Annotated in this window: 63 protein-coding genes, 2 tRNA genes and 1 pseudogene (1 of these 66 cut by a window edge); 25 read left to right on the top strand and 41 right to left on the bottom strand. The window is 37.4% G+C overall.

Annotated elements, in window-relative coordinates:
• Window positions 1-93: 93 nt before the first annotated feature.
• Both ACOWPH_RS13420 and ACOWPH_RS13415 read left to right on the top strand, forming a co-directional pair.
• On the top strand, window positions 94-447 hold the full coding sequence (locus ACOWPH_RS13420) for a Crp/Fnr family transcriptional regulator (RefSeq protein WP_311381494.1): 354 nt from the start codon (window positions 94-96) through the stop codon (window positions 445-447).
• A 131-nt stretch (window positions 448-578) separates the two neighbouring features.
• Window positions 579-998, top strand: a complete 420-nt coding sequence (locus ACOWPH_RS13415; RefSeq protein ID WP_015215877.1) for a response regulator — start codon at window positions 579-581, stop codon at window positions 996-998.
• Between the two features lie 359 nt (window positions 999-1,357).
• On the opposite strand, the gene ACOWPH_RS13410 is transcribed toward ACOWPH_RS13415, so the two are convergent.
• Window positions 1,358-1,684, bottom strand: a complete 327-nt coding sequence (locus ACOWPH_RS13410) for a rhodanese-like domain-containing protein (RefSeq protein ID WP_015215876.1) — start codon at window positions 1,682-1,684, stop codon at window positions 1,358-1,360.
• A 150-nt stretch (window positions 1,685-1,834) separates the two neighbouring features.
• On the opposite strand from ACOWPH_RS13410, the gene mutL reads away from it, so the two are divergent.
• On the top strand, window positions 1,835-3,493 hold the full coding sequence (gene mutL, locus ACOWPH_RS13405; protein WP_042466087.1) for a DNA mismatch repair endonuclease MutL: 1,659 nt from the start codon (window positions 1,835-1,837) through the stop codon (window positions 3,491-3,493).
• Window positions 3,494-3,500: 7 nt separating this feature from the next.
• Here mutL and ACOWPH_RS13400 read toward each other — a convergent pair whose 3' ends face one another.
• The 3 genes from ACOWPH_RS13400 to yhdJ form a co-directional block, all read right to left on the bottom strand.
• Window positions 3,501-3,905, bottom strand: a complete 405-nt coding sequence (locus ACOWPH_RS13400; RefSeq protein ID WP_242043051.1) for a hypothetical protein — start codon at window positions 3,903-3,905, stop codon at window positions 3,501-3,503.
• Window positions 3,906-3,999: 94 nt separating this feature from the next.
• Window positions 4,000-4,653 carry a hypothetical protein gene (locus tag ACOWPH_RS13395; RefSeq protein ID WP_242043050.1) on the bottom strand — a complete coding sequence of 218 codons (654 nt, stop codon included), beginning with the start codon at window positions 4,651-4,653 and terminating at the stop codon, window positions 4,000-4,002.
• Window positions 4,634-5,533, bottom strand: coding sequence for an adenine-specific DNA-methyltransferase (gene yhdJ / locus ACOWPH_RS13390; protein WP_015215874.1), 900 nt, complete (start codon window positions 5,531-5,533; stop codon window positions 4,634-4,636). The genes ACOWPH_RS13395 and yhdJ overlap by 20 nt, the downstream gene beginning before the upstream one ends.
• A gap of 683 nt (window positions 5,534-6,216) precedes the next feature.
• Between yhdJ and ACOWPH_RS13385 the strand changes: the two genes are divergently transcribed.
• Entirely contained in the window at window positions 6,217-6,477 is a 261-nt protein-coding gene (locus tag ACOWPH_RS13385) for a hypothetical protein (RefSeq protein ID WP_015215873.1), read from the top strand.
• 190 nt (window positions 6,478-6,667) lie between these two features.
• Here the strand turns inward: ACOWPH_RS13385 and nagZ are convergent, their stop codons facing one another.
• Window positions 6,668-7,777 carry a beta-N-acetylhexosaminidase gene (gene nagZ, locus ACOWPH_RS13380; protein WP_015215872.1) on the bottom strand — a complete coding sequence of 370 codons (1,110 nt, stop codon included), beginning with the start codon at window positions 7,775-7,777 and terminating at the stop codon, window positions 6,668-6,670.
• 155 nt (window positions 7,778-7,932) lie between these two features.
• Here nagZ and pds point away from each other — a divergent pair, with 155 nt between their 5' ends.
• The 4 genes from pds to ACOWPH_RS13360 all read left to right on the top strand — a co-directional run bounded on the left by pds (window position 7,933) and on the right by ACOWPH_RS13360 (window position 12,253).
• Window positions 7,933-9,393, top strand: coding sequence for a 15-cis-phytoene desaturase (pds, locus tag ACOWPH_RS13375; RefSeq protein WP_015215871.1), 1,461 nt, complete (start codon window positions 7,933-7,935; stop codon window positions 9,391-9,393).
• Window positions 9,377-10,309 (top strand): 15-cis-phytoene synthase CrtB, encoded by a 933-nt coding sequence (gene crtB, locus ACOWPH_RS13370; protein WP_015215870.1) that lies wholly within the window; start codon window positions 9,377-9,379, stop codon window positions 10,307-10,309. Before pds ends, crtB begins: the two co-directional genes overlap by 17 nt.
• A gap of 278 nt (window positions 10,310-10,587) precedes the next feature.
• Window positions 10,588-10,679: transfer RNA gene (locus ACOWPH_RS13365), tRNA-Ser, on the top strand.
• Window positions 10,680-10,930: 251 nt separating this feature from the next.
• Window positions 10,931-12,253, top strand: coding sequence for an ABC transporter substrate-binding protein (locus ACOWPH_RS13360; protein WP_015215869.1), 1,323 nt, complete (start codon window positions 10,931-10,933; stop codon window positions 12,251-12,253).
• Window positions 12,254-12,338: 85 nt separating this feature from the next.
• Here the strand turns inward: ACOWPH_RS13360 and ACOWPH_RS13355 are convergent, their stop codons facing one another.
• Window positions 12,339-13,172, bottom strand: coding sequence for a hypothetical protein (locus ACOWPH_RS13355; protein ID WP_042466086.1), 834 nt, complete (start codon window positions 13,170-13,172; stop codon window positions 12,339-12,341).
• A 521-nt stretch (window positions 13,173-13,693) separates the two neighbouring features.
• On the opposite strand from ACOWPH_RS13355, the gene ACOWPH_RS13350 reads away from it, so the two are divergent.
• Window positions 13,694-14,695 carry a YgfZ/GcvT domain-containing protein gene (locus ACOWPH_RS13350; RefSeq protein ID WP_015215867.1) on the top strand — a complete coding sequence of 334 codons (1,002 nt, stop codon included), beginning with the start codon at window positions 13,694-13,696 and terminating at the stop codon, window positions 14,693-14,695.
• Between the two features lie 102 nt (window positions 14,696-14,797).
• Here ACOWPH_RS13350 and ACOWPH_RS13345 read toward each other — a convergent pair whose 3' ends face one another.
• The 5 genes from ACOWPH_RS13345 to ACOWPH_RS13325 all read right to left on the bottom strand — a co-directional run bounded on the left by ACOWPH_RS13345 (window position 14,798) and on the right by ACOWPH_RS13325 (window position 17,699).
• Complete coding sequence (locus tag ACOWPH_RS13345) at window positions 14,798-15,565, bottom strand: DUF5331 domain-containing protein (protein ID WP_015215866.1); 768 nt, start codon at window positions 15,563-15,565, stop codon at window positions 14,798-14,800.
• A gap of 54 nt (window positions 15,566-15,619) precedes the next feature.
• Window positions 15,620-15,934 (bottom strand): (2Fe-2S) ferredoxin domain-containing protein, encoded by a 315-nt coding sequence (locus ACOWPH_RS13340; protein WP_015215865.1) that lies wholly within the window; start codon window positions 15,932-15,934, stop codon window positions 15,620-15,622.
• A gap of 45 nt (window positions 15,935-15,979) precedes the next feature.
• Complete coding sequence (brnA, locus tag ACOWPH_RS13335) at window positions 15,980-16,213, bottom strand: type II toxin-antitoxin system BrnA family antitoxin (RefSeq protein WP_015215864.1); 234 nt, start codon at window positions 16,211-16,213, stop codon at window positions 15,980-15,982.
• Window positions 16,203-16,463 (bottom strand): BrnT family toxin, encoded by a 261-nt coding sequence (locus ACOWPH_RS13330; RefSeq protein ID WP_015215863.1) that lies wholly within the window; start codon window positions 16,461-16,463, stop codon window positions 16,203-16,205. The genes brnA and ACOWPH_RS13330 overlap by 11 nt, the downstream gene beginning before the upstream one ends.
• A gap of 261 nt (window positions 16,464-16,724) precedes the next feature.
• Window positions 16,725-17,699 carry a cysteine synthase A gene (locus ACOWPH_RS13325; protein WP_015215862.1) on the bottom strand — a complete coding sequence of 325 codons (975 nt, stop codon included), beginning with the start codon at window positions 17,697-17,699 and terminating at the stop codon, window positions 16,725-16,727.
• A gap of 324 nt (window positions 17,700-18,023) precedes the next feature.
• Between ACOWPH_RS13325 and ACOWPH_RS13320 the strand changes: the two genes are divergently transcribed.
• The 3 genes from ACOWPH_RS13320 to ACOWPH_RS13310 all read left to right on the top strand — a co-directional run bounded on the left by ACOWPH_RS13320 (window position 18,024) and on the right by ACOWPH_RS13310 (window position 22,884).
• On the top strand, window positions 18,024-18,329 hold the full coding sequence (locus ACOWPH_RS13320) for a hypothetical protein (RefSeq protein ID WP_015215861.1): 306 nt from the start codon (window positions 18,024-18,026) through the stop codon (window positions 18,327-18,329).
• A gap of 12 nt (window positions 18,330-18,341) precedes the next feature.
• A complete protein-coding gene (locus tag ACOWPH_RS13315) occupies window positions 18,342-20,423 on the top strand; it encodes a dynamin family protein (RefSeq protein WP_015215860.1) in 2,082 nt (693 codons plus the stop codon).
• Between the two features lie 253 nt (window positions 20,424-20,676).
• The gene (locus tag ACOWPH_RS13310; protein WP_015215859.1) at window positions 20,677-22,884 is read left to right on the top strand and encodes a dynamin family protein; all 2,208 of its coding nucleotides are present in this window, start codon (window positions 20,677-20,679) and stop codon (window positions 22,882-22,884) included.
• A 53-nt stretch (window positions 22,885-22,937) separates the two neighbouring features.
• Here the strand turns inward: ACOWPH_RS13310 and ACOWPH_RS13305 are convergent, their stop codons facing one another.
• Window positions 22,938-23,228, bottom strand: a complete 291-nt coding sequence (locus ACOWPH_RS13305) for a type II toxin-antitoxin system RelE/ParE family toxin (RefSeq protein ID WP_015215858.1) — start codon at window positions 23,226-23,228, stop codon at window positions 22,938-22,940.
• A gap of 5 nt (window positions 23,229-23,233) precedes the next feature.
• On the bottom strand, window positions 23,234-23,518 hold the full coding sequence (locus ACOWPH_RS13300) for a hypothetical protein (protein ID WP_015215857.1): 285 nt from the start codon (window positions 23,516-23,518) through the stop codon (window positions 23,234-23,236).
• A 179-nt stretch (window positions 23,519-23,697) separates the two neighbouring features.
• Between ACOWPH_RS13300 and ACOWPH_RS13295 the strand changes: the two genes are divergently transcribed.
• Window positions 23,698-23,940: a hypothetical protein gene (locus ACOWPH_RS13295; protein ID WP_015215856.1), complete on the top strand. Its 243-nt coding sequence runs from the start codon at window positions 23,698-23,700 to the stop codon at window positions 23,938-23,940.
• Window positions 23,933-24,286 (top strand): type II toxin-antitoxin system RelE family toxin, encoded by a 354-nt coding sequence (locus ACOWPH_RS13290; protein WP_096713129.1) that lies wholly within the window; start codon window positions 23,933-23,935, stop codon window positions 24,284-24,286. Before ACOWPH_RS13295 ends, ACOWPH_RS13290 begins: the two co-directional genes overlap by 8 nt.
• A 125-nt stretch (window positions 24,287-24,411) precedes the next feature.
• Here the strand turns inward: ACOWPH_RS13290 and ACOWPH_RS13285 are convergent, their stop codons facing one another.
• The 3 genes and pseudogenes from ACOWPH_RS13285 to ACOWPH_RS13275 form a co-directional block, all read right to left on the bottom strand.
• Window positions 24,412-24,858, bottom strand: a complete 447-nt coding sequence (locus ACOWPH_RS13285; protein ID WP_052334535.1) for a hypothetical protein — start codon at window positions 24,856-24,858, stop codon at window positions 24,412-24,414.
• A gap of 68 nt (window positions 24,859-24,926) precedes the next feature.
• The gene (locus tag ACOWPH_RS13280) at window positions 24,927-25,106 is read right to left on the bottom strand and encodes a hypothetical protein (protein ID WP_081593704.1); all 180 of its coding nucleotides are present in this window, start codon (window positions 25,104-25,106) and stop codon (window positions 24,927-24,929) included.
• Window positions 25,069-26,027: pseudogene (locus ACOWPH_RS13275) on the bottom strand (ISAs1 family transposase). Before ACOWPH_RS13275 ends, ACOWPH_RS13280 begins: the two are co-directional and overlap by 38 nt.
• Before the next feature lie 170 nt (window positions 26,028-26,197).
• Here ACOWPH_RS13275 and ACOWPH_RS13270 point away from each other — a divergent pair.
• Window positions 26,198-26,839 carry a tetratricopeptide repeat protein gene (locus ACOWPH_RS13270; protein WP_015215855.1) on the top strand — a complete coding sequence of 214 codons (642 nt, stop codon included), beginning with the start codon at window positions 26,198-26,200 and terminating at the stop codon, window positions 26,837-26,839.
• A gap of 46 nt (window positions 26,840-26,885) precedes the next feature.
• Here ACOWPH_RS13270 and ACOWPH_RS13265 read toward each other — a convergent pair whose 3' ends face one another.
• The 11 genes from ACOWPH_RS13265 to glmM all read right to left on the bottom strand — a co-directional run bounded on the left by ACOWPH_RS13265 (window position 26,886) and on the right by glmM (window position 38,003).
• The gene (locus ACOWPH_RS13265) at window positions 26,886-27,287 is read right to left on the bottom strand and encodes a helix-turn-helix domain-containing protein (protein WP_015215854.1); all 402 of its coding nucleotides are present in this window, start codon (window positions 27,285-27,287) and stop codon (window positions 26,886-26,888) included.
• Complete coding sequence (locus ACOWPH_RS13260) at window positions 27,271-27,585, bottom strand: type II toxin-antitoxin system HigB family toxin (protein WP_015215853.1); 315 nt, start codon at window positions 27,583-27,585, stop codon at window positions 27,271-27,273. Before ACOWPH_RS13260 ends, ACOWPH_RS13265 begins: the two co-directional genes overlap by 17 nt.
• Before the next feature lie 103 nt (window positions 27,586-27,688).
• On the bottom strand, window positions 27,689-28,267 hold the full coding sequence (locus ACOWPH_RS13255) for a Uma2 family endonuclease (RefSeq protein ID WP_015215852.1): 579 nt from the start codon (window positions 28,265-28,267) through the stop codon (window positions 27,689-27,691).
• A 25-nt stretch (window positions 28,268-28,292) separates the two neighbouring features.
• Window positions 28,293-28,877: a Uma2 family endonuclease gene (locus ACOWPH_RS13250; RefSeq protein WP_015215851.1), complete on the bottom strand. Its 585-nt coding sequence runs from the start codon at window positions 28,875-28,877 to the stop codon at window positions 28,293-28,295.
• A 222-nt stretch (window positions 28,878-29,099) separates the two neighbouring features.
• Window positions 29,100-29,738 carry a peroxiredoxin gene (locus ACOWPH_RS13245; protein WP_015215850.1) on the bottom strand — a complete coding sequence of 213 codons (639 nt, stop codon included), beginning with the start codon at window positions 29,736-29,738 and terminating at the stop codon, window positions 29,100-29,102.
• 107 nt (window positions 29,739-29,845) lie between these two features.
• Window positions 29,846-31,027, bottom strand: coding sequence for a hormogonium polysaccharide biosynthesis glycosyltransferase HpsP (gene hpsP, locus ACOWPH_RS13240; RefSeq protein WP_015215849.1), 1,182 nt, complete (start codon window positions 31,025-31,027; stop codon window positions 29,846-29,848).
• 7 nt (window positions 31,028-31,034) lie between these two features.
• On the bottom strand, window positions 31,035-32,210 hold the full coding sequence (gene hpsO / locus ACOWPH_RS13235) for a hormogonium polysaccharide biosynthesis glycosyltransferase HpsO (protein WP_015215848.1): 1,176 nt from the start codon (window positions 32,208-32,210) through the stop codon (window positions 31,035-31,037).
• 235 nt (window positions 32,211-32,445) lie between these two features.
• Window positions 32,446-33,426, bottom strand: a complete 981-nt coding sequence (hpsN, locus tag ACOWPH_RS13230; protein WP_015215847.1) for a hormogonium polysaccharide biosynthesis glycosyltransferase HpsN — start codon at window positions 33,424-33,426, stop codon at window positions 32,446-32,448.
• Window positions 33,427-33,469: 43 nt separating this feature from the next.
• Window positions 33,470-34,636, bottom strand: coding sequence for a glycosyltransferase family 4 protein (locus ACOWPH_RS13225; protein WP_015215846.1), 1,167 nt, complete (start codon window positions 34,634-34,636; stop codon window positions 33,470-33,472).
• A gap of 169 nt (window positions 34,637-34,805) precedes the next feature.
• Window positions 34,806-36,479 carry a hormogonium polysaccharide biosynthesis protein HpsL gene (gene hpsL, locus ACOWPH_RS13220; RefSeq protein WP_015215845.1) on the bottom strand — a complete coding sequence of 558 codons (1,674 nt, stop codon included), beginning with the start codon at window positions 36,477-36,479 and terminating at the stop codon, window positions 34,806-34,808.
• 51 nt (window positions 36,480-36,530) lie between these two features.
• Entirely contained in the window at window positions 36,531-38,003 is a 1,473-nt protein-coding gene (gene glmM / locus ACOWPH_RS13215; protein WP_015215844.1) for a phosphoglucosamine mutase, read from the bottom strand.
• A gap of 373 nt (window positions 38,004-38,376) precedes the next feature.
• Between glmM and ACOWPH_RS13210 the strand changes: the two genes are divergently transcribed.
• The 4 genes from ACOWPH_RS13210 to ACOWPH_RS13195 all read left to right on the top strand — a co-directional run bounded on the left by ACOWPH_RS13210 (window position 38,377) and on the right by ACOWPH_RS13195 (window position 40,763).
• Window positions 38,377-39,093, top strand: a complete 717-nt coding sequence (locus tag ACOWPH_RS13210) for a heme oxygenase (biliverdin-producing) (RefSeq protein ID WP_015215843.1) — start codon at window positions 38,377-38,379, stop codon at window positions 39,091-39,093.
• A gap of 319 nt (window positions 39,094-39,412) precedes the next feature.
• Complete coding sequence (locus ACOWPH_RS13205) at window positions 39,413-39,721, top strand: hypothetical protein (RefSeq protein WP_015215842.1); 309 nt, start codon at window positions 39,413-39,415, stop codon at window positions 39,719-39,721.
• Window positions 39,722-40,064: 343 nt separating this feature from the next.
• Window positions 40,065-40,466, top strand: a complete 402-nt coding sequence (locus tag ACOWPH_RS13200; RefSeq protein WP_015215841.1) for a fasciclin domain-containing protein — start codon at window positions 40,065-40,067, stop codon at window positions 40,464-40,466.
• A gap of 111 nt (window positions 40,467-40,577) precedes the next feature.
• Entirely contained in the window at window positions 40,578-40,763 is a 186-nt protein-coding gene (locus ACOWPH_RS13195; RefSeq protein WP_015215840.1) for a hypothetical protein, read from the top strand.
• Window positions 40,764-41,090: 327 nt separating this feature from the next.
• Here ACOWPH_RS13195 and ACOWPH_RS13190 read toward each other — a convergent pair whose 3' ends face one another.
• The gene (locus tag ACOWPH_RS13190; RefSeq protein WP_015215839.1) at window positions 41,091-41,414 is read right to left on the bottom strand and encodes a type II toxin-antitoxin system HicB family antitoxin; all 324 of its coding nucleotides are present in this window, start codon (window positions 41,412-41,414) and stop codon (window positions 41,091-41,093) included.
• Window positions 41,415-41,553: 139 nt separating this feature from the next.
• Here ACOWPH_RS13190 and ACOWPH_RS13185 point away from each other — a divergent pair, with 139 nt between their 5' ends.
• The 4 genes from ACOWPH_RS13185 (at window position 41,554) to ACOWPH_RS13170 (ending at window position 46,119) form a co-directional block, all read left to right on the top strand.
• Window positions 41,554-43,584, top strand: a complete 2,031-nt coding sequence (locus ACOWPH_RS13185) for a hypothetical protein (protein ID WP_015215838.1) — start codon at window positions 41,554-41,556, stop codon at window positions 43,582-43,584.
• A gap of 98 nt (window positions 43,585-43,682) precedes the next feature.
• Window positions 43,683-44,423: a type I restriction enzyme HsdR N-terminal domain-containing protein gene (locus tag ACOWPH_RS13180; protein ID WP_150111031.1), complete on the top strand. Its 741-nt coding sequence runs from the start codon at window positions 43,683-43,685 to the stop codon at window positions 44,421-44,423.
• Between the two features lie 168 nt (window positions 44,424-44,591).
• The gene (gene cobW / locus ACOWPH_RS13175) at window positions 44,592-45,653 is read left to right on the top strand and encodes a cobalamin biosynthesis protein CobW (protein ID WP_015215836.1); all 1,062 of its coding nucleotides are present in this window, start codon (window positions 44,592-44,594) and stop codon (window positions 45,651-45,653) included.
• Window position 45,654: 1 nt separating this feature from the next.
• Window positions 45,655-46,119 carry an ABA4-like family protein gene (locus tag ACOWPH_RS13170; protein ID WP_015215835.1) on the top strand — a complete coding sequence of 155 codons (465 nt, stop codon included), beginning with the start codon at window positions 45,655-45,657 and terminating at the stop codon, window positions 46,117-46,119.
• Window positions 46,120-46,374: 255 nt separating this feature from the next.
• Here ACOWPH_RS13170 and ACOWPH_RS13165 read toward each other — a convergent pair whose 3' ends face one another.
• From ACOWPH_RS13165 to ACOWPH_RS13140, 6 genes are all read right to left on the bottom strand, one after another.
• Window positions 46,375-46,623 (bottom strand): hypothetical protein, encoded by a 249-nt coding sequence (locus tag ACOWPH_RS13165; protein ID WP_015215834.1) that lies wholly within the window; start codon window positions 46,621-46,623, stop codon window positions 46,375-46,377.
• A gap of 208 nt (window positions 46,624-46,831) precedes the next feature.
• Entirely contained in the window at window positions 46,832-47,050 is a 219-nt protein-coding gene (locus ACOWPH_RS13160; RefSeq protein WP_015215833.1) for a hypothetical protein, read from the bottom strand.
• 98 nt (window positions 47,051-47,148) lie between these two features.
• Complete coding sequence (locus tag ACOWPH_RS13155) at window positions 47,149-47,457, bottom strand: DUF3181 family protein (RefSeq protein ID WP_015215832.1); 309 nt, start codon at window positions 47,455-47,457, stop codon at window positions 47,149-47,151.
• A 121-nt stretch (window positions 47,458-47,578) separates the two neighbouring features.
• Entirely contained in the window at window positions 47,579-47,836 is a 258-nt protein-coding gene (locus tag ACOWPH_RS13150; protein ID WP_015215831.1) for a hypothetical protein, read from the bottom strand.
• A gap of 241 nt (window positions 47,837-48,077) precedes the next feature.
• Window positions 48,078-48,467, bottom strand: a complete 390-nt coding sequence (locus ACOWPH_RS13145; protein ID WP_015215830.1) for a response regulator — start codon at window positions 48,465-48,467, stop codon at window positions 48,078-48,080.
• Entirely contained in the window at window positions 48,467-49,663 is a 1,197-nt protein-coding gene (locus tag ACOWPH_RS13140; RefSeq protein WP_015215829.1) for a GAF domain-containing protein, read from the bottom strand. Before ACOWPH_RS13140 ends, ACOWPH_RS13145 begins: the two co-directional genes overlap by 1 nt.
• Before the next feature lie 373 nt (window positions 49,664-50,036).
• On the opposite strand from ACOWPH_RS13140, the gene ACOWPH_RS13135 reads away from it, so the two are divergent.
• The gene (locus ACOWPH_RS13135) at window positions 50,037-50,234 is read left to right on the top strand and encodes a DUF2795 domain-containing protein (protein WP_015215828.1); all 198 of its coding nucleotides are present in this window, start codon (window positions 50,037-50,039) and stop codon (window positions 50,232-50,234) included.
• A gap of 51 nt (window positions 50,235-50,285) precedes the next feature.
• On the opposite strand, the gene moaC is transcribed toward ACOWPH_RS13135, so the two are convergent.
• Complete coding sequence (gene moaC, locus ACOWPH_RS13130) at window positions 50,286-50,789, bottom strand: cyclic pyranopterin monophosphate synthase MoaC (protein ID WP_015215827.1); 504 nt, start codon at window positions 50,787-50,789, stop codon at window positions 50,286-50,288.
• A gap of 39 nt (window positions 50,790-50,828) precedes the next feature.
• On the opposite strand from moaC, the gene ACOWPH_RS13125 reads away from it, so the two are divergent.
• Window positions 50,829-50,902, top strand: a tRNA-Arg gene (locus ACOWPH_RS13125).
• Window positions 50,903-50,949: 47 nt separating this feature from the next.
• On the opposite strand, the gene ACOWPH_RS13120 is transcribed toward ACOWPH_RS13125, so the two are convergent.
• From ACOWPH_RS13120 to recG, 6 genes are all read right to left on the bottom strand, one after another.
• On the bottom strand, window positions 50,950-52,176 hold the full coding sequence (locus ACOWPH_RS13120; protein WP_015215826.1) for an MFS transporter: 1,227 nt from the start codon (window positions 52,174-52,176) through the stop codon (window positions 50,950-50,952).
• Window positions 52,177-52,222: 46 nt separating this feature from the next.
• Entirely contained in the window at window positions 52,223-53,239 is a 1,017-nt protein-coding gene (locus ACOWPH_RS13115) for a glycosyltransferase family 2 protein (RefSeq protein WP_015215825.1), read from the bottom strand.
• A 46-nt stretch (window positions 53,240-53,285) separates the two neighbouring features.
• Window positions 53,286-53,987: a DUF4276 family protein gene (locus ACOWPH_RS13110; protein ID WP_015215824.1), complete on the bottom strand. Its 702-nt coding sequence runs from the start codon at window positions 53,985-53,987 to the stop codon at window positions 53,286-53,288.
• Window positions 53,987-55,093, bottom strand: coding sequence for an AAA family ATPase (locus tag ACOWPH_RS13105; protein WP_015215823.1), 1,107 nt, complete (start codon window positions 55,091-55,093; stop codon window positions 53,987-53,989). Before ACOWPH_RS13105 ends, ACOWPH_RS13110 begins: the two co-directional genes overlap by 1 nt.
• Before the next feature lie 101 nt (window positions 55,094-55,194).
• Window positions 55,195-55,824: a Uma2 family endonuclease gene (locus ACOWPH_RS13100; RefSeq protein ID WP_015215822.1), complete on the bottom strand. Its 630-nt coding sequence runs from the start codon at window positions 55,822-55,824 to the stop codon at window positions 55,195-55,197.
• 258 nt (window positions 55,825-56,082) lie between these two features.
• Window positions 56,083-56,253, bottom strand: the 3' portion of a protein-coding gene (recG, locus tag ACOWPH_RS13095) for an ATP-dependent DNA helicase RecG (protein WP_015215821.1). 2,295 nt of this gene lie beyond the right edge of the window; 171 of the gene's 2,466 nt are visible here — the last part of the coding sequence; its start codon lies beyond the right edge, outside the window; the stop codon is at window positions 56,083-56,085.

The following is a 56,253-nucleotide window of genomic DNA, read 5'->3' as shown; positions in this document are numbered from 1 at the left end:
GAATAATTTGAGTTAGAAAATATAAGATTTCACTACATATTTACCACTACCAAAACTGAATTTGATCGTGGAGGAGCGATTCAAAAACTACTATTGCACTATGTAAAAACTGTCTACCTTGAAGTTGCACAATGTGCGGCTTGTAACCGACTACATACTTTAGAAGAGAGACTTTCTCGGTGGTTATTGACAGTTGCTGATCGTCTAAATTCAGATGAATTTCCTCTAACTCAAGAATTTATCTCTCAGATGTTGGGTGTACGTCGTTCTGGGGTGACAGTGGCAGCCCATGCCCTCAGTAAAGCAGGATTGATTAATTATCGTCGCGGTCATATTAAGATTCTCAATCGAGAAGCTTTAGAGGCAAGTTCCTGTGAATGTTATCAAGTAATTAAAAATGAATATGCAAGGTTACTAAGCAATTCACCTCAACATTATTGTGATTGAATATTATCTGAGCTTATGTACGAAACCGGACAGACAGCTAATATTTAGCTTGTATAAGATAAAGGAGTAAATACTTTTTTATCTCTCTATTTTTACAAATCAAGTTGTTAAAAATAAATACAGGTGAATTCATGCACAGCCAATCTATCCATCTTGATAACCTACGATTACTGATTGTCGATGATGATAGTGATACCAGACAAATACTAACTTTATTATTTGAATTGGAGGGTGCAGAGATTATATCTGTTGCTTCCGCCAGTGAGGCTATAGAAATAATATCTAAATTTAAACCTGATATCTTAATTAGCGACATCTCTCTACCAGATGAGGATGGCTGTTCCTTACTACCTAAAGTTAGAAATTTAGAGGCATTACAAGGAAGGTGGTTTCCAGCTATTGCTATGACAGGTTGGGCTTCAGCCGAAGATAAAGAATATACATTGAAGGCTGGTTTTCAGAAACACCTTTCCAAACCAGTTAATTTAGATGAGTTAGTTTCTGCGGTTGCTAATTTGGTTGACTCGAATCAGTATGTCAATAGTTTTTAGGTGTATGCTCGATACTATTTCTTATAAAAAAGGGAATAGGGAATAGATAAGAAACTTTAGTTTTGAGTTTAAATTTCAGTCAAAAAAACAGTGTCATTATTTCAATCTCATGTTTTTAAACATGAGTTTTTTCTGTTAAGACTTGCCCGTTAAGAGTTCAGAAGGAACTGCTTCCAACTCTTCCTGATAGAGCAGCATGGCGTATGAATACTACGTCGTCACGCAAGCCCTCATTAGACATCTGGTGGAAAATAATGTAGATATGAGAATCCCTACCCATAGAATTTTTTGACAAGGGTTCTGGAAGACGCATATTTAATTTTCACCGGATGTCTATTGCTATGGTTGTTAAGTGTAAATTACACTCCTTCTGTTGCGCCGCCAACTGTTATCCAAGCTGTCAGACCACCTTGGAGTTCAGATACATCAGTAAAGCCAGCGGTTCGTAATGTTTCGGCTGCATGGGCTGCATGAGCGTCATGTTCGCCATAAACATAGATTTGACGTTGTGTATGTAGCGCAGATTTAGCACGAGATGCCAAGTCATCTAGAGGTATTGATATTGCCCCAGTGATATGGCCGTGATTGTAGGTATTACGATCGCGCACATCTATAATTGTCAATCCAGGTTGACCCCATTCTAGACGCGACTTTAAATCATGAACATCAGCAACTAAAATACTCATAAGCTGGTTCCGCTTATCACCTCATCAGCAATCTATCAAATATATTGCTGATAATTGGTTTTCTTTACAATTAATCAAAATTTCTTTTGAGATATTAACAAAATTCTTTTAATCTATGGAATGATTGACTGCGGGGCTAAACTAGAGTTTATGGCATCTATTATTCAAGCCTTACCAACAGAAGTTGTATATTTAATCACGGCTGGAGAGGTAATTGACTCTTTTACATCTGTGGTGCGGGAGTTGGTGGAAAATTCCTTAGATGCTGGTGCAACAAGGATTGTGGTTTCTCTATGGCCGCAGCAGTGGCGAGTGCGTGTAGCAGATAATGGTTGGGGCATGAACCTGGATGATTTGCAACAAGCAGCAACAGCCCACAGTACCAGTAAGATATCTTCTCCGGCAGATTTGTGGAAAATTACTAGTTTAGGGTTTCGTGGTGAAGCGTTACATAGCTTAACAACTCTGGCAGATTTGGAAATTCTCAGTCGTCCTGTGGGGGGAACAGAAGGCTGGAAGGTGAGTTATGGGAATGGAGGGGAAGTTGTTAAAGTAGAAGTAACTGCGATCGCACCTGGTACTGTAGTAACAGTTGATAATTTATTTGCTAACTGCCTTCCCCGTCGTCAAGGTTTACCCAACCCAGCACAGCAAATGAAAGCCGTACAGAGTGTAATTCAACAAATCGCCCTCTGTCATCCTCATGTCACTTACCAAGTCTGGCAAAATGACCGGGAATGGTTTACTCTGTGTCCTGCTGCAAGCGTAGGAAAATTAATACCGCAAATTCTCCCCCAAGTGCGACAAGGTGATTTAGAAGAAATCCATTTTCCTCTTCCCAGTCAAAATTCACCTGCCTCTACATTAGTAATCGGTTTACCAGATAGGTGTCATCGTCATCGTCCTGATTGGGTAAAAGTAGCGATTAATGGCAGACTGATTAAGTCACCAGAACTAGAGCAAACCATACTTTCAGCATTTCACAAAACATTACCGCGCGATCGCTATCCCGTTTGTTTTTTGCATCTGGCTATCTCTCCTGACCAAATCAACTGGAACCGCAACCCCGCTAAATCAGAAATTTACCTCAACGAACTCAGTTACTGGCAAGAACAAATTACCCAAGCAATCAATCAAGCCCTACATATTTCTGAAGCTAATATCAAAGAATCTATTCACACCACACGAGTTAGTAAATTACTCAAAGTTGCCGAAACAAAAGGCGATTACAATTTTCAATCCAAAAATCAAAATCAAGACAATAATCAGCACTATTTAAAAGCAGTTGCCCAAGTTAGCAATACTTATATTGTCGCCGAACATTCAGGCGGAATGTGGTTAGTCGAACAACACATTGCCCATGAACGAGTTTTATATGAACAACTATGTGAAAATTGGCAAATCGTAGCCGTAGAAACCCCAATAATTCTTTATCAATTATCCCCCGCACAAGTTTCCCAATTACAACGTATCAATTTAGATATTGAACCATTTGGAGAACAAATTTGGGCAGTTCGCAACATTCCCGCAATGTTACAACAACGTGAAGACAGCGCCGAAGCACTTTTAGAACTAAGTTGGGGAGGTGATTTACAAACAGCCCAAGTTGCAGTTGCTTGTCGTAGTGCTATTCGTAACGGCACACTCATGAGTTTACCAGAAATGCAAACATTACTAAATGATTGGCAACGCACACGCAATCCTCGCACCTGTCCACATGGTAGACCGATTTATTTATCATTGGAAGAATCTGCATTATCAAGATTTTTCCGGCGCAATTGGGTAATTGGCAAAAGTCATGGAATTTGAAGTATTTTTAGATTTCATTCTCAACTGCTTCCTCTTCTATATTGAACTCAAATCGACTTTGTAAAACTATTTCTTCAATTACTTGAATACCTCTTTGAACTTCTAATACTTTATTAAAACGAAGTATTAGTTCTGGAATATTTATCACTTCTTCTATACATTCCATATATTTTTTAATAATAGCCTTGATTTTATATTTTGTTCTTGCTTGTTCCTCAATTTTATTAAATAAATATTCAATTTCTTGCTCAGTTTTAATAACAAAAGTAACTGGATATTTTTGTACCTTATCAATATCTAGAAAATATTTTCCTGCATCTATAGTTTCTGTTACTTGAAAAAACCGACCCAGGGGCTTCATGACAAAATCTATACCACCATCGTTTGCATTTGTGCGTCCAGTTTTATACAAAATCAAATTATCAATATTTAATTCATCCTGTGACCAACCCCAATATATTTTCTGTTCAGCATAATACTGTTTGAGAATTGCATAACTAACAATTTCAAAGATTCTTGCATCTATATTTGGTTTTAATAAATATATTTGGTTTTAATAAACCTCTAATAAATTCAATCGCTGTTTCAGGTGATTGTTCTTGAATTTCAATCAGTTGTTGACAATAAATTATAAATTCATTAAATGAGTTCATTCTTGCTTTAATATAAGCATCAATGATATCTCTAATAGATTCGGCAATATTGATTACTTGATTATCAATTTTGATGTTTAGCAGGTTTTCATTAATCCAATATCTATTGGTTGCCGAATTTCTTATTATTGGTAAATAAGGTGATGTGCGAAAATGTCTTTTAAATTCTTCATTCAAACGATGATTTAGAGCATGATTTTGAAGTTTATTCCCAAAAGGTAGTTCTCTTTGTCTAATTAAAAGTGCCGTATATTGTGCGCCTTCGTAATCTTCGTAGCCATTTTTAATATGAAATTTATTCTGTAAATAATCCTCAACTAACACATATATAACATAATGATTAGCAAAGCTTCCTCTTGATTTTGAACCACGATTTGCAGCCTTGGTTTTAATATTGATGTACTGTAATAATTGACTATTGCTTAAAATAATATCTCCATATCCAGGAAAATATTTATTAATAATAGTAATTATTGTTTCTGTAAAATTATGCTGTAGGATTTGCATCAAAAATACTCCCCTGTACAAACTCTAAAGTCAAATCTAGTTTTTTACCATTTTTGTTTTTGATATTATGTTTTTTTTGTGGTTGTAAAAGTTTTTCTCCTTTATATTCTTGCATTCCTAAAACCCGCCTTAAACCAATTTTTAGATATTCTTCTTGTAGTTCAATACTTATAGATTTTCTGCCTAAGCGTTTAGCAACAGAAGCAGTTGTAAAAGTTCCAGCAAAAGGATCAAGTATTACACCTCCTTCATGACTACTTGCTAAAATTATTCTTTCTAACAATGATTCTGGTTTTTGTGAAGGATGATTTTCGTATTCCTCCATACGATATCTCACACGAGGAAAATACCAAGCATTCCCAGGGACTTTTTCAGTTTTATACGGAGTTGGAACTGATTTTCTGTAATCAATTAATTTACGTTGTGCGCCTGTTTTAGCTTCTATTTTGATGTCATCTGAATTAAAAATATAGTTATTTTTATCTTTAACACAATAAAGAATGGGTTCATACATTGAACCAAAGTATTTTGTGGCTTGAACTCCAGAACTATCATAATGCCATATTATGCGACTGAGAATAGTTATTTTTTTTCTCAAGTAAAGATCAAAATAAGGCATTGCTTGTGTACTTGTCATTACATAAATTGTGCCATTTGGTTTGAGAATCCGAATACAATCATCCAACCATTTGTACGACCAATTTACATATTCTTCTTCAGACTCCCATTTATCATGGAAATCACCAAATTTCTTACCTATGTTATAGGGAGGATCGACAAAAATTAAATCTACTGATTCTGAAGGAATATGATTTGATAAAATGCTGCCAGCATCACCATGAAATATGATATTCTCTTGCTGTTCATAACGTTCAAACATCTTTCGTGTCTTATTGTTCAGTAACTAAATAATTATAATAGTACATTCATTTTCATTATACAGCAGGTTGCGTAGTTAGGAGGTACAAAATCTAAATTGAACCCTATATACAAAGCCAGTTTTACTCCTGACTCCTGCCGTAACACAGTAAATACCACCTAGAAAGTAATACTTTAGGCTCAGAAAAATCTTAAAAACAATACTATAGATATTGAAAATCCTTGTCAAATCTATTTTTGTCTACCAACGCTTAATTCTATTACGAAAGATATATCTTTTACAGCTAATTGTTAATTTAATAACTTTCTCGTCGCTATTATTACTTAAATTCAAAACAAATAGCTTGAGCGAGTTTAAATAGGCAAAGCATTACTACACAGGAGTTTTAAAGTTTTACATTATATTTGTCAACTGATTTGTAATTAACTAGCTTATTGATAAATATGCTCATATGAGTTTGCTCTAAACTAGATATTTGCGTTAGGTATGTCAGGGAATTAGGATTTTATTGTCAATAACTCGAAACAGATAAACAACATCTTAATTACTACCTAAGTCAATCCTGAGTATTCGGAGGTAATCAAAAATAATGAACTCTACTATAAAAACAAGCGATTAGTTGAGCAATTACAAATTCGTTCTCAACTAACGTCGTGTCCGAGGTGTATTTAGGAGAAAAATTGATGTTATATTCCCAAAAAATCGAAAATCAAGAATTATTGACTGACCTTAGTGCAGAAGCATCTGCTAATATTAAAGGTGGTCAAAGTACCCAAGAACAAGGCGATCAAGGTGGAAATGGAGAAAGTCAAGGTGAAAAAAGTAAGTCTAATCAAAGTAAATATCTCCAAGCATTGGGATTTTCTTATCTCGCTCCCCCAGGAACAAATGAAATAACTGAGAAGGAAGCGTTGTTAGCTCAATACCTAGCCTGGAAAGACTAACTAGAGGGATGCGAGTTAATCATTTAAAGGTCTGACTTTTTTCGTCAATATTCAACCACTGATACTGAATATAGCTGTTAATCTAATTCAGTTAATACAAGTACTAACATAACCCATAAAGCTGATTTATTTAAAAAAAATCAGCTTTATTTATATCAAGAATAGCACCTATTTATGCTGATTTTCAATACTAAAAAGAGCAAGCAATTGCTAATTCAGCATTCTTTACTAAAGTCTCTTGATTAAGCTGATAAACTGGATATTGTGGAGTTAATTTCAATAAATTATCAACTCGCTGCCGGGAAATTTCTACTACTTGTGCATCTAAGCTACCATCACGCAACGAATTAGTAAAATCCTCCGCTATTTTATATGTTCTGGCTAGAGATGAGGAATTAATATTTCGAGAAACTATAAACAAATCACAACCCGCATTAAATGCACGTACTATTGTTCCCGACTGCATAAAAATTTCTGAAACTGCTTTCATATCTAAATCATCAGAAACAATCACACCTTGAAAACCGAGTTCATCCCGCAAAATATTATTTAAGATAGTCTTGGACAATGTTGCAGGCACATCAGCATCTATCTGAGGAAACAAAATATGGGCTGTCATAATTAAGGGAACTTGTTCCTGAATCAATATTTGAAAAGGTATCAGTTCCCGATTTTTTAAATCTTCTAAACTTAAATTTAATATTGGTAGCTCTAGATGAGAATCTGTACTAGTGTCTCCATGTCCAGGAAAGTGTTTAGCAGCACCTAAAATGCCCTCTTCCCGCAGTCCTCGGTAATATTCCCGCGCACCTTGACTAGCAGTTTCGGCAGTAGTCCCAAAAGCACGAGATCCAATAATCGGGTTGTGAGGATTGGAGAAAATATCTGCAACAGGAGACCAAGAAAGATTAATTCCCAGTGATTTAAGTTCTACAGCCGTAGCTTTTGCTACCTCGTAGGCGTGGGAACGACTACGTAGCGTCGAAGAAGATCGCAATAAATAAGCATGAGGAAAACGAGTAATAGGTGAAGGTGTCCGTACAACCCGTCCGCCTTCATGGTCTAGCGTAGTAAACATCAAGTCACGTTCAGTGTATTGGCGAACTTGGTCAATCAACTGCCGGAAGCTTTCTAACCAAACCGGATAAGGTACACCATCAAGAAAATTTTTAGCGAAAAAAATCACTCCCACTGGTTTTAACTCATTGAGCGCCCGTTTATCATCATCGCTGAGGGTTGTACCAGAAATACCGAGAATCAGGTGATTACCAAAGCTGTGCAACTGCTGAGATGTGTGCATAATCGGCTGACCATAAGAAAATTAAATCCTCTCTACTCTATCTTTTGGTCTTTAATTCCTCAGCCTTTTCAGGAAGTGATGCCAAATGTAACGGATTGCAACATATAATGAGAACGAGAAAACAGTTAAGAAATATTGAAAAGCAGTAGGTTTAAATGCGAGTAGCGAACACGAAGTGCAGCGTAGCTATCGCGGGTGCTGGTTTAGCAGGACTTTCCTGCGCCAAATATCTCACAGATTTAGGACATACACCCATTGTCTTGGAACGCCGAGACGTATTGGGTGGCCTTGTGGCAGCGTGGAAAGACTCTGATGGCGACTGGTACGAAACCGGATTACACGCCTTCTTTGGGGCATACCCCAATATGCTGCAATTGTTCAAGGAGTTGGGTATTGAAGACCGACTTCAGTGGAAAGAACATACACTGATTTTTAATCAACCCGATCAACCTGGAACACTTTCACGTTTTGATGTTCCCGATATTCCATCTCCTTTTAACGTCATTGCGGCAATTCTTCGCAATAACGATATGTTGACATGGGAGCAGAAAATTCGTTTCGCCATTGGACTGCTTCCAGCCGTAGTGAGGGGACAAAACTATGTTGAGGAGATGGATAAGTACAGCTTCTTAGAGTGGTTGAAAAGGCAAGGAGTTGATGAGCGGGTCACAAGTGACGTTTTCATTGCTGCTTGTAAGGCACTGACCTTTATCAATCCCGATGAAGTCTCGGCAACAATTTTATTAACTGCCCTAAATCGCTTTTTGCAAGAGCGATATGGCTCCAAAATAGCGTTTTTGGATGGTTCTCCCACAGAACGGCTGTGTCAACCCATCGTTGATCACATCACCGAACGCGGTGGAGAAGTCCGGCTCAATGCGCCCTTAAAAGAGATTTTGCTCAACCCGGATGGTACAGTAAAAGGGTTCTTGCTACGCGGGTTAAATGGAGAACCGGATGAAGTTATTACAGCAGACTTTTACGTATCAGCCATGTCGGTTGACCCATTGAAAGTCATGTTGCCAGAACCTTGGCAGCAAATGGAGTTTTTCCAGAAGCTAGAAGGTTTGGAAGGCGTGCCAGTAATTAACCTTCATTTATGGTTTGATCGGAAATTAACAGATATTGATCACCTGTTATTTTCACGATCGCCCCTCCTCAGCGTTTATGCTGATATGAGCAACACTTGTCGTGAATACGCTAACCCTGACCGCTCAATGCTGGAATTAGTTCTCGCACCTGCCAAAGACTGGATTAGCAAAACCGAAGAGGAAATTGTCTCTGCTACCATGGTCGAATTGGAAAAACTCTTTCCCGACGACCTCAAAGGAGACAATCCGGCAAAATTGCTGAAATATCATGTGGTAAAAACGCCGCGTTCAGTTTACAAAGCGACCCCTGGTCGTCAACAGTACCGTCCGCCCCAAATAACCCCCATTGCTAATTTCTTTCTGAGTGGGAGTTATACCATGCAACGCTATTTAGGCAGTATGGAAGGTGCCGTACTTTCTGGTAAGCTAACAGCGCAGGCGATTTGCGAATCGCTGCCAGAGGCAAATACTTCAAACCTGCAAACGCTAACTCGACCGCCTGCAACGAATGCTGCAACTGCCTGATTCCCCCCCGCGCATGAAAACGCTGGTCTCTGTAGACGATTCTTATAAACTTTGTCAGGAACTCACTGCCAAGTATGCCAAGACATTTTATCTGGGTACATTGTTGATGAGTCCGGCAAAGCGTCAATCTGTTTGGGCAATATACGCTTGGTGTCGCCGTACAGATGAATTAGTAGATGGGCCCGCATCTGCTCTTACCACCCCAGAAACCCTAGAACTATGGGAAAAGCAGCTGGACTCGATTTTTGCGGGCTGCCCCTTGGATAACTACGATGTCGCTTTAGTGGATACTCTCCAACGCTTTGCCATAGACATTCAACCTTTCCGGGATATGATTGCTGGTCAGCGCATGGATTTATATCGTAGTCGTTATGAAACGTTTGAGGATTTATACCTCTATTGCTATCGGGTTGCTGGTACTGTCGGCTTAATGTCAACGGCAATTATGGGTATAGATCAAAGTGTCTATACAGCACCGTGGAATCAAAACCAACAGCCGTATCTGCCCACAGCAGAAGCGATCGCTCTAGGAATTGCCAATCAACTCACTAATATTCTTCGGGATGTCGGTGAAGACGCAAAACGGGGGCGAATTTACATCCCCCTAGAAGACTTGGCCAAATTCAACTACACCGAAGAAGATTTTTTTAAAGGTGTCGTAGATGACCGTTGGCGTTCCCTCATGCGCTTTGAAATTGCTCGCGCCCGTGAATTTTATATTCAGGCAGATAGGGGAATTTCTTACCTAGCACCCGATGCCCGTTGGCCAGTTTGGGCAGCGTCTATGCTGTATGGGCAAATTCTAGATGTGATTGAGCGCAATGATTATGAAGTTTTCAGTCAGCGTGCCTACGTCCCCCAATGGCAAAAATTCCGCACTTTACCAGCGGCTTGGATGCGATCGCAAGTACTTTAACAGTTGATACGGGCGGCAACTCCGTCCGTACAATGATTAATTACTAGTAGTCTGTTAAATACATTTTGACTGATAAAGAAGAAACGAACCGCAAAGGACGCAAAGAGCGCGTTCGCGTTGCGTAGCAAAGGAATAAGGAAGAAAGAAGAATTATTCACCCGTCAATTAGTTCTTGACAGACTACTAGTCGGGAAAACCAGCAAATATGTTTTTGCCTAATGCCAAAAAAAGATATTGACTTAACTCAAAACATCTGCTACTATTAGTATCCATGACCAGGAGAGGTGGCTGAGTGGTCGAAAGCGGCAGATTGCTAATCTGTTGATGGAATCGTAAGGTCCATCCGAGGGTTCGAATCCCTCCCTCTCCGTTTTTAAGTAACACTCACCAAGTTATTTGTAAGTTTACAAATATTAATATCTTTTAGGCAATTATACTCCTTCAGAGGGGTGTTATTATTTAGCTTGATCCAAAACAAGCTTATAACTCACCCACAGGCGAGGGGTAAGATGAATTTTGGGGACGAAAAGAGTGCTACCTCTGAACAATATTTGATTTTAATCAGATGAGTAATGGGGTGGGTGACGAATTGCCGAACATGAATAACATTAAAAGTGATATATGTCTAAAATTAGTGTTGCCCTGACCTTAAGCTTAGTTACTATAGCCAGCGGCTTTTTTATGGCTGCTTGTGAAAATACCACCACAACTAACCCAACCCCCAACGAGACTAGCGCGACCCCAGCAGTCAACTCAACCAGCACATCTGGCAGCAGCAAAGGATTGAAAATTGGCAGCTTGTTACCAACAACTGGTGACTTAGCTTCCATAGGACAGCAAATGGTTGGTTCCGTTCCCTTGCTTGTTGATACAGTCAACGCTTGCGGTGGAGTCAATGGCGAAAAAGTCACCTTAGTAGAAGTAGACGACCAAACCGACCCCAAAGCCGGTGCTGCTGGTATGACTAAATTAGCAACTGTAGATAAAGCAGCTGGTGTAGTTGGTTCCTTTGCTAGTAGCGTCTCTACTGCGGCTATTTCCGTTGCCACTCCTAATAAAGTTATGCTGGTTTCTCCTGGTAGCACCAGCCCCGTATTTACAGAAAAAGCCCAAAAAGGTGACTTTAAAGGATATTGGGCGCGGACTGCTCCCCCAGATACCTACCAAGCACTGGCTTTAGCCCAACTTGCAAAGAAAAAAGGGTTTAAAAGAGTTTCTACTGTCGTTATTAACAACGATTACGGCGTAGGTTTTGAAAAAGCATTTGTCCAAACCTTTGAAAAACTAGGTGGAACCGTAGTTAATAAAGATAAACCTGTCCGCTACGACCCCAAAGCCCAAACATTTGATACTGAAGCAGGTGCTACTTTTGCGGGTAAACCAGATGCAGTACTAGCTGTGATGTACGCCGAGACAGGAAGTTTATTCCTCAAAGCTGCCTATCAACAAGGTTTAGCCAAAGGAGTACAAATTATGCTGACAGATGGAGTAAAGTCAGATAGTTTTCCTGAGCAAGTAGGTAAAAGTCCTGATGGAAAATACCTTTTATCCGGTGCGATTGGTACAGTCCCTGGTTCTGATGGTAAAGCATTAGCAGCTTTCAAAAAACTTTGGCAAGAGAAAAAAGGCGGTTCCCCAGGAGAGTACGCACCCCAAGCTTGGGATGCTGCGGCTTTGTTAACATTGGCAGCACAAGCGGCTAAAGAAAACACAGGTGTTGGTATTGCTGGCAAAATCCGGGAAGTAGCTGCGGGAGACGGTACAGAAGTAACGGATGTCTGTGAAGGTCTGAAGTTACTAAAAGAAGGTAAAAAAATTAACTATCAAGGAGCTAGTGGCAACGTAGATGTTGATGCTAATGGCGATGTCGTTGGAGTCTACGATGTTTGGACAGTGGGTGATGATGGCAAAATCAAAGTAATTGATAAAGTTAGTCCCAAGTAATTTGGGGGAGATGAGGAGGATTTATTGATCTTCCTCCTAACTCCGAACTCCGAACTCCGAACTCCGAACTCCTGACTCCTGCTATTTAAAATCCGCCAAAGTTGTAACCAACTCCTACCAAGAGGCCGATATCGGTTTGATCGAAAAATCCTGCATTGACAGCAGCTGTGGCGGTAAATCTATTAGTTAGAGGTACATCAATGCCACCAGTTACCAGGACAGCAGTTTCAGAGTTATCTCCAGTTTGAATCGCTGCACCGACTCCTACATAAGGAGCAATGGGTAGACGTTCGGTAAAGGGATCTCCTACTTGCTGGAATGAAAAATCGTAAGTGACGGGAATGAGAAATGTTGTATTATCCCCTAATATCACTGCTGGTCTGACAGATAAAGACCGTGTGAAACCGATTTTGCTGATAACGGTGAAATTACCATCGGCTAAGGAGGAAGTACCACCACTTAACCCGATGTTTCCAGCAAGTCCAATATAACTGCTACCACCACGGGTAGGTCTTCCTACATCAATATCCGATTGTGCTATTTGATTGGGCTGTGCAACTTGAGCCGTAGATGGTTTAGAGGTAGGTTCTGTCCCTTCAGCCGTCAACATGATTGATGAGGTGGCTACTGTTCCGGGAACAGGGATGATTGTCCGATTAGAAGTTTTATCTGTAGTGGCGTTGGGAAATTGTGGTACTTCGCTCAACTGGCTCTCAGAAATTACGTTTTCTCCAGTTTCAGTAGTGGGTATTACTTCTGTAGGAAAGTTGGTTTGTGGCTGGAATTCGGCGCTCACCTGAGTGTCAGAGGTTACAGTTGCAGATGGTTGAGTTGTTTGAGCAGTTGCGGATAGGCTACTACCTAAAACTACGATCGCAGTTAGACTTGGTAAGCAAAAAAGATTTTTACGCATAAACATAGTGTTCACATTCACTCCTACACGAATCATGATGACAACAGGGTTATGATTTCTGTTAATTTAATTCCAGAAATTTGGCTAATACCCAACATTTAACACCAAAAAAGCGATTTTTACATCTTTAATTTGACCTATTTCCTGGGGATTTAACAACAAACCTTTAAATGGTATATATTAAATTTGACAGATGGCAAAAATTATGTAGAGTATATAAATTTGTGCTTTCTATCTTTTTTCGGTGAATAAATGACTATAGCGATTCTTGGTTGAGTGAGATACAAGAACCCCACCCCCAACCCCCTCCCCGCAAGCGAAGAGGGGGCTATGATTACCTCATGTGATTAGGAAACGCTATATATTAAATTTGACAGATGACAAAAATTATGTAGGCTATATAAATTTGTGCTTTCTGTCTTTTTTCGGTGAATAAATGACTATCTCAAAATAAGTTGAAGCAACAAACCCTTATTTGCTAAGATTTCTCAGGCAAAAACATTAGAATAGGGCAAGTTTTTATTACTATGCCAACATCTGCAATTGACGGTAAAGACGCAACCGCTATCCACGCAGCGAGGGAAGGGGTTGCTGTAAGGGATGCCTGCTGCGGGCGTAGCCATCGCTCTCATTTGGGAATTATCCGTATTTCTGACGCTGATCGTCTCCGCTTTTTACACGGACAAAGTACTAATGATTTCCAACGCCTCAAACCAGGAGAAGGCTGTGATACGGTATTTTTAACATCCACAGCTCGGACAATTGACTTGGTAACTGGTTATGTTCTCGATGATGCTGTTTTGTTGTTAGTTTCGGCTAACCGTCGTGAGTTTTTGATGCAATGGTTAGATCGCTATATCTTCTTTGCTGACAAGGTAGTATTAACCGATGTAACGGAAGAAACAGCAATTCTGAGTTTAATGGGGACTCAAAGTAACTGCATTATTGAAAAGCTTGGTGCTGGGGCGCTGATTGGTCAACCTCATGGGAACCACATCTTAGTTGATGGTGCAATATTTGCTGTGGGTAGTGGCTTGGCTGCACCTGGATATACCTTGATTTTACCGATCGCTGAAAAACAAAAGTGGTGGGAGCGAATTTTAGAATTAGGTGCAGTAGAATTGAGCGATCGCGCTTGGGAAACTTTGAGAATCTTACAAGGTCGTCCAGCACCCGATTTAGAACTAACCGAAGATTATAATCCCCTAGAAGTAGGGTTATGGCAAACAGTGTCCTTTAACAAAGGCTGCTACATCGGTCAAGAAACCATTGCCAGATTGAATACTTATAAAGGTGTAAAACAATACTTGTGGGGAATCCGTCTTCATGCTCCTGCTGAACCAGGAAGCGTAATTACAATAGGAGATGAAAAAGTCGGTAAACTTACCAGTTATACAGAAACCCCTGACGGTCACTTTGGACTAGGTTACATCCGTAGTAAAGCTGGTGGAGTGGGTTTAAAGGTGCAAATCGGCGCAACTGAAGGGGAAGTAGTGGCAGTCCCATTTGTGTCTCATGAGTACCCATAAGAGGCAGGGTGCAGGGTGAGGAAAAGTCGTTTTGATTTCGGTGAAATTGGATAATTTATTTTTTGGAGTTCCTTTCAGTAGCATTGCGTAAAAAATATTGATTTACAATTTGCGCTTAATTGTTTCATCTTGTTGCCATTTTACACCCTGACAAGATTCATCTATCCAAGAAGGTAAACTACGGGCATTAGTCTGAGTAGGTGAAATACTGGAAACTTGTTTCACTGGGGTGTTCATAAATTTAGCGTTGTGATTGGGTTCAGTCATGTTGGGGAGGGAAGGTACAGCTTTGGTTTGAGTAGGAATTGCGGTAGTTATTGTCAGTGATGACTGAATGGGAGAATGCGATCGCACAGCCGACTTATCAGTTGGCTTAACCGTTTGTTCCCGTCTCATTCCAAAAGGCATTTTTGGTGGAGAATGGTGATCAATTGCTGTAGCTACTGCACCCACCGAAACAGGTTGGCCTTTTTCTTCAACACCTGTGGTAATTTTCAACAACACCTGTTTGTGTTCCTTTGGTCTTGGTGTATCTGCAACCTGCATCTTTACACCAGGCTTAGAGACAATCTCATTTTTAGCCACAGAATCCTCTGATTTTAATAAACCCAACTCCTCATCAGGATTAAAATGCAAACCTAAAGCCGTAACTATTTGATCAGGATCATTATTTAAATCCAGAATAAAAGGAAGTATTTCCTTCAACTCAGGTTCCAAAACAGAGAGAGTGGCCAACATATAACCAGATGAAGGCCGTCTGACACCATCATAAGAGTGCCAAACTCGCATTTTGACAAGCCAAGCACGATTTTCTTCACAGTAATTTAGCCACTTCATTTTTAAAGATTGACGTAGCTGCTGGATATCCATTAGTTTCCTCACTTCAGTGAAAAGAGTGCAGAATTAGTATAGTTTTAACGATTTTTATCCCTGGGGATGAAAACGATAATAAAGCATATGTTTAACTTTTTGACCACTTAACAAATGTTGTTCTACTATTCGAGTAACTTCGTGAGGTTGAACTCTGCCATACCAGACCATATCTGGTAAAACTAGCACCATCGGTCCATTACCACATTGTCCTAAGCAGCCACTAGCTGTAACTGTCACATCAGGAATTGATAAAGCGCGAAAAGCTGCTAAAACTTCTACTGCACCTTGTTTTTTACAAGTGCGATGTTGGCACACCTGTACGCACTTAGGGGTATTAGGTTGATTTTGAGTTGGGAAGTTTGACATTTTTTTGATATTAATTCGCTGAAAATATCCAAATCTTTACTTTTGTTATCCACTAGTAACTTTTTTATCAAGACGTTCAGCAAGCCACAATTTAATAATAGAATCAGAAGTAACACCCAAACGTTTAGCTTCATGTTCTAAAGCTTCAATCATCCAAATGGGGAAATCAATATTAATTCGTTTTTGTTCATAACCTGGACGACGTGCTTTAGATAAATCCAAGAAATCAGTAATGTCTTCATCGTCGTCAAATTTTGCATCAAACTCTTCAGCTTTCATAAATTTTTACCTCTTCATTACGAGAACGACGAACTGAAATAATTCTTATTTTATCATTACGATAAGTAATGACTCCTGACCAATGTTTATCGGCAATCTTGGCGATGACTAAAAAACGAGCCTCATCTTCTGTGCGTGCTGAAATTTCTATACGATTTACATCTGTCCAAAGTTTTTGCGCTTCAATAAAATCAATACCATGCTTGGTTTTATTAATTGCACTTTTGTTAGAGTCAAATTCAAACTCCATGATTTTTTTAAGCTAAGAGACGTTTATCAATTTGGTAGGAATCATTTTATCTTTGATTTTTTCTTACAGACAAACTCAATTAAAACTAAATTTTATCATCGCCACCCTAGTATACTCAAAACGGCTGAGATTTGAACTTTTGTAAGATTACGAAAAACCCGATATGTGTAGGGGTTTAGCACTGCGCTTTACCCCTATCTATAGAATCACACGATTAAGCCATTTTGAGTATAAATAGGGGCGACGAGTAGAAGAAAAATTCTAACTAATAACCAACCCTTTACTTGCTAACCATTCATGGTTAAATATCCTGGACTGATAGCGAGAACCACTGTCACACAAAATAGTAACAATAGTATGTCCTGGCCCCAAGTGTTTCGCTAAAGCAACAGCAGCACCAACATTAATCCCAGTAGAACCACCCATTAACAAACCATCTTTTCGTAGCAACTGGTAAACAACACGTAAAGCTTCTGAATCATCAATTTGGATAGCATCATCAGTAGGTGCGCCTTCCATATTGCCTGTAATCCGACTATTACCAATACCTTCAGTGATAGAATTACCTTCCATCTTGATTTCGCCAGTTTTGATATAACTGTATAACCCACTACCTAAAGGATCAGCGACAACACATCTTACCGCCGGATTCTTTTCTTTCAAATACATCGCCACACCAGCATAAGTGCCACCAGTACCAGTTGCCGCTACCCAACCATCTACTTTACCGTCGGTTTGTTCCCAAATTTCCCGGCCTGTGGTTTCATAATGGGCGAGACGATTAGCTAAATTATCAAACTGATTTGCCCAAATGGCATTTTCCATTTCCGCCGCAATTCTACCCGATAGCTTGACGTAATTATTAGGATCTTTATAAGGTACAGCAGGAACAGGACGGACTTCTGCACCCAAGGTAGTCATTGCGTCTATCTTTTCTTGGGATTGGGTATTGGGAATAATAATCAGACATTTGTAACCTTTGGCATTGCAAATATGCGCGAGTCCAATGCCAGTATTACCTGCTGTTCCTTCTACTACTGTTCCACCAGGTTTGAGTAGACCTTTTTTTTCCGCGTCTTCAATAATGTAAAGTGCAGCGCGGTCTTTGACAGAACCACCAGGATTGAGAAATTCAGCTTTGGCGAGGATTTCGCAGCCTGTTTCTTCACTGAAGCTATTTAAGCGAATCAGTGGTGTGTTACCAATAGTGCCGACAAATCCTTGTTTGATATCCATGTTGAATTTACTTGAATTCTTTTCTATCAAAATTTTGGCGTATAAGTGAATCTATTCTCAATGCCTTACAATGCTTTAGGTGAGAAATTTACCCACAATTTCCGAAAAGACACTAAAAAACCTTGCATCTCTGTTCATGAGGTAACTTGTAATATTTAGTAGAGTGCGTCAGATGCACCCTAAAAGAGATATTTCGCCAGCACTCTTGAACCTTTCACAGTCGTCTGTTCAAGTTATTGAAGCTGACGCAGTGATTTTACAGTTGGTTGCAATTATGAGCGTAAGCTAAAATACAGGGTAATTGACTAAAAGGGGTGGATACAGATGGCATCTCAAGATGAACACAATCGAGAACTTCAACGCAAAGTTGAAATGCGACTGCGGGAAATAGACAATCAAATTAATCCTAATGAAGCACCTGTTTATCAAACCGTTAAACATCAACCCGAAAATTCTCAAAAGCCTTGGATGAGAAAAGTAATTCTCGGTGCAAAGCTTTTTGGATTTGCTATTGCAACCTTGGTCGCAGTGCGGGTAGCCTCTGTATTAGCTGGAGTTGTTATTTTTGGCGCTTTGGCTTTTCTCACTTACAAGCTTTTTTTGGAATCCAAAATTAAAAACTCTAAATAAAGTGTCATCACCATGAATTATCAAGTTGGAACTGACAAATTTATCAATGATTTAGAGCGTGTTGCTCAAGTACGTTCAGAGATTGCGGTTTGTTTGAGTAAAATCGCAGATACAATCAATCAAGCCGAATTAGCTGGAGATAGTTCTTCAGGTAAACTTAGTTTATCACGGGACATTGAAGATATTACTGTAGCTAGTAAAAATCTCAACAAAGGTGTATTTCGCCTTTTGGTTTTAGGTGATATGAAACGAGGAAAAAGTACGTTTCTTAATGCCTTGATTGGTGAGAATTTATTACCCAGTGATGTAAATCCTTGTACAGCACTATTAACAATTTTACGCTATGGGGCAGAAAAAAAAGTTACCATTCATTTTAATAATGGCAAAAGTCCCCAACAGCTAGATTTTCAAAGTTTTAAATATAAATATACTATTGACCCGGCTGAAGCAAAAAAGTTAGAACAGGAGCAAAAACAGGCTTTTCCTGATGTTGATTATGCAGTTGTTGAGTATCCTTTAACTTTGTTAGAAAAGGGTATTGAAATTGTTGATAGTCCAGGGTTAAATGATACGGAAGCCCGAAATGAGTTATCTTTGGGTTATGTCAATAACTGTCATGCAATCTTGTTTGTGATGCGTGCTTCTCAACCTTGTACTTTAGGTGAAAGACGTTATTTAGAGAATTATATCAAAGGTAGAGGTTTATCGGTTTTCTTCTTAGTTAATGCTTGGGATCAGGTGAAAGAATCGTTAATTGATCCTGATGACGTGGAAGAGTTAACAGCAGCAGAAGATAGACTCAGACAGGTTTTTAAGGCCAATTTAGCCGAATATTGTTCTGTAGATGGACAGGATATCTACGATGAAAGGGTATTTGAGATTTCATCCATTCAAGCACTGAGACGCAGGTTAAAGAACCCCCAAGCCGATTTAAGTCAGACTGGCTTTCCTGAGTTTATGGGGGCATTGAACACCTTTTTGACTAGAGAAAGAGCGATCGCAGAATTACGTCAAGTCAGAACCTTAGCTAGACAAGCTGTAAACCATACCCGTGAAGCGATTGATAGACGTATTCCTTTACTTGATAAAGATGTTGATGAATTAAAAAACCGCATTAATTCAGTTGAACCTGAATTTAACAAACTCACCAATATCCGCGATCAATTTCAAAAAGAAATTATCAACACCAGAGACAATCAAGCCCGAACAGTATCTGAATCATTTCGCAGCTATGTTTTAAACTTAGGTAACACCTTTGAAAATGATTTCCTGCGCTATCAACCAGAATTAAACTTGTTGGATTTCTTGAGTAGTGGTAAACGAGATGCTTTCAACACCGCATTACAAAAAGCATTTGAACAATATATTACAGATAAGTTTTCAGCTTGGACTTTAACTGCTGAGAAAGACATGAATTCAGCCTTTAAAGAATTATCTCGCTCTGCTGCTCAATACGGTGCTTCTTATAGTCAAGTCACCAATCAAATCAACGAAAAATTAACAGGACAACCAGTTAAAGTCAATGCCAATAATACCACAGAAGATGATAACTCTCCTGGATGGGCAAAATGGGCAATGGGTTTGTTATCTTTATCTAGAGGTAACTTAGCTGGTGTAGCTTTAGCTGGTGCAGGTTTCGATTGGAAAAATATCCTTTTAAACTACTTCACCGTTATTGGTGTTGGTGGAATAATTACCGCAGTCACAGGTATTTTTCTGGGGCCAATTGGCTTCGCTTTGTTAGGTTTGGGGGTAGGAATTTTACAAGCAGATCAAGCACGGAAAGAGTTAGTTAAAACTGCCAAAAAAGAGTTAGTTAAATATTTACCGCAAGTAGCACAAGAACAAGCACCACTTGTTTATGATGCAGTCAAAGAATGTTTTGATGCTTATGAAAAAGAAGTAAGCCAACGCATTAATGATGATATCAATTCTCGCAAATCGGAATTAGATAACTTACTCAAACAGAAAGAAACGCGAGAGATTAACCGTGAAAGTGAGTTCAAACGTCTAAAAAATTTACAGGAAGTTGTCATTGAACAACTGCAAAAAATCGAAGCTGCATACAGTAACTTGTTAGCTTACTATAGCTAATCATGTAAATTCAAAAAAATTACTCCCCTCCTCGCTTGCGGGGAGGGGTTGAGGGTGGGGTCAAATGGAAGTATAAAAGAGCAAAATGCCAATGTACCAAAAATATCAAGATTATAGATAATTGTAGGTTGGGTTGACGTAAGGAAACCCAACATAATTAAAACTTTGTTGGGTTGCGCTGTCGCTTAAACCAACCTACACAACTAAAAGTTTTCACTCTCACACCAAGCGAATTGAATTATTTTAGACAAGTATGCAAAAACAATATCAAGGTTATCAAGAAATAACAAATTCTCTGAAATCTACCTGTAAATTAATAAATTTAGATCATCAATCTAAACTTTATCAAGATGTCATTGCAATTTCCAATCATCTCGCTAATCCTAATTTCCAGATTGCAGTATTTGGCCCCTTTAATCATGGTAAATCAACTTTGTTAAATGCAATGTTGGGAAATCGAACTTTACCAATTGATTTAATTCCCACCACAGGTGCAGCAATTACTATTAAATATGGTAGTGATGTCAGAACTCGGATTATGTTGGTAGATGGTACAGAAATCTACCGCAGTGGCACAGATATTTTACAAAAATTTGCGATTCTTGATGGTAATAGACAGATGCGAAAAGATGTTGCATCTGTTGAAGTTTTTTGTCCTCATCCTTTTTTAGAAACGGGTGTCGAATTTGTTGATTTACCGGGGACAAATGATAGAGAAGCGCAGGATAATTTAGTCCGAGATAAGTTATTAGGTACAGATTTAGTTATCCAATTATTAGATGCGCGTAAACTAATGACTTTAGGTGAACGGGAAAACCTACGTGATTGGTTATTAGATAGAGGAATTAAAACAGTTATTTTTGTGGCTAATTTCTTGAATTTACTAGAACCAGAAGAACAAAAACAAGTCCAAAATCGCTTGTTATTTGTAGCAGAAAGTTTTCGCTCAGAATTACCTGCCGGTTTTAGTAATTTATATCGAGTTGATGCTTTACCCGCTTTACGCGCTAGATTAAAAGGTGATGTTGCGCTTGCGAATAGTAGCGGTTTAGCAGCTTTTGAAACAGCTTTACAGAACATAGTCGGAATTTTACAGCAAAATACTGGTGGTGTCCGTTTACCAAGAATTGAGGGTATTACCTCGCAAATTCAACGTTTATTAGTTGATAAAATTTACAAACTTAACAGTGAAATTAAAATATTTGATGATAAAGAAAATGCTAAAAATGAAATTAAACAAAAAGCTAAAAATCTAATCGAACAAGGCTTTAATACTAGCGTTTATGAATTACGTAATTGGTTATCTTTACCAAATTTATTAGCTAAATACCAAAGTGATATTGCTGTTGCATTAGCAGAAAACAATTTGCAATCTTGGCAAACAAGAACTCTAAAAAAAGACTTAACCGAATTGCAATTAGCGGTGATAAAATGGCTGTATCAAGCTTATGAATTTTTCAAATCAGAAAGACCAGAAGATTTAAAAATACCATTTCCTAATACACCCCAAATAACTCTACCTGCAAAACAAAATAATACCAATGATATAACAGATCCTGGTTCTATAGCTGTAGGTGGTGGTATTGGTTGGCTATTGGGTGGACCTGTAGGTGCTGCGGTGGTTGGGAGTATTTCTTATTTATTAAATAAAAATATTCAAAAAGCTGAAGAGAATATAGCTAAAGAATCTTATCATCAACAAGTTGCTAAAATTTGTATAACTGAGGCTGAAAATTATTTATCTAGTTTTAGTAGTCAGGGTTTATCTATTTTAGCTGAATATGAACAAAAAGCTGTGAAAGTCATTAATTTTCAAGTTAGTCAAGAACCGCGAGAAATTAGTCAAAAACGTGAAGATATAAAACAATTACAACATGGATTTAATCAGTTATTGACAGAATTGGAGAAAGTAAATATTAAAACTAAATATCAACCTTATAAAGAAACTCCTAAACCTGCAAATACTCAAACACCACCTCAAGAAAATAGTACCAAGTATACATATACAGAAAAGAAAGTAGAACTACCCCCTCAACAGGTTTATACTCCACCTGAACCAAATACTCCTCAAGTCAAAGTGGAAACACCACGTCAGCAGGTTTATACACCTCCACCAAATCCCGCAGAAACAGAAGCTAAATTTCGCGCTTGGGAACTTGATCAAGAAATAGCGCAAATGAAAGCTAATATGAAATCTCCAGGGAAACAGCAACAAACAAATGCAAATCAAAAAGCACAAAATCCACCAAAGACACAAGTAGAGAAAGATAAAATTGCTCGTGCTTATAAAATTTTAGGGTTACAACCTACTGCTTCTTTCGCTGAAGTGAAACAAGCTTATAAGACATTGGTAAAAAAATGGCATCCTGATTTATTTGTGAATCAACCACAAATGCAAAAACAGGTACAAGAAAAGATTCGGTTGGTGAATGAAGCTTATAATATTTTAGCAGAATTATAATACATAAATTTGATTTTAAAATAAAAAGCGATCGCTTTCAATTTTGCTACTTATTAAATAGGTCTATTTTCTCGTCCATGATATATACGTAAAATAATTACCTCATCCTCAAGAATAACGTAGTGGATTATAAAGCCGTACTTACCAAAAGCAACTATAAGCTTTCGTAATCCTGCTATTTCATCTATAATCGCACCGCGACGTGGATTTTGTTGTAGAGTTCCACCAGAAGCAACAATTGCTTGTATTGCGCGGGCTGCTGCGTCAGCATTACTAAGTGCTATAAAATCATAATGACGATTTAAGTCACTAATGGCAGTTTCAGTCCAAACTATCTCAGACATTATTATTATTGTTGAATCATTAAACTATTTGCCCATTTCTGGACTTCTTCATGTTTGACTCCTGAACCTGTATGAAGGTAGTTTTCTAAAGCAGATTTGCTTTGCTCAATCATTTCTTTTTCACTAAGAGACTGAAAATTTAATTCTGTATCTATTTGACCATAATTAAGTGATTCTGCTCCTAAATCTTGCTCTTCTTGAGCTAATTCTGTGGCTAAAAATTGAATGGCTTTGATTTTTTCTTGATGAGATAATTTTTGCAGTGAGGGTAAAATTTCTGTTAATTTCATAGAAATCAGGGGGAAAGCTATTTATATTATACTGTAAGTGCCATTTATTTTCCATTGATACGGAAAAGCGTTAGCATTAGCTTACCGCAGGTATTTCACTCACTCCATTATCTCAGATATTTACGTTATAATTTTCTTAAATCAAAATTAGTTAAACAATTAAAAAGTAGCTAGAAACTATGAAAGCCTTAGAAGTTACCGGAAAAATACAAGAAGGACAATTAACCTTAGATTATCCTTTAGAAATTGATAATATTAATGCTGTCAAAGTAATTATTCTTTTACCAGAATCAGATGATTATGATCTTGATGATACTCCCATAGAAGAAATAAAAGAGAGTTTAACTAGGGCTTTTACAGAAGTAAAATCTGGTAAAACTAGACCTATTTCTGAATTATGGAAGCGAATTGAAAGTGAATAATATAGATGATATCTCAGTTAAATTTTCTCCTGAATTTGAAAAAAAATTATATAAATTGTCAAAACAATATCGGAAAATTCGTGATGATATTGAACCAGTTATTTTGCAGTTACAGGAAGGAGAAATAATAGGAGATCGCTTGATAGGGTTAGGAGAGGAATATCAAGTTTATAAGGTTAGGGTGAAAAATAGCAATATTCAAAAAGGTAAAAGTGCGGGATACCGAGTTATTTATTATCTACAAACTGCCACAAATATTATTTTGTTAACAGTATATTCAAAATCTGATCAAGAGGATATTGGTGTTGCAACTATTCAAGGAATTATAGAACAGGTTATGGAATAGAATAACTAATTTCCATAGATACAGAAAAGCGATCGCACTTGTGAAGTCAACATGGCTAGAGTGCGATCGCTATAAGTCAATATTCAATTAGTTATGATGAGCTAAAAACACGGTAAATTCAATTTCTAGCTAACTAAAACTGATTTTTTACGATTCCTGATAACCAAACTGCCAATAGTGCCAAAAACTAATAAGCTTAAAGTAGTTGATGCTTCTGGAACTTTTTTGCTACTTATGAGCGATGTTATATCATTTCCACATTCAGGAGAGAACAAAGCAGTAAATTGACCTTCAGGAAGCAATCCTGAATCAAAACTTATTCCTATGGTATTATAACCCTGAACTCCAAAATAACTAGATTCAAAACCTAGAGTTTGTAAAGCATTAGAATCCAAAAGATTGACATTACCTTTCCAGTTACCAGAAGCAATAACATTGAGAATATGTTGACTAGAATCAATCTCAGAAGTATTTACTGGTAAATCTCCCATTGAGGATGTTCCCCCATTATTTTGAACATAGTCATGATATTCACCTACATTTGCTAATGTTAGTCCATTAGCTACACTCATAGACTTAGCCACAACATCATCATAGAAACCTAAAGCATTTACTCCAGCTGCATTATTATTAACCAGGGCTATTTCATTCTAAATAGTTGCTTGAGTGTGCTAAGACCAAAACAGGCAAATCTTTGTGCTTGAGCCATATTTTTAAAGTCATGAGAACGGTAAAGATTTAGAGCTAAATTACGAGCTATAGCAAAAATTTGAACTAATCCATTAGTACGAATGCGAGAATGATCTTCTCCTTGAGTCACATCTTCTCCCATAATGCACTTTGTTTTCAACATCCCAATAGCTGCGAATCTTTTGAGCAAACGTATCAGCAGTAGCTGTGAATGAAGCAATATAATAACGAGTTTCAGTTTCAACTTCTATGAAATTTTGCTTGATAATTTGACGTTCAGACTGGACTCGAATTACTGTCTCTAGTCCTGGCCAATCACGTTGACCTTGATACTTGCAAATACTAACAGTACGTTTTTCAATTCGACCATGACCTTTATTAATTTGCAAATCTATCTGTTCTGGTTGAAAATTTGCTTCTACATCTTTAAGTAACCCGGATTGATTACCTTTCAATGCACCGATGTAGTCATTACCACTATCCACAATCAACTGGCAAGTTTTTTTTGAGTATTAATAGCATCAAAGGCAAAAATCACTCCTTTTGCCGCTATTTGTGTGAGCATCGGTGGTAAGGCTGTAATTTCATTACTTTTACAGTTTACTTGATATGGTTCTAAAATCAGTCCTCTTTCCACTATATAGGCGGTTACTAACATAATTGCTGGATGTGCTTCTGAATTAGGATTGTCAGTTTCTAGCTGATAAGAACCGCGTAGTACCTTACCATCCACGGCGACCATTTCTCCTGGTAAGGGTTGTATATCAAAGAATCTGGCTAATCTGACTGAGTATGCTTGATAATCAGTTTGTAGTAATACACGCCGAATCGCGCTGTATGATGGCAATCTGTTCTTTTTTGGTCTAAATAAAGTTATTAATTCATCTCTATAAGCTTTAATCCAGTCCCCCATTGCTAGGAAACCCCTGTTGCCTGCCACAATCGCCAAAGTAAACAATGCTAGACACAGTGCTTTTTCATGGCGTTGTCCTGCGGTTCTTCTGGGGTCTGGTAAGTCTGTGAATACTTCTAGAATTGCTATTTCTGACATTTTTCCTGCTTATAGATGCCTAGATATCTCTACCATTTTATCCTCTCTTTTAGAATGAAATAGCCCTGGATTCGTATAGATTAGCAGATGAATACCTAGATTCAATCTTTAAATTAAATACAAAAAATATAAATTTATTAAATTCTCAAACAAACAAAGCAGCTTGTTTTGTGAATATAGGTTGTTGTCTAATAGATTTATGGGAAATAGAAGACGCTATTAAAATTTTTGAAGAGGGCTGTATTTTTATTTCTAATAATATAAATATTATTGACAACCAATATATCTTAGAATCATGGTGTCTTTTGGCTTTTCTGAACTCACATTTGGGCTTTAACCAGAAAGCATCTGAATTCGCAGAAAAAGCTTATAGTAAACTAGTATTAACTGAATGCAGTGGATGGAGTGCATGGAGTCAAGGATATGGACTATTATTTCTTGGCTTAACATATAAAAATTTACATAGTAACAAAGAATCTTTTGAAATGTATGACAGAGCAATATCTTTTGCTGAACAAAGTAATTACACTCAGGTAACGGCTAAAGCTTTAACTGGTTTAGCAGAACTATACCGAATACAAGGTGATTTTGAAACAGCACTTTTTCATCATTCAGAATCAATAGAACTATTAGATAAAATTGGTGCTAAATGTGATTTAGCAGAAGCATATTATCAATTAGGCTTAACATATCAAAAAATGGGTGAAACCGAAAACAGCCACACCAACTTTAATGAAGCTATCCGACTATTCAATGAAATGGAAGCACTCAAGCAAGTTGAGAAAGTGGAAAAAGCGAAAATCCAAAATTAAGCTACAGAAAAATCTGTAAACTGCCGAGATTCAGGACAAATAAATTCTACTCATGAAATAAACTTGCTTCTACATTAAAAAATTCTCCAAGTTTTTGGGATAATTCTATATTTATTTTCTGCTTTCCATTTAAAATATTATCAACCAAGCTTTCTGAACCCAAAAAAACTTGTAAATCAACTTTATTTTTACCAGAATCATCCAAAAGGAATAATAACATAGATTGAGGATTATTTTGTTGATTAATCTGATAATATTCTTGTTCAAATTTTTCTATTAAAGTAATTAGCAATTGATAAAGTTCATCTTCTTCAGGGCTGCGTTCCCGGTGCATTAAATCTTCCACAATGGCTAAAGCTTCTTCATTTTCTGCTTCAGTCTTGATAATTTTGGGAAGATACGCAGTTAATAATTCTTTGTATTTTTCTGGATTAAAAGTAAGGGTCATTTTTCCAATTATCCTTATCGTATTCTGCGTGAGTGAGGATATATTTAATATAAATTAATTGACCTTCGTAATCTATGCTAACAATTAATCGGTATTTATTCCCTTTAATATTGAAAACTGTAAAATTCCCAACAGCTTCAGCTTTCGGAAAAACCTGTTGCACTTCGACTAAGTTTGACCATTTAGCTTTACTAGCAATCTTATAGCGGTTCTCGGTTGAGTGAGATACAAGAACACCACCCCCAACCCCCTCCCCGCAAGCGATGAGGGGGCTATGATGTATTTCATTTAAATACATACCGCTATATACCAGTTGTTCAGTGATTCCTGACAATCTGCATGATTTTCTATATATTTCTTTAATATTCTAAAACGAATAACGTGCATATTCCTGTTTATAACTACCAAATTTTCCCCATACTCAAAACAAATCCCGGTAAAACAGGTTCGCAATTAACAGCATCAGGATTTTCTAAACATTCTTCTATTTGTTCAGGACGATAAATATAAACTCGGCGATTTTTGCGGTCAATTAATAAGCCTAATTGTATTCCTGGTTCCTGCATATATTCCGTCATTTTGTCTTTTAACGGTTGCAGTTTATCAGAAGCAGACCTTAATTCGATGATAAAATCAGGACAAATAGGTGCAAATTTTTTCTGTTGTTCTGGTGTGAGTGTATTCCATCTTTCTAATTTTATCCAGGAAGCATCAGGAGAACGATCTGCACCTGTGGAGAGTTTGAAACCTGTGCTGGAATCAAAACCAATTCCTGTACCATCTTTTTCAGTCCAAACTCCTAGCTGTACAGCTAAGTTGAAATTACGGCTTCCTGTTTCTGAACCTGTAGGTGGCATAATTGATATTTCTCCAAATTTATTCCTCTCTATGCGTAAATCACGGTTTAGTTGACAGAATTCAAAGAATTGTTCATCTGTCATTGATGACGGCATTTGCAACATTAAGGGAGATGAAAGCATGGTGATTTCCTTCTGGTTATTTTATTTACCAAATTTTACTCATATTCAAAATAAATCCAGGTAAAATAGGATCACAGCTAACAGTATCAGGATTTTCTAAACATTCCTCTATTTGTCTAGGACTATAAATATAAACTTGGCGATTTTTGCGGTCAATTAATAAACCTAATTGTATTCCTGGTTCCTGCATATATTCCGTCATTTTGTCTTTTAACGGTTGCAGGTTATCAGAAGCTGACCTTAATTCAATGACAAAATCAGGACATATGGGTGCAAACTTTTTTTGTTGTTCTGGTGTGAGTGTATTCCATCTTTCTAATTTTATCCAAGCAGCATCAGGAGAACGATCTGCACCTGTGGAGAGTTTAAAACCTGTGCTGGAAGAAAAAGTGATCCCTGTACCATCTTTTTCTGACCATACCCACAATTGTCCAAGGATGTTACCTTCTCGGTTTCCTGTTTCTGAACCTGCGGGGGACATGATTGATATTTCTCCAAATCTATTTCTTTCAATGCGTAAATCACGGTTTATTTGACAGAATTCAAAAAATTGATCGTCTGTCATTGGCATTGAAGATGGCATTTGCAATATTAAGGGGGATGATAGCATGGTGATTTCCTCCATATTTGCTTACCGAAATGACTTTATTATATCGTTACGAATGGTTTGTGATTATATAGCGGTTCTTGGTGAGATGCAATACAATCTAGACAATTAAGGGCGGGGAAACCCCGCCCCTACAGGTTTTCTGATGAAAATTGCTATATATAAAAAATGGTGGGTTACGCTGTTGCTAACCCACCCTACGAAGAATATTTATGTTACTGGAAATTATTTGTTAGGTTGGGGTGTCATGCGTAAATAAGGTTTGATTTCTTTGTAACCTTTGGGGAATTTCTCTTTGAGAACTTCGGGATCTTTTAATGATGGAACAATTACGCAGTCTTCTCCATCTTTCCAGTCAGCGGGGGTAGCGACGCTGTAATGATCAGTTAATTGCAGAGAGTCAATTACTCGCAATAGTTCATCAAAGTTGCGTCCTGTACTGGGGGGGTAGGTGAAGCTAAGACGCAGTTTTTTGTTGGGGTCGATAACGAAGACGGAACGCACTGTAATGTTTGCAGCTGCGTTGGGGTGAATCATGTCATAAAGGTCGGAAACCTTTTTGTCTGCATCTGCGAGAATGGGATAGTTGAGGGCGGTTCCTTGAGTTTCTTCGATATCTCCCACCCAACCATTATGGGAGTCTACATCATCGACGCTGAGTGCGATCGCTTTTACGTTGCGTTTATCAAATTCTGGTTTCAGTTTAGCTACTGTACCTAATTCGGTTGTGCAAACTGGTGTAAAGTCAGCAGGGTGGGAGAATAGCACTACCCAGCTATCACCGGCCCATGCGTAAAAATCAATATCACCGTGTGTTGAGGCTTGAGTAAAGTTGGGTACTGTATCACCAAGACGGAGAGTCATGCGAGATTCCCTGTAATTAAGAAGACATATTTTTACTGTGTTATCATGACACAGAACTGTAAATTATCCCATCAACATTCCACCGGTTGCAACAAAATTTTAAATTTCTAAACTTTTTGGTCTGCCACAATTTCCTGATAAGCTTGAATTACTTGTTGTGCGATCGCATCCCAGCTAAAATTCTCTAAGGCATATTTTTCGGCATTTACTCCCCGTCGCTGGCATTCTTGGGGATTTGACAAAGCCTCTTTTAATAAATCCACCAGTGATTTTACATCAGTTTTCCCCACCCAACCCGACTCACTATCTACAACCTGTTGATATATATGCACTTGGTCAGAAATAACCACTGGTTTTCCTGCGACCATTGCCTCAGCTACCGCAATGCCAAAATTTTCATAGTAAGAAGGTAAAACAAATAAATCCGCAGCTTTTAATAAACTTTGTTTGGCTTCACCCGTAACAAAGCCAGTAATTGTTGTGTGTACATTTAGTGGTGAATTTTCAATTTCAGATTTAATTTTTTGTTCATAAATTGGATCTTGAGGATTTGTTCCCGCTAAAATAAAGTGAAATTTAAAACCATCATTTAACAATTTTTCTAATGCAGGAAGTAATAAATCTAAACCCTTTTTTGGGTCAATACGAGACATAAATAAAACTACAGGTTTATCACTAGGAATATCCCATTGGTTACTAACTGAATTTTTCCCATCTTCCGAGGGAGGAATTACACCCAAAGGAATCACTAAATCTTTAGTTTTTACGCCGAATCTTGCTGATATTTTCGCTTCTTGTTCGCTAGTAAAATGAATTGCTGCTGCACCTGCTAAATTACCACATTCTAGAATCTTCACATAAAGCTGTTTTAATAGTTTTTTCTTCCTTAAATCAGCCGGATCTAAAGTTCCCAAAGGACGTAAAATATAAGGTAAATTTTGTTGCCGACAAATTAAAGCTGAGGCACTACTAACAGGAGAAAATAAAGCATGAATATGGGCAATATCAAAATTTTTAGCGTGAATTTTTAACCATATCAATAAATCAAGAGAAAACTTATATCTGCGAAATGGCGCACAACGAAAGTAAATAATATCATAACCATCTTGCTTTATAGGGCGATTTAAAGGCACATCAAGAGGTTTTTGACCATAATCGCCATTACTATCTGTTGTAAGGATTGTAACTTCTTCACCTGCCTTTACTAACGCTGGGGCTAACCCTAATACCATTTGACTAGGACCGCCATAAATTAAAGAAATTGAGGGAACAATATGTAATATTTTCATATAAAAACTAATGACTATTAACCAATTCTTGATAAAATTCAAATTGTTGTTGAGCTAAAGCCTTATTTGTATATTTAAGCATTGCTTTTTGATAACCAAATTCACCCAAATTTTCAGCCAAATCAGGTTTTTCCATTAATTGCAATAAGCAATCAGCTAAAGCTTGAATATCACCTTCAGGAAAAATCAAACCAGCATCACCAATTACATAAGGAATCTCCCCAGAATCAGAACCAATTACAGGAACTCTGCAAGCCATAGCTTCAATTAAAACATGGCCAAACTGTTCCTTCCAACCCGCAGCAGTCAGGGTTTTAAACTTGTAAGTTGTTTCTGAAGGCAAAACTAAAGTACTCATTAAATTGATATATTTAGCCACTTCATCATGGGGAACACTTTCTACCACAATCAGTCTATCTTGAATATTATTTTCTGCTGATATTTTAATTAATTCATCTTTTAAATCTCCTCGTCCTAATAGTAATAATTTCCAAGATTTATTTTTTAAAGATACCAATGATTGCAATAGAGTTAATAAACCTTTTTCTGGTACAAATCGACCAACAAAACCAACAACAAAATCCCCTTCATTAATGCCTAATTTAGCAGCTAATTCTGGTTGTGTTTGAGGAGTAAAAAGAGTTTCATCTATACCTAACTGTGGCATAACTTTAATTTTTCCGTTATATCCCCTTTGACGTAAAATTTCTGCCCCATCTTGATTACCAGCAATAATTCCATCGCTATTATTAAGATTAAATTTTTCTAATAAAGCAACGGGTAATTTCAATTCATAAGGCAAATTCCACCAAGTGAAAAATATATTCTTAGCTTTAAGTCCTAATAGTTGATTTAAAATTATCATTTGTGTATAAGCCAAACCCCTAGAACCTTGTTCTACATGAATAATTTGGGGGCGGAATTTTCGCAACAAAGTTATTAAATCAGCACCAAAAGTCAGCAGCCCTTGATGATTTTGACTAAAATTAGATACGGGTACTATTTTAAATGCACCTTCATCACGATATTCAGATTCAATAATTTTATTTTGTACCCCTCCTGGTTTCCAAAGTTTAGGAACTACAACAGTAACTTCAATTCCCGGTTGTAGTCGTGATAAAGCGCGTAACTTTTCACAATTCAAATCTACGATATAAGTATGACTAGCAACTAAGATTCTCATGATAAATCTTGAATATATATAGACAACATTGAACGAAACAGAACCCTACTTTCTTCCTTCTTCCTTCGCATCCTTTTCTTCAGAACGCTGTGCGGTAAGCGAAACTATGCCGTAGGCTTTACGCGTCTATCCCTACGGGACACTGCGTGAACGCGGTTCATTTAATCCATATTCTTCTGGCGGGCAAGATGCCCACCGCACAAGAAAGATGTTTTAATTGTAGAGTTAGGAAAATCTAAATTTGTTGATCTAACCGACTATAAATTTGCCCATCATTCCAGAGTGATTGAATCATACTACCCACAGCTTTCAGAAAACCCAAAACATAGAAAACCCCGCGAGTTGCCACTTTAATCGGAGAACCGCTTTTATAACAAGGTGGATTCCCCAGAACATGACAATCAAACAAACGTCCGTAAAGACGTAAAGCTTGAGTAAAGGTCAGGTTTTTCAGCCCCAGTAAAAAATGGTTGTGATAGAAAGTGATTTGATAATTTAGCGATCGCATACTAATATCATGACAGCCTCCCGTTTCTTCCCCTAAATGTACCAAATGAGCCTCTGGGTCATACCAAATCTTATATCCTGTTTTTCTCACCCGCAAACAGAAATCTGACTCTTCCCGCACCGCACTACCCCGAAACCTTTCATCAAACTTCAGTCCATACTTAGTAAAAATTTCGCGGCGAAAAGACATATTACAACCCCGCGCTGTAAGCACTTGTTGGGGTTTGGTAGTATGGACTAAATCAATGTGATACCAAGCAATTCCAGGGTCCATTGCTTCCGGGGGTAAATATTCAATCTCCAATTTTCCCCCAGAGTCGCCTAATTTCATTCTGTCAAATACTCGCCCCGCAACAGCCCCTATTTCTGGATTTTGCAAATAATTTTTGACATGGGCGCTTAAAAATCCAGGTTCTAACTCTACATCATCATCAATAAATAAGACGATTTCACCCTGTGATCTTCTCACTGCATAATTTCGCGCCCCTGGTAAACTCGCCCAATTCAAACGCAACAATTTAATTTTACCTGCTGCTGACATTTCTTCCAAAAAGGCTTGAGTTTCTGGTTCGTGAGTTTGAGTTTGATCTACTACTAAAACTTCAAAATGCGGATAGTCCTGCCTTAAAACATCAACAATGCTATCTTGCAAAAGTTTTTCCCTTCTATATGTAGGGATAACGACTGAAATTAAAGGGTAATTATCCATAAGTTTTGATGGTTTAAATTGTATTAATTAAGATTCCATACCTTCAGTATACCCCTGCTGCGGCTGCATAGAGATCATCGAATAGCTGATTTTGTTTTTCGGCGTTATTTACGTTTTGTGCCTGTGCTAATGCTCCAGTACTTAAAGATTCGTAATGTTCTTGTTTATCATCTCTGTCTAAAAATTTGATAATTTCTTGCAAAGCTGCTGCTGCTAAATCATCATAGGTACTATTCAAAATTTGCCAATATTCATCAGTTGGTAATTTTTCAGTATTTACCCAATTTTTCCATTGTCTAGATTCATTAAGTGGTAAATCTAACAGATATCCATTTTCTCCAGGTCTAATTAACTCTGGTAATGCACAGATATTAGTTGATATTGCTGGTGTAGCCACAGAAAATCCTTCGGCAATACTAAATCCATAGGTATCCTGTAAAGTTGCCAATAATTGGAAATGACTTTGTGAGAGTAATTCCAGTACTTGTTTATTAGGAAGACTTTTATGATAAATAACATTATTTAAATCTAGTAGTTTCAAATCTTCAGCATATTTATCTCGATTAGGAAAGTCTGTAGGTACGCCTTTACCCATTACCAATCCAGATATAATATGTACTTTAATCGGTAAGCCTAATTGTTCGGCTTTTTTAGCGAATCTGAGGGCAACAATTCCACCCTTTCTAGCAATATGACCACCTACAAAAATAAATTGGAGTTCTTGTTTTTGGTCGTAGGTTTTAGGATGATTAGCCCTCACAGGAAAATTAGGATGAATTACAGTTAGTTTTTGTTTGATTTTTTCTGATACATCCCAGCCTTCTATTCTCTTGATAATTCTGTATTTGGCAAACTCTGACATAGCGATAATTTTCTGGCAATTATCTAGTCCTAAGCGATTATTTAAGATGTTATAGACTATAGATTCTAGTTGATTTTTGGGATTTCTATATAAAGAACGGTGGTCTTCAAATGTGACAAACCAAGGTTTATTTGTAGATATAATTCTATTAAAAGAGTGAATTACTTCATAACCACTCCATATTGGTCGCCAAGGTATAAAGCTACCTAAAGGATGCCATAATTTTGCTATTGGATATTTACCTCTGGGAAAAGGTTGGGGATAAATGAGAGTATGTCGAGAATTACGGGGTAAGTTGTGTGTGCTGATGTGTTTTTGACCGCTAATCACTACTTTGAGCTTTTTCATTTTTAAGTATTCCAAGTATTAGAATTGTGATTTTGAATATCTTTTAATTGTCAACTACTTGTGATTATTTCGTAAACCTTTTTTTAATATTTCACCTTTCAAATATTTATATCTATAAAATATTAAGACTTCATCAAAGCCAGTTTTTTCATGATTGGGAGTATTTATTTCAGATAGATGGTTGACTCTTGAGATTATTTTTAAATGGACGTTTTTTCCGACCTTTTTGGTTAATTAGCTTCTCGTCTGGACTCAGTTGTTGCTCCAGCAATGGCAACTTGAGTAATATCCCTATACTCAACCAATAATAGACACATACGGGATCGACATCTAGAGGATAGTAATAAGTATTATAACTAATAGCTAGTATAAACACCCACATACTAGCACCATATGTCCGTAAATTAAGGTCTTTTATGGAGCGATATACTTTAAAAGTAGCAATCGTTATACTGGTAACAAGGCCTAGAAAAGCTAGTACTCCCACAATTCCCACTTCATACAACACTTTAGGGTAGTAAGTTTCCACCAACTTGGTTGAACCCAATGCGCGAGCCGAGTTGGTAGCTCTTCCTAAACCAGAACCAATGGGGGTTTTGACACCTTTCCAATTCTCTTCAAATTGATCCAGAATAAATGCTTGCGGTGGTGACGCATTCCAACGACTTGTAAAGCTATCTATTCTATCTTGGACAACAACAGGGTTAGCTGCCATGGCAATTCCCAAAATTAAAACGATCGCTCCTCCTACAGGGATAAACCGTTTGAGGTTTCCCACTTGACCAGTCAAGAATAACAAAAGCACGAAGCAGGTTGGGACTAAAGCTAGGGCAATTCTCTGGCCTGAAACAACTGCATTCATAAAGACTAATGCGAGAGTCACTAAGCCAATTATCCGCCAAATAATGGAGCGATCGCTAAAACTAGTAGCAAAGGTAAAAAATGTACTAGAAATTAAGAACCAGGCCCACTGCCAAGGGGCTACAAATGTTCCTGGTAATCGGATTACCCCTTGTTCAGGGGTATATAATAATGCCCCACCCACATAACAACGAGCTTCGAGTGTGGCTTTAAATAAAGCATCCCCTTCAACACCAACAGTCCCTTTACATACTCCTATTGTGAGTAGAAAATATTGCATGATTCCTAAGAGACAGCACACCAGGATCAGCACGATCTGAGTACGCGAGAACAGCAAAAAATCTTGCTGATTGCGAATTAAATAGTAGGCACAACTAATTAAGGGTAAATAGCCCAAAAATACTTTTAAGCCGAGAATTCCCACTCCAAGGGGTATGTCACTAGAAGGTGCGCTTAGAACTCCATTACTGATAGGTGGGTTAAACTGCTCTCCTCCATTGATGAATATCAGGGTTAGCATAGAGCAGCCAAAGAGAATCCATAATGGGGTTTTAATGGCTTGGGGAACGATGAAAGGTTGCTTTTTCTGGCGGCAAGTTTGCCAAAGTGCGATCGCAGCGGGGATATAAAAAGCATCTTTAGCTAATTGCATGACGGGATTATTGCCAATGTAGTAAATAATTGTCCCTGCAAAAGGTAAGTAGATGATAAAGGCGTATATAGCGTGGCGTGGATATTTATAAGAAAATGACAGTATTAAAATTCCTAATATAGCGGGGACTGCTAGTTTAATTCCCCCTACAAAAAAAATCATTAATCCTACGAATAAGCTAACCCCCCCAGCAATAGTAAGTAAGCTGATAAATTCTTTGCGCGCTAGGGCGGCTTGTCGTTTCTGGGCTAATTGTTCTTTAAGGCTGAGAGTGGGTTTGTCAGCTGACGACTGCTTTTTTGCTTTGCGGGATTTTTTGGTTTTTGCCATAAGATTTGAGTACCGAGTACCGAGTACTCAGTACTTTCGCACTCAGTATCCTTATCCTAAATGTTGTTGGACTTGTGAGACTAATTCACTTGTCCAATAGTTGGCAAGTTCAGCATTGGCTGCTTCGACCATGACGCGGATGACTGGTTCTGTACCGGATGCGCGGACTAAAATTCTGCCATCATCACCCATTGCAGCTTCGGCTTGGGCGATCGCATTTTGTACAGGTTGACAATCTTGCCATCCTAAACGGCGGTCACGATCTAATACTCGCACATTACGTAATAATTGGGGGTAGGTCTGAAAACTTTGATCTACCATTTCACTCAGAGAAATACCTGCTTCTTTGACGACAGCAGCTATATGTAAAGCTGTTAACAAGCCATCACCAGTAATGCCATAATGACGACAGAGAATGTGGCCTGATTGTTCACCTCCTAGCATTCCCCCAGTTTTTAGCATTTCGGCTTGCACATATTGATCACCCACGGCTGTGCGAATTAAGTTACCACCTAATTGCTGCCAAGCTTTTTCAAAGCCTAAGTTAGCCATAACAGTAGAAATAATCAGATTGTCTGGTAACTGTTGCTTTTGTTGCAGGTGGCGACCCCAAAGATAGAGAATGTAATCGCCATTAATTTCTCTACCAGTATTGTCTACAGCTAAAACCCTGTCTGCATCACCATCAAAGGCAAAACCTATATCGGCGTGATGTTCTTTAACCGTTGCTTGGAGAGTATCTAAATGAGTCGAACCACAATTAACATTAATGCGATCGCCATCAGCTTCATTATGCAGACAAATCACCTCTGCACCCATTTCCGAAAATACCGATGGTGCTAACCCAACTGCTGCCCCCCAAGCCAAATCTAAAACAATCTTCATCCCTTGAAGATTCATCGTAGGTTGTAAAGATTTTTGCAAGACCTCACGATATTTGCCTATTAACTCTTTCCGTGAATGATGCCGTCCGCATTTATCCACAACCGCCCCAAATGATATTTTCCCTCGTAATCCTGATTCAATTTCCGCCTGTAATCTTGGAGATAACTTCGCACCATTTGCACCAAAAATTTTAATGCCATTATCTTCTGGTGGGTTGTGGCTGGCAGAAATCATGATCCCACCGATAGCATCACTCATGCTGGCAAGATATGCCACACAAGGAGTAGGACATAACCCTAAATACCAAACTTCTAGCCCTGCTGCTGTTAAACCTGCACTCAAGGCCATGGCTAACATATCGCTGGAATTTCTAGAATCCTGTCCCACAATCACAGGGCCAACTTCAGCCGCATGATTATGCAAAATAATCCCCGCCCAAAAACCCACTTGCAATGCTAAAGGCGCATTTAGTAACTCTCCAACTTGGCCACGAATACCATCTGTACCGAATAGGGGACTTGCAGGTAGGGGAATTAAATTCAGCGCACAACTCTGTTCAATTTCTGTTTTTAATCCTTCTGATTTGGAATTAGAACCCTCAGAAATCCAGCCTTGAGTTCGAGTTATAGAGGAAACCATATTTTAAACACTCCACACAATCACACCGGAGAATAACACGTTAGACTTTGTTCAACAATTCTGACGAAATAGCTTTTAAACAGTACGTCTATAATTGTTTTTCTTAATGACAATTAATTATAACACCCTTGCTGTACGTAATATTACATAAAGTTATGGATATTGAATGATGAATCTTTCGTAAATCATAGTTGTTTAAAGTTGATCCAGGCAAAGAATACCTGTATTATTTAGCACAAAATATTCCTAGCTTAAAGAATTTTAATGTAAATTCTCATCAAATAGTTTTAATGTAACGTTTTAATGGCGTTTTTTAGCCATTGATAAATCAGAACTTCGCCAGTTGACTTTATTAAGGTTAATAAATTTTAGTATGAGCAGCAATTTAGCCAGCAAATTACGTATAGGTACAAAAAAAGCCCACACAATGGCAGAAAACGTGGGTTTTGTCAAGTGCTTTTTGAAAGGAGTGGTAGAGAAAAATTCCTACCGCAAATTAGTTGCTAACTTTTATTTCATCTACTCGGCAATGGAAGAGGAGATGGAGAAGCACCGCAATCACCCCATTGTCGGCAAAATTTATTTTCCCCAACTCAACCGCAAACATACTTTAGAGCAAGACTTAACTTACTACTACGGTTACAACTGGCGAGAGCAAATCAAATTATCCTCCGCAGGTGAGGTGTATGTAAACCGGATTCGGGAAATTTCTGCCACCGAACCAGAGTTATTAATTGCTCATTCTTATACCCGTTATTTAGGTGATTTATCGGGTGGGCAAATTCTCAAGGGTATTGCTCAAACAGCAATGAAGTTGGGTGAAGGTGAAGGTACTGCCTTTTATGAGTTTGCAGATATTACCGATGAAAAAGCATTTAAAGCTGAGTATCGTCAAAATTTGGATGCTATGCCTATTGATGATGCCACAGGCGATCGCATTGTAGAAGAAGCAAATGCCGCTTTTGGCGTGAACATGAAGATGTTCCAGGAATTAGAAGGTAACTTAATTAAAGCGATCGGTATCATGGTTTATAACACCTTAACCCGCAAACGCACAAAAGGTAGCACTGAATTAGTGACTGCTGAGTAATTAGGTGACAGGTGACAGTATAAAAAGCCTTTCATTGTCACGTTTATAATTAACGACTGTCGAATTATATAGGGGTAATTTCCCTGTGATTGTTTTCTGTGCATGAAAGCAACCGGAGGGATGTCACCCCTAAATTTTGTTATTCAGCAGACAAAATTTTTGCACACCCCGCAGGAAAATTTGATAATATAGCAATTTTAAATCCTTCTTGAGAGAGAAGACACGCGAAACACTTACAAGTAAGTACTTTTAACTTCCGTATTTTCTCATATCTGAATTTGGATTGCCATAGCTGCTGTTGATACAACGCACAAAAGAAATGATGAATTCAAAGAAGTTCCAGAAATTAGTAACACTTGCAAATGAACACGGGATTAATTGCCAAGCAGCCGCAGAAGAGTGCTTGGTTGCATCCTTACCTGGATACGAAGATTTTTTATTAGCTTTTACTTGGTCTGGTGCAATTGAAGAAGATCCATCAGAGTATGAATTAATAGCAATTAGCATACAAGATCTTACTAAAGAAAGAACAGTCGCAGCTTGGCAGATTCCTACTTATTTATTTAGTAACGTTTTAAGACAAGCACAGATGCTTGTATCTGCTCATATAGATTTTATTAGCGAATAAACCATAGTTAAAAGCTATATCTATTCCCAGGAAATCCCAAATTCTTACCTAAGATACTAGTAAGAGTCGTTTGTTTAGTATGATTACTAAGTATTTAGTATCACATACTATCATGAATGTTTACTATTAATTTGGTATCGGCTATAACTTTAAGTTTTCCTAAAGCAGATACAGACTATTTTTTGAGTTTTTAGCTCAACTATTTGGTGAATAAAAAGTTACATTTCATCAACTCAACATTGTCATCAACAAATTGAGTTTAGGCACATATCTAAGGATAGATACAATCCACCATAAAAAAGTTTAGATTTGTCTAGAAATGTAAAGAAATTATTGAAATAACATGGCTAACATTGTTGATACTGCCGAAAACGCTGGATCTTTTAACACCTTAGTTGCTGCCGTTAAGGCTGCTGGGTTAGCTGACACTCTCAAAGGTCCAGGACCATTTACAGTTTTTGCACCTACTGATGAGGCATTTGCTAAACTCCCAGCAGGTACCGTAGATGCTTTACTTAAAGACATTCCCAAGCTCAAGAAAATCCTGACTTATCATGTTGTTTCAGGTAAGGTTCTAGCCGCAGATGTAGTTAAACTCAAATCAGCTACTACTGTACAGGGTTCAGACGTAAGAATTGACGCTTCCAATGGTGTAAAGATAAATGATGCTAATGTTGCAACACCAGATGTTGCTGCTGATAACGGCGTTATTCATGTCATTGATACAGTCTTGATTCCTGCGTAAGCAAGCCTTTAGATAGAGAACACATTTATGGGGCAGCGATTAACTATAGTCGCTGCCCTATAATAGTATTGAGCTTTTTGAGAATGAGAAATTACAAATAATTATAATTTTATGACTAAAGTAGAATTTACTATTTCCAACCATACCATTACGAATACTATCAAACAAGAAAAAGCTCCTAAATTTGATTGGAAGGAATTAAGGAAAAGAAGAGAAGAATTAAGTGATATTCATCCTTTAACAACAAAAGAAATTTGTGAAATTGTGCGAGAAGTTCGCAGAGGAAACACTCAATAATAGAAGCAGAAAATAAAGCTAAGGCAGCTGATATTATGAAACTGCTTAGAGATGGAGAAATTAGCAGTGGTAAAGCAAGTCAATGTACTCAGGATTTACGCAAAATATCTCTCAAACCCTCTTTCCTTCGTTTCCTTCGTTCCTTCGTGGTTCATTCTTCCGTGACTTGTGCGTAAGTCCTATCACTAAAAATTTATCGATTAGATGTGATAAATTTAATGTCTAAATATGAAATATCTCTATTTGACGATAGTATGAGTTTAGAGGAATTTTCAGTCAGAGGTGAATCAGGCAAAAATTAGGCTGAAATCTAAAAATAATTGATTATTATTCATATAGTTCTTTATCTATATTCTGGGCTAAAATTCCATTTTCTACTACCCCAATAAAATCAGCCATTCGATAATTTATAATATCTTTTTCACTCGGTAAAGGAATATTATCCCCTACTTCATAAGCTGTTTCAATCCACAATTCCCTCGCTTCATTGATATTTATCATTGTCTCTTCTAGAGTTTCTCCTTGAGTGAAACATCCAGGTAAATCTTTGATTTCTACTACATATCCACCTTGTTCTGCGTCAGGGTAAAGAGTGACGGGATATTGAAGGGTTAAATAGTATTCTAGGGTTGGTTTTTCAATCTGTATCAATTTTCACTAACTTACTAATGTTGTACTACTGTCATATATAGTATCAAATTATAACAATGTTTATTAGCATTCTATGAATTTAGTTGCATTTTAATATCATGTTAAGTATAATCCGAATAATTAATATTGGTATTAAAACATGGCCAGCATTATGCCTATTACGCAGTGGGAAAAAGAAATTACATCCTTGAAGAAAGATTTAAACAGTGAAATCCGCAGAATCGAACGTGCTTCAGAGATTACTATCCATAAGCATATTTGCATCAATAACCTAAAGTCAAAGCTAGAACGCTTAGAAGAAATAGAAAAAATACTTGGTATAGATAAATATAGAATTGTTTTTATCGGTACTATTGGGCAAGGAAAGACTACAGCTATCTGCCATCTTTTTAACTTAATAAGTGAATTTAATGTTTCTAAGAATGTTGGTGACAAAACTCGAAATGTAACCGAAACTAAAGAGTTACTATCAACAGGATCAGGTAAAACTACTATATGTGAAGTAATTATTAAAGCATCAGAAAAAACTTACATAGAAATAGAGCCTTATACAGTTGATGAGATGGAAAGTCTTATCTTTGAATTCTGCGACTATATTGCTAATAAAGATAATCCCCAAACAGATCTAAAAATAACTATTTCTAAGGAAATTGAGAGAGCTGTTAGAAATATTATAGAATTGAAAATCATTTCTAAAATAGTTACTGATAGTGACAAGAAAAGAACCGAATTGATTGATCAAGCCAAGGTAAAATTTGAAGAATTAGGATTAGATGGATTTAGAAAATTTGCATTGAATAATGCCAACGTTGAATCTAGAATTACAACTCGAATTCAATTCGATAATCAGAATAATGATGAGCAATTATGGCTTAAAAATACCTTTGCTGCTATTAATACTGTACAGCTAAAGGAATTTGCTATTCCGAGAAAGATATACCTTTATGTGAGCTATGATGTTTTATCTGGATCAAATTTGTCTCAGTTTAATTCAGTAATTGATACAAAAGGACTTGATGAGAACCCAATTCGTAAAGACTTACAGAAATATATTGATAGTGAAGATACCATCTGTCTCTTCGTAACTCCTTTTTCTGCTGCTCCTGAAGCTAGTATTCTTAAATTAATAGCTTATCACCTAACATCCAAATCTAAAGATTTTCATCATAGATTTGTAACTTTGGTATTACCTCGCAAAAAAGAACCTGAAAAAGTATGTGACGCTGATGGTATTAGGGATGTGGGGATAAAAATAAGACAAAAAGAAATTCAAGAAACATTTAGGCGTTTGAACTTAAATTTTTTCTTAGAAAATATCTTGTTTTATGATGCCTTGCGGTATTACCGTGATGATATAGTCAAGCTAAATGATATTTACACTGAAGAAGACGTGCAGGAAGATAAAAATGAATTTATCGAATCTATAGCAGGTGTTATAGAACGTAGACGAGGTATTTTATTAGATGAAATTCAAGATATACAAGAAAGTTTTGTCAGAATAAAAAATGGTGATGCTTTGACAGAAACAGAAATCAACGCAATTGAAAATGCCATTCAGAAAATAAAAGATATCAGAGACTTGAGTAAAAGAGTTCCTGCTTTTGTGTATGAAGATTTTATTAATGAATATGTTGGATATTATCATACAACTTATAAAGCATGGAATACTAAACACGCTATCCATAGAAATTATGGCTATTATGAACCAAGGGATATAGACATATATTATGATGCAAAGGTTGTTGCTGAAGGAATAGATGAGAATGCAATGCTGAAGAAATTTACTAAAGAAGTAAAACAGGAATTAGAAAATATTCTGAATGATCTTATATCAGCAAATGAATCTTTAAAGACTTTTATCCCTGAATTAGTCAAACAGTTTTATTTATTTTATTATAAAGATTTTATAGATGAAGTAGGGAAAAAGATGGAAATAGAACTTAATAGCAAACTATCACCTCAAAGTGAAGATTCTCCTTTTTGGAATGCTCTAATTGCAGAGAAAGGTAAGATAAGGGAGAGGGGAGAAAAATATGGAGATAATGTATGTCTTCTATTTACGCGAAAACTAGAAGAAGAGACAAACTTGAATGCAGTATTAAAGAGCAAAACTGAATATCATTGGGAGAAATTAGTTATTAAAATCCTAGAATTTTTTGGACAGAAATAGAAAACTTCTCAATTGTAGAGTTAATACACAGTTTAGGACATAATATAATTATTATTGTGTCCCTAAAAAATGATCCATTATTAGTTACTACAAAAAATATGACTAATTTACGCAGAGAAATTGAAACAAAACTCAATATATATACAAAAAAATATCAAGAAGAATATATAAAATGTTTAATTAGGGGAATAGAAATTCCAATTAAGGTAAGACCAGAAGAGCTAGTTAGACAATTATTTCTTGATTTTATGATCAATGAAAGTGGATTATTTCCAGATTTTATTAATATCAAAGTTGAGGCAAATAATCATGATGTAGAAATATACAAAAAACCGAAAAATGATAATTTTCAACCATATCAACCTCCTTTGATGATTATAGAGTTAAAACGAGAAGATGTAAATTTATATAATCATTATAATCAAATTCAACGATATCTTAAAAAAGCTTGTTGTAATATTGGAATTTTATATAATTATCATGAAATTGTCGCTTTTACGAAAAAAAATGAGAACTTTGAAATTAATAACCTCAAGCATCTTAGAGACATCCAATCATTAATTTCAAAAAGCAATAACAATATTGATAATGATTTATTAACGGTTGAAAAATCTCAAAATGGAGATTTTGAAAGTTTTATTTATCTTATAAAAAAATATGGACAATATACAACTAATAGAATTATTTTTCAACTTAAATCTGAAGAATCTAGTATAGTAGGATATTTTTTCAATATCAAAAACAATAGAGTGTATTATGATGTCTGTGGTAAATATGATAAGAAACAGAGAAGTTTTAATTACCAAGATTTTGAAAAACTAATTTCTATCACATATTGAAAATATTACTCCCTTCTAAGTACAAGATTACCTATCTTCTTCTTTTCTTCCTTCGTGTACTTCGCACCTTCGTGGTTTAATTACTCTATATTCTTCTAACCAAAATAGAGTAATTAATTATTATTTAGCAAATAGTGTACAATTAATCAATAAAACAACACACAAAACATGGCTACAAAAATCCCCGTAACAGTCATCACAGGCTTCTTAGGAAGCGGTAAAACCAGCCTCATCCGTCACTTACTCCAAAATAACCAAGGACGACGCATAGCAGTATTAGTCAACGAATTTGGCGAACTGGGGATAGATGGAGAATTATTGAAATCTTGTCAAATTTGCCCCGAAGATGAAACAGAAGCAAATCCAGAAACCCAAAATAATAACAATATATTTGAACTTACAAACGGCTGTTTATGCTGCACCGTTCAAGAAGAATTTTACCCGACAATGCGGGAATTAATTAAACGCCGAGATAGTATTGATTGTATTATTATTGAAACCTCTGGTTTAGCTTTACCAAAACCATTAGTTAAAGCTTTTCGTTGGCAAGAAATCCGCAATGCTGCTACAGTAGATGCAGTAATTACAGTTGTAGATTGTGCTGCGGTTGCTGCGGGAACATTTGCCAGTGATTTAGAAGCCATAGCTGCACAACGCCAAGAAGATGATAGTCTAGAACATGAAACACCATTACAAGAATTGTTTGAAGATCAACTTGCTTGTGCTGATTTAGTGATTTTGAATAAAACTGATTTAGTTGATAATGAAACTCAAGCACAAGTCCTAGAATTAGTTAAAAAAGAATTACCTAGAGTTGTGAAAATTGTCGAAAGCGATTATGGTAAATTAGACCCATCTATATTATTAGGATTTGAAGCCGCAGTTGAAGATAATTTAGATTCCCGTCCTAGTCATCATGATACCGAAGAAGACCATGATCATGATGAAGAAATTAACTCAACTCACGTTATTTTAGACCGAACATTTGACCCAGAAAAGCTACAAGCAAGATTAGAAAAACTGGTGCAAGAACAAGAAATTTACCGCATTAAAGGTTTCGTCGCAGTTGATAATAAACCCATGCGGTTAGTTATGCAAGGTGTAGGAAATAGATTTGATAAATTTTATGATCGTCCTTGGAAACTAGAAGAAGCAAAACAAACCAGTTTAGTTTTTATTGGTCGTAATTTACAATCTTCAGAAATAGAATCTCAATTAGTAGCTTTGTAATATGAACATCACAGATTTGTTTAATGTTGCCAATTTGTTTGTTTTGCCTTTTTGGGCTTTGATGATTCTGTTACCTAACTGGAATATCACCCGCAAGGTAATGGAATCTTATTTACCTTTTGTGGTATTAGCTGGTGCATATTTGTATTTATTTGTCACCAGTATTACTCCAGAAAATGCCGCTGCTTTATCCAATCCTCAATTAGCAGATATAGCTAAGTTTTTCGGTGATGAAACGGCCGCTGCTACGGGGTGGATTCACTTTTTGGTCATGGATTTATTTGTAGGAAGATGGATTTATTGGGAAGGACAAAAAACAAATATTTGGACAATTCACTCTTTGGCTTTATGTTTATTTGCAGGCCCTTTAGGTGTGCTTTCTCATATTTTTACCTATTGGATTACTAAGGCATTTTCTAAAGGTTCTGAAGATGTAAAAGTAGCAGAAAAAGCTGCTGTGAATTAAATTAAAGTAAGGGTTTATAGCGGTTCTCGGTTGAGTGAGATACAAGAACCCAACCCCCAACCCCCTCCTCCTTCGGATTCACCAGTCGCCTACGGTGGGAAACCCGCCTACAGCGCTGGTTCACCGCAAGCCATGAAGGGGATATGATGTATTTCATTCAAATGCATACCGCTATAGCATTGCTAAACCCTTGCTTTAAATTTATTGTGAGCATTTCTTTCTGTTGTCACTTTGGAATTGGATTAAATTTCAGACCTAAAAACCACAAGAGTTTAATAACTGCGTCACTACATTAAGAAATTTTTCACCCCAAATGCTTGATAGTAATCCAGATGATATTATCACCAATAATGCAATAATTATTTGAACTAGATTCAAATCTGTGGAAGAAGCATAGGATATAGGGATAATTATTAAAAAAGTGCCAATAGCAACACCGCTAAAGAATCGGTAGACTAGTTTGGCACGATAATTTTGTTTGAGATTAGTGTCTTTAGAAGCCATGAATATTGCCTTTTAAATCTGAAACAAGATTAAATTATCTCGTTCCTGGTCTCTGACTGGGAATTCTATGACAGAGGCTCTGCCTCGACTTTCATGGAAGGCAGGGCCTTCTAGAATCCATTCCTATACAGAGTATGGGAACGAGAGGAACTCGTAAGGGTTTAGCAGTGCTAAACCCCTACAATATTTAAAATTATAGTTAATTCAATTATGCAGCATTAGCTAATCTATAATTAGCATCTAACCAACAACGTGGTAAGTCTTCACCTGATGGAAAAACTAAGTTTTCTTTTTGATAGATGTCGGTTTCTTGTTCTTCTTCACCTTTTTGATCTTTGCCGTGAATAATGTCAATGTTGGGATCTATCAATTCTTGGAAATCCATTATTTTCACTAAATCGCTGCTATTTTTGAGTTGTAAAAACATATACAAAGCTCTCCATTAATTATTATGTGTGAATTTTAAACGCAGAGGTACGCGGAGGTTAACGCAGAGGTATATAGAGGAAGAGGTGAAGAGAGAGTTTAGATTTCTCTTTGGTATTTTTCGAGAATATCTACTAGGGTAACTTGACATTGCAGCGGTAATAAATCAATTAATGGTATTTCTTTTCTACCACCGCCAATTTTTACGGGTATGGATGCTAATAATTGCAGAACTCGGTCTTCGTTGACGGTTTTGGAAGTGATTAAGGGATACAACTGTTCGGCAAGAATTGTATGCATTTTGGCATTAGATAGATAAAGATGCCATTTGGCAATATCTAGGTAGACGTTTTCACCAATTTCTGATGCTAGGGCTTCTAGTAGTTCTGTGGTGTTGGTTGGAGCCATAAATATAACCTCGTGATGGAAAAAGAGCGCGAACTCTCGGCTTATTTGCCATTATCGCGCAATTAGCTAGGCTATATCTACTACCACAGGTTACAATTGCCCCAGCATGAGCCGTAACTCTTCAGGTTGATTTGGGTGGTGTTTGATCGTAATTAGCGATCGCACTAATATAAATTAGATGCACCAACACTACCCCTACCCAGCCTAGTGTTAAAGGTGTTAACCACTCCCATGATGTGGCTTTCAAGATGTGGAAAAACCACAACCCAGAATTGACAGTAGCAGCAACAGCTACATGAAAAGCAAAATTCATCCGGTCATCTAATTTGCGGAAATCTGGATCTTGGCGATCCGGTTTGCGAGGCCAACGAGGAGGCATAAATAATAAATGTTTGTGAATTTGTCACAGAAGTTAATACACTTTACCTATTTTAAGGGTTTTAGGTGTCATTGCCTCACATACAGCAGAATTCAGGAGTCAGGAGTCAGGAGTCAGGAGTCAGGAGTAAAACTGGCTTGGTGTCTAGGTTTAAATTTTGATTCTGTACCGTATGGCTACGCCACGCAAGCTATCGGCTGAGGCTCACGGCGAAGCCTTATTGATCTGCAATCTGCTGTACCTACATGAAAGTAATTGAGTTTTCGTAAGCTGACTCTATAGTATCCAGTAACGTGGGAATATCATATGGTTTAGTTACCCAATAGGAAACACCCAAAGTTGAAACTAATTCCTCTGGATAACCATAAGCAGTAGCGAATACAATAGCTAAATTAATGCCCTGAATCTGAAGGTGTTGGTAAACCTCAATTCCTGTGAGTTCTGGCATTCTATTATCTAAGATTAATAAATTTGGTTGACACTGAACTACTTTTTCTAAAGCTTCTTGACCATCCTTTGCTTCTATGACATCCCAGCCTTCTCCATCCAGTAAAAAAGAAAGCATTTCTCGACAATCTTCGTCATCATCTGCAATCAGCACTTTGCGCTTTTCTAAATTTTCAGTATTCATTAATTTCCCTTGCTTATGGGTAGAGATAAAATCTCAGTTATTGGTTCTGATTTAGAAGTATTAAATCCTGGAATAGATGTGAAACTTACTTGTACAAGTTCAAAATATGGCATTTTCTCAACTATAACTTTTACTGCGCCACTTTTACCTGCTCTCTCAAAAGAGTTTAAAAAACAGCGCAGTAATTTTCGTGAGAGCATGATTACATCTGCCGTTACTATAATTTGCTCTGTCCAGTCAGTAAAAATTTCCACCTTGCGGATAGCAGCCTCAGTTGCTAAAATGTCTACCAAATCTTGCAAAATATCAGTAAGTGATAAATGTTGAATTGCTCCGATTTCTAATGATGCTAGATTACGCCAAATTGCAGCACGATGACGAAATATTTGGATGGATTTTTCTGCCTGTTGTAGTAATTTTATTGCATAATCTAAGCAGTTAACAGCTACCATCCGAGAGCCAATTTCCAGTTTTAATCGTGCTGCTTGATGCCCTTGGATGATATCTTGACGCAATTCTTCTAATGGCTGATAATCATCAGGATTCGATGTCAACACACGACGAATCTGTTTTTCTAAATTTCCTATCAATAATTCTGCTTCAATACCGTGAGATGCACATATTAATATCTCTTTCAACCTTTGTCCTGCATCAGGACGACGGACGGAGATACTTAATACACCAAGAATTTCTCGGTTTTCGTCGCGCAGCGGAATTCCTTGACAAGTAAAAGGATGAAATCCCTGAATAAAATGCTCTGCGGCCACGATTTCTACATAATTTTCTTCAGCTAAGGGAGTACCGATACCATTAGCACCAGCTACTGCTTCGGACAGCAGGGAACCCTGACGAGGAAATGATTCAGAACCTTGTATAGTTTCCTTGTCACCTGCTACATTTAGTAGAATACCTCGGCGATCGCTTAACATCACCGCATGATGATCTCTACCAGCAGCCTGTGATAGGGTTCGGAAGTAGGGAGTAGCTACATTAATTAGATCACTATGTTGTTCTACTAAACGTTCAGTCTCTAAACTGGATAGTTTCTCTGCTTGAAGAGCATGGTTATTAGCCCCCTGCAAATGGGATCTTTCCCAAGCTCGATAGATTTCCGAACGCAACATCTCAGCACTAATTCTGCCCGTTGCTGTATATATATGTCCTGCTTCTACCGCATTATTTCCCCGATGGGACATAGCTTTCACATCATTGGGTTGAAAAATATTACTTAGAATTTACTTAGAACTTACAGAGAGCAAAAATCAATGGTTTCGGTAAGTTCTGTTATTTTTTAGTTCTTATATTATAAAGTATTCTCAATTATTTTGATCATGTCTCCACAGCTATGACAATTCTAGTTGATGAGTGAGATTTTTAGACATACCGCCTAGAAAGCAAATTAAAATAGATGAAATTTGAGATTTTATCTCACAATTTTTACATCAACCAAGTGGATGAATCAACTGGATGAATTTTTATTTTTTCTATTAACATTTATTCATCTTTCTGATAGAGGGAGTTAATCAATTCACTTGTGAAGATGTAAAAAACCTGAAGCGGTGGATAAAAATGACTAAAGCCAATCCAGTTGAACTCCAAAAACATTTGAAAGGCGTTGATTATCCTGCTGGTAAGGATGAATTGATTGAACACGCTAGAGAGCAAGGAGCCGATAAAAAACTCCTCTCATTACTGGAACAATTGCCAGAAGAGGAGGAGTATGAAAGTCCAACAGACCTGAACAAAGCTATAGGTGAAATTCAGTAAGTTAGGTAATGGGTAATTGATTTTCTAATCACCAATTACCCAAACTAAAATCTAAAATTCTAAATTAGTATAATCTCCTGATTTTCCACCAGTCTTACTGACCAAACTAATTGATTCAATTTGAATCGACTTTTCTAACGCTTTTGCCATATCGTACAAAGTCAGTGCCGCAATAGAAACGGCAGTTAAAGCTTCCATTTCTACACCAGTCTCAGCTTTAGTTTTGACTGTGGCATAAATTTGATAACCAGGTAGTTCAATATCTGGTGTGACTTCAACAGTAATTTTTTGCAAAGGTAAGGGGTGACAAAGGGGAATTAAATTTGATGTCTGTTTAGCAGCCATAATCCCTGCTAACTTAGCAGTTGCCAAAACATCACCTTTGGGAGTGTTTCCTGCTTCAATGGCTGCAAACGTGGCTGGCAGCATTCGCACCTGACCCCTAGCGACAGCTTCTCTCACGGTGGCGATTTTTCCCGATACATCAACCATTTGAGCTTCTCCCTGGGGGTTGAGATGGGTGAGTTGAGAAGAATTTAAAAAATTATCTTGCATGATTGGCAAAGTTCATGTTATTATTAGATTCGTTGGCAAGGGCGTGTAGCTCAGTGGACTAGAGCACGTGGCTACGGACCACGGTGTCGGGGGTTCGAATCCCTCCTCGCCCGTTAAATAAAAATAATTGCACAGAATTTCATCATGGAGTTTGTGCAATTTATTTTTTCAAGGCATAAAAATCTTCACCTTGACCAAGGGCAAAGCGCAGAGAGTTTGGTAAGTTACGACTGGACTGGGTGATGAAAATCAAGATGGCAAGGACAGTTAAACCAGTAGCAAAACCAAACGTACTGCGATAGCCGATTTGTTCAGCAACAAAACCCACAACTGGGCCGGCTATAACTAGACCAACATCAAATCCCATTAAAGATACGCCAAATATCCGCCCCCGTTCATGGGGTAAGGCTCTATCTGTCATCATGGCAGAAATCATGGGAATAGCAGTACCAGAAGCAGCACCTTCAATAAATGCTCCTAATAAAAAAGTTAAGGCACTGTTGGCTTGCCAAATAAAGATCATTGCCAGAGTATATGCAACCAAGCTAAAAGTTACAAATAAACCACGTCCATATTTATCAGAAGCCCGACCGGCAACTAATCTAATAGTAAAACTGGATATAGCAGCGGCTGTAAAAAATAATCCAGCATTTAAATCTACTCCTGTTGATTTGATGTACAACGCTATAAATGTATGTACAGAACCTAAGGCCAAACCAATGAGTAAGAGTACGATCGCAGGTACACGCACACGGGGGCTAATTAGCAATTGCCAAAATCGATCATCATCAGTTTTTGGAGGTTGTTCAAAAATAGGTGGATTAACAATAGGTAAGATACAAAGTAAACCCAAAAATCCTAAAACAGCAGAGGAAATAAATAATGGTGTATAACCTGCTGTTGCTTGTAAATATCCACCCAAAGCGGGGCCAAGTGCCACACCGATGGGATTAACCAAACTCATATAACCGATGACTTCACCACGACGGTGTTCTGGTGCTAAGTCTCCCACTAAGGCAATGTAACCTGTGGCAAAGGCGGCAATACTGATACCATGAAAGGCACGAATGAGCATTAAGGGCAGAAGTGATTTTACTACTAAATAGCCCAAAGGTGCGATCGCAGCCACTGACATCCCAATCAGCAATACAATCTTTCTTCCCCGACGATCTGCTAGTACTCCCACTTGGGGACGAAATACCAACATTCCAATCGCAAAGCTACCCATCACAATCCCAATTTCTTGCTTTGTAGCCCCAATAGACTCAATATACAAAGGTAAAGTCGGCAACAACGAAGCTAGACTTGACCAGAAAAATAAACCCGCTGCAAATAATATCAGCAGGTTTCGCCGCAGATCAGGGTCAAAAGTATCAAAAGCTTTCACGGCAAATGCAATTTAATGCTGAGTAATTTGTCTTTCTATTGTTACGTTACTTAACATTTTTTGCCACTACTTCCCGCACTCGATATATCGGTCTTCCTTGAGATTCATGATAAGTACGCATTAATAACTCTGCCAAAAGACCGAAGCAAAATAACTGCACTCCAGCTACTAACAATAAAACTGCCAAAATTAGCAAAGGACGATTACCGATATCCGTATGGAAAACCAATTTAACAAAAGTCAGGTAAATGCCGATTCCTACCCCAGAAACTATGGAAATTAAGCCCAACAGCCCAAAAACGTGCATTGGTCTGGTGAGGAATTTTTTCATAAACAAAATAGTCAACAAATCCATCAACACCCGAAAAGTCCGGGAAATCCCATACTTACTTTGACCAAAGCGCCGTGCATGATGACGCACAGGCAATTCTGTGATTCTCGCCCCTTCAATGTAAGCCAAAGCAGGTAAAAATCGATGTAGTTCCCCATAAAGGTTCATATCTGCAACTAATTCGCTACGATAGGCTTTCAGAGAACAACCATAGTCGTGAATATACACGCTAGTACTACGACGAATTAACCAATTAGCAATTTTAGAAGGCAGCAACCGATTTACCGCCCCATCTTGGCGATTTTTTCGCCAACCACTCACCAAATCATAACCTTCATCCAATTTGGCCAATAACATTGGTATATCAGCCGGGTCATTTTGCAAATCAGCATCTAAAGTGACAATCGCTTTCCCTGTGGCATAATTAAACCCCGCCGCCATAGCCGCAGTTTGTCCGTAGTTACGCCGCAAAATCACCGCTTTTAAATCCGGGCGTAATTGGGCTTGTTCTTTGAGAAATTCCGCCGAACCATCAGTGGAACCATCATCCACGCAGATGATTTCATAACTCACCTCACTTTTCTCCAGAGTTGATGCGATCGCCTCTAGCAACAAAGGTAAACTTTCGACCTCATCTTTAATCGGTACAACTATGGATACATCTATAATTGGTGATTGGTAATTGGTGATTGGTAATTGATGATTGGTAATTGGTGACTGGTGATTAATCATTGGTGATTGGTGATTGGTTATAGGAATATTAAAACAATAATTTTAATCAATTAACTATTCTGACTTCTTCGTTTAATGATTCGAGTCGTGATAGCCATGAATTAAAGTGAGGACACTTACTCCTAATTGTTTCCAGTCCAATCAATTCAGCTAATTGTGAACCATCAGCGACCTTTGCTTTTTCATAAGCAGGAAACTGGTCAATAATACGTTTACTAGGGGCTGTTTCCATCCCGTCATTAATTAACTCAGGTGTCTCATATTGTTCTGCAATGGCCTTGAGAATCGCAACCTGATCTGAGCAGTTATCATAAAGAAACTCAAAACAAGTTGGATTAGAAAACAGGTAAGCCTCGTATTCGTGCAATTGAATGTAGGGTATAAATCGCCGATCACCGATGTCCTCAATGAAGCTTTTTTCTAAAAAATCTAACCGTTGTGCGGGATTTTGGCGAAATTTTTCAGACTCATTTAATCCTGGAAATTCAGGAGCGATTGCATATAAATCAATCATCGTTGTAAAGAACACATTAGAGCCTTTCTCTTGTTTGAGAAAACGCAAAATGTCGTCCTTCATTGGCTCGTATTTTCGACCACCACCACGATGAGCCTTACCTTTTTTTCTTGCATGAGCTATCAGTATAATCTTGTCTAGAAAAATATCGTATTGAGCAAGGTGTTGTTTTAGTATATTATCAGCAAATGTCTGCTCAGTTTGTCCTTCAGCAAATAAATAGAGGCGTATCATTAGTGTGGACCTCCACTAATGATATTTTTCTCCCAAATTTCTCCCAAACTATATTCTTCTAACCAAGTTTCTAATTCTTCAGGATTTAATCGCTTAAATTGCGACTCCTTACCCACTCTATCTACCACAATTACATCTTCAGGATTAAAGTTATCTAAAAAAGAAGTAGATTGAGTGCTGATGAGAATTTGTGTATGATAGGAAGCTTTGCCAAACATTGCGGCTACAATATTCAAAGCATAAGGATGTAAACCCAGTTCCGGTTCATCAACAATAATTAGTTTTGGAAGTTCTTTGTCCGGCTGTAAAAGCAACGTGGCAAGGCATATAGCACGCAACGTACCGTCCGAAAATTGGTGTGAACCAAAAACTTGATCTGACCCTTTTTCCCGCCAGTTGAGAATAACGTTATTCGCTCTTGGTTCAAGATCAAAATCATCAAAAAATGGAGCAATCAAACGAATTGTTTTGACAATACGCTGATAGGCTATATTATGATCTGCGCGGAATCTAAGAAGTAATGCGGCTAGATTTCCAGCATCAGGCATGAGCGAATGATTATCGCCAACATAACAGGATTGACGAACTGCTGCTGTAGAAGATGTATCATGAAAATGGTACACACGGCATCGGTTAAGCAAAAATTTTATCACCTGAGACGTTTGCATACCTCTCTCCGATGCTTCGTTGATTTTTGTCTCCTGATGTCCTGCACCTAATGAGTCCTCTGTTGGAAACAATGCCTCGTTTTTCCAACTAATTATATCTTCTAAGGTCAATGTCTCTTCGGCAAAAATCAGCGTATCCCCTGCTGCATGAAACAAACGCAGATTATATGTATAGTTTCCATCAAGAAACTCAAATTCTAATTGTGCTTCTATTTGCGGTGTTATCTTGGGTCCAAAATGTAACAGAGATTGAGCGTAACCGGATATGCCAATATATTGTTGCAATCTTCCGGCCATCATCTCATTTAACATCTTAAAAAACGAAATAAGATTACTTTTACCTGCTCCGTTAGCTCCAATCAAGATGTTTAAAGGACGCAATTCAATATCCATTGTTTTAATGGACTTGAAACCGTTGATGATTAATCGTTGTAGCATGGTTAAGAATATTATTTATGCAAAATTTTTCTATATAACATCTATGTTTAGCTATTATACCGATATTTATTATACAAACGAGCAATTGTAATAAGATTGTCTTAAAATTTAATCCGGCGATAAATTTCATTCATAGAAAGTTCTACATTTAAACTATGCAGAAAAACTGACTTTTCAATCTGATCATAAACTTGCAATTGCCAAAGATTATTATTTTGCTCTTCCTGTTTATAATAATGCTCAATATAAGGTTCAGTTTGACTAACAAGCACATATTCACAAAAGCTAGAAAGAGAGCGATATTTTCTGAATTTATCCCCTCTATCATAACCTTCAGTAGAAGGAGAAAGAACTTCAATAATTAGTAAATGATTGAGAATTTCATCAGTACGATTGCCGTTAAATTCGGGTTCACCATTAATTACAAGAACATCTGCATAAGTTCCATGATTAAAATTAGGAATCCAAACCCGCAAATCACTATTGTAAAAGCGAAAATCACTATCTCTGAGTAAAAAACCCAAATAAATTAATATATTACTAGCGATGCCTGCGGCGAGCGAAGCTATCGCACTATGAACTTCTGAACCTCCAGGCATAGCAATAATCTCTCCATTGCGGTATTCGTGGCGCTCTGTGGCGGTTTCCTCCATTGCTCTATACTCATCTGGAGTAAATTCAGTTTTTGTCACCTCTGGGGCATTTGGCGGGTTGGTTTGAGCAATAACCATGCGATCGCACCTCCTAGAATGATTAGACCTGAGACGATTATCACCTGAATACAGACAATTAACCCAAGTGACAAGCGATCGCTAGTAGTTTGTCAAGAACTAATTGACGAATAAAAAAATCTTCCTTCTTCCTTTGCTACGCAACGCTAACGCGAACGCGCTCTTTGCGTCCTATCCCTACGGGACACTACGTGAACGCGGTTCATTTCTTCTTTATCAGACTACTAGTACTAAAAAAAGCCAACAAAACAAGTATTATTACGTTAAAATCGCTCCACCCATTAACCGCGCATACCTATACTTCAACTCATCCTTCATTAACGGCCAACGCTCTAAATCAACATCCATATCAATTACTTTCTCTGCTGCTTGTCGCGCTAACAGCAAAACTTCCTCATCTTCTACTAAACTAGCTAAAGTAAAATCTGC

The organism is Anabaena sp. PCC 7938 (assembly GCF_049315035.1).
Lineage (GTDB): Bacteria > Cyanobacteriota > Cyanobacteriia > Cyanobacteriales > Nostocaceae > Anabaena > Anabaena cylindrica.
This window is presented reverse-complemented; position numbering and strand designations above follow the sequence as displayed.

Bases quoted from the DNA above. Each gene is read 5' to 3' on its own strand.
- ACOWPH_RS13415 (WP_015215877.1), top strand. From the start codon at position 579: ATGCACAGCCAATCTATCCATCTTGATAACCTACGATTACTGATTGTC.
- ACOWPH_RS13410 (WP_015215876.1), bottom strand. From the start codon at position 1,684: ATGAGTATTTTAGTTGCTGATGTTCATGATTTAAAGTCGCGTCTAGAA.
- mutL (WP_042466087.1), top strand. From the start codon at position 1,835: ATGGCATCTATTATTCAAGCCTTACCAACAGAAGTTGTATATTTAATC.
- ACOWPH_RS13395 (WP_242043050.1), bottom strand. From the start codon at position 4,653: ATGCAAATCCTACAGCATAATTTTACAGAAACAATAATTACTATTATT.
- yhdJ (WP_015215874.1), bottom strand. From the start codon at position 5,533: ATGTTTGAACGTTATGAACAGCAAGAGAATATCATATTTCATGGTGAT.
- ACOWPH_RS13385 (WP_015215873.1), top strand. From the start codon at position 6,217: ATGTTATATTCCCAAAAAATCGAAAATCAAGAATTATTGACTGACCTT.
- nagZ (WP_015215872.1), bottom strand. From the start codon at position 7,777: ATGCACACATCTCAGCAGTTGCACAGCTTTGGTAATCACCTGATTCTC.
- pds (WP_015215871.1), top strand. From the start codon at position 7,933: ATGCGAGTAGCGAACACGAAGTGCAGCGTAGCTATCGCGGGTGCTGGT.
- crtB (WP_015215870.1), top strand. From the start codon at position 9,377: ATGCTGCAACTGCCTGATTCCCCCCCGCGCATGAAAACGCTGGTCTCT.
- ACOWPH_RS13360 (WP_015215869.1), top strand. From the start codon at position 10,931: ATGTCTAAAATTAGTGTTGCCCTGACCTTAAGCTTAGTTACTATAGCC.
- ACOWPH_RS13355 (WP_042466086.1), bottom strand. From the start codon at position 13,172: ATGTTTATGCGTAAAAATCTTTTTTGCTTACCAAGTCTAACTGCGATC.
- ACOWPH_RS13350 (WP_015215867.1), top strand. From the start codon at position 13,694: ATGCCAACATCTGCAATTGACGGTAAAGACGCAACCGCTATCCACGCA.
- ACOWPH_RS13345 (WP_015215866.1), bottom strand. From the start codon at position 15,565: ATGGATATCCAGCAGCTACGTCAATCTTTAAAAATGAAGTGGCTAAAT.
- ACOWPH_RS13340 (WP_015215865.1), bottom strand. From the start codon at position 15,934: ATGTCAAACTTCCCAACTCAAAATCAACCTAATACCCCTAAGTGCGTA.
- brnA (WP_015215864.1), bottom strand. From the start codon at position 16,213: ATGAAAGCTGAAGAGTTTGATGCAAAATTTGACGACGATGAAGACATT.
- ACOWPH_RS13330 (WP_015215863.1), bottom strand. From the start codon at position 16,463: ATGGAGTTTGAATTTGACTCTAACAAAAGTGCAATTAATAAAACCAAG.
- ACOWPH_RS13325 (WP_015215862.1), bottom strand. From the start codon at position 17,699: ATGGATATCAAACAAGGATTTGTCGGCACTATTGGTAACACACCACTG.
- ACOWPH_RS13320 (WP_015215861.1), top strand. From the start codon at position 18,024: ATGGCATCTCAAGATGAACACAATCGAGAACTTCAACGCAAAGTTGAA.
- ACOWPH_RS13315 (WP_015215860.1), top strand. From the start codon at position 18,342: ATGAATTATCAAGTTGGAACTGACAAATTTATCAATGATTTAGAGCGT.
- ACOWPH_RS13310 (WP_015215859.1), top strand. From the start codon at position 20,677: ATGCAAAAACAATATCAAGGTTATCAAGAAATAACAAATTCTCTGAAA.
- ACOWPH_RS13305 (WP_015215858.1), bottom strand. From the start codon at position 23,228: ATGTCTGAGATAGTTTGGACTGAAACTGCCATTAGTGACTTAAATCGT.
- ACOWPH_RS13300 (WP_015215857.1), bottom strand. From the start codon at position 23,518: ATGAAATTAACAGAAATTTTACCCTCACTGCAAAAATTATCTCATCAA.
- ACOWPH_RS13295 (WP_015215856.1), top strand. From the start codon at position 23,698: ATGAAAGCCTTAGAAGTTACCGGAAAAATACAAGAAGGACAATTAACC.
- ACOWPH_RS13285 (WP_052334535.1), bottom strand. From the start codon at position 24,858: ATGAGTGTAGCTAATGGACTAACATTAGCAAATGTAGGTGAATATCAT.
- ACOWPH_RS13265 (WP_015215854.1), bottom strand. From the start codon at position 27,287: ATGACCCTTACTTTTAATCCAGAAAAATACAAAGAATTATTAACTGCG.
- ACOWPH_RS13260 (WP_015215853.1), bottom strand. From the start codon at position 27,585: ATGTATTTAAATGAAATACATCATAGCCCCCTCATCGCTTGCGGGGAG.
- ACOWPH_RS13255 (WP_015215852.1), bottom strand. From the start codon at position 28,267: ATGCTTTCATCTCCCTTAATGTTGCAAATGCCGTCATCAATGACAGAT.
- ACOWPH_RS13250 (WP_015215851.1), bottom strand. From the start codon at position 28,877: ATGCTATCATCCCCCTTAATATTGCAAATGCCATCTTCAATGCCAATG.
- ACOWPH_RS13245 (WP_015215850.1), bottom strand. From the start codon at position 29,738: ATGACTCTCCGTCTTGGTGATACAGTACCCAACTTTACTCAAGCCTCA.
- hpsP (WP_015215849.1), bottom strand. From the start codon at position 31,027: ATGAAAATATTACATATTGTTCCCTCAATTTCTTTAATTTATGGCGGT.
- hpsO (WP_015215848.1), bottom strand. From the start codon at position 32,210: ATGAGAATCTTAGTTGCTAGTCATACTTATATCGTAGATTTGAATTGT.
- hpsN (WP_015215847.1), bottom strand. From the start codon at position 33,426: ATGGATAATTACCCTTTAATTTCAGTCGTTATCCCTACATATAGAAGG.
- ACOWPH_RS13225 (WP_015215846.1), bottom strand. From the start codon at position 34,636: ATGAAAAAGCTCAAAGTAGTGATTAGCGGTCAAAAACACATCAGCACA.
- hpsL (WP_015215845.1), bottom strand. From the start codon at position 36,479: ATGGCAAAAACCAAAAAATCCCGCAAAGCAAAAAAGCAGTCGTCAGCT.
- glmM (WP_015215844.1), bottom strand. From the start codon at position 38,003: ATGGTTTCCTCTATAACTCGAACTCAAGGCTGGATTTCTGAGGGTTCT.
- ACOWPH_RS13210 (WP_015215843.1), top strand. From the start codon at position 38,377: ATGAGCAGCAATTTAGCCAGCAAATTACGTATAGGTACAAAAAAAGCC.
- ACOWPH_RS13205 (WP_015215842.1), top strand. From the start codon at position 39,413: ATGATGAATTCAAAGAAGTTCCAGAAATTAGTAACACTTGCAAATGAA.
- ACOWPH_RS13200 (WP_015215841.1), top strand. From the start codon at position 40,065: ATGGCTAACATTGTTGATACTGCCGAAAACGCTGGATCTTTTAACACC.
- ACOWPH_RS13195 (WP_015215840.1), top strand. From the start codon at position 40,578: ATGACTAAAGTAGAATTTACTATTTCCAACCATACCATTACGAATACT.
- ACOWPH_RS13185 (WP_015215838.1), top strand. From the start codon at position 41,554: ATGGCCAGCATTATGCCTATTACGCAGTGGGAAAAAGAAATTACATCC.
- ACOWPH_RS13180 (WP_150111031.1), top strand. From the start codon at position 43,683: ATGACTAATTTACGCAGAGAAATTGAAACAAAACTCAATATATATACA.
- cobW (WP_015215836.1), top strand. From the start codon at position 44,592: ATGGCTACAAAAATCCCCGTAACAGTCATCACAGGCTTCTTAGGAAGC.
- ACOWPH_RS13170 (WP_015215835.1), top strand. From the start codon at position 45,655: ATGAACATCACAGATTTGTTTAATGTTGCCAATTTGTTTGTTTTGCCT.
- ACOWPH_RS13165 (WP_015215834.1), bottom strand. From the start codon at position 46,623: ATGGCTTCTAAAGACACTAATCTCAAACAAAATTATCGTGCCAAACTA.
- ACOWPH_RS13160 (WP_015215833.1), bottom strand. From the start codon at position 47,050: ATGTTTTTACAACTCAAAAATAGCAGCGATTTAGTGAAAATAATGGAT.
- ACOWPH_RS13155 (WP_015215832.1), bottom strand. From the start codon at position 47,457: ATGGCTCCAACCAACACCACAGAACTACTAGAAGCCCTAGCATCAGAA.
- ACOWPH_RS13150 (WP_015215831.1), bottom strand. From the start codon at position 47,836: ATGCCTCCTCGTTGGCCTCGCAAACCGGATCGCCAAGATCCAGATTTC.
- ACOWPH_RS13145 (WP_015215830.1), bottom strand. From the start codon at position 48,467: ATGAATACTGAAAATTTAGAAAAGCGCAAAGTGCTGATTGCAGATGAT.
- ACOWPH_RS13140 (WP_015215829.1), bottom strand. From the start codon at position 49,663: ATGTCCCATCGGGGAAATAATGCGGTAGAAGCAGGACATATATATACA.
- ACOWPH_RS13135 (WP_015215828.1), top strand. From the start codon at position 50,037: ATGACTAAAGCCAATCCAGTTGAACTCCAAAAACATTTGAAAGGCGTT.
- moaC (WP_015215827.1), bottom strand. From the start codon at position 50,789: ATGCAAGATAATTTTTTAAATTCTTCTCAACTCACCCATCTCAACCCC.
- ACOWPH_RS13115 (WP_015215825.1), bottom strand. From the start codon at position 53,239: ATGATTAATCACCAGTCACCAATTACCAATCATCAATTACCAATCACC.
- ACOWPH_RS13110 (WP_015215824.1), bottom strand. From the start codon at position 53,987: ATGATACGCCTCTATTTATTTGCTGAAGGACAAACTGAGCAGACATTT.
- ACOWPH_RS13105 (WP_015215823.1), bottom strand. From the start codon at position 55,093: ATGCTACAACGATTAATCATCAACGGTTTCAAGTCCATTAAAACAATG.
- ACOWPH_RS13100 (WP_015215822.1), bottom strand. From the start codon at position 55,824: ATGGTTATTGCTCAAACCAACCCGCCAAATGCCCCAGAGGTGACAAAA.